Origin of the sequence: Methylibium rhizosphaerae (assembly GCF_006386545.1) — a bacterium.
Lineage (GTDB): Bacteria > Pseudomonadota > Gammaproteobacteria > Burkholderiales > Burkholderiaceae_C > Pseudorivibacter > Pseudorivibacter rhizosphaerae.
The window spans coordinates 1-54,260 of the sequence record NZ_SWAR01000035.1; the positions used below are offsets into that span (position 1 = coordinate 1).

Annotated in this window: 55 protein-coding genes, 1 tRNA gene, 1 pseudogene and 1 riboswitch (1 of these 58 running past the window's edge); of the genes and pseudogenes, 33 read left to right on the forward strand and 24 right to left on the reverse strand. The window is 67.5% G+C overall.

The window, feature by feature from the left end; translation table 11 throughout:
• Window positions 1–124 (reverse strand): annotated as a pseudogene (locus E8D38_RS21170) (IS5/IS1182 family transposase); the annotation flags it as partial.
• 110 nt (window positions 125–234) lie between these two features.
• Between E8D38_RS21170 and E8D38_RS21175 the strand changes: the two are divergent.
• Genes E8D38_RS21175 through E8D38_RS21200 form a run of 6 tightly spaced genes read left to right on the forward strand, consistent with a single transcriptional unit; the run spans window position 235 to window position 5,293 of the window.
• The gene (locus tag E8D38_RS21175; protein ID WP_246099597.1) at window positions 235–1,230 is read left to right on the forward strand and encodes a branched-chain amino acid ABC transporter permease; all 996 of its coding nucleotides are present in this window, start codon (window positions 235–237) and stop codon (window positions 1,228–1,230) included.
• The gene (locus tag E8D38_RS21180; RefSeq protein ID WP_140635304.1) at window positions 1,227–1,967 is read left to right on the forward strand and encodes an ABC transporter ATP-binding protein; all 741 of its coding nucleotides are present in this window, start codon (window positions 1,227–1,229) and stop codon (window positions 1,965–1,967) included. Before E8D38_RS21175 ends, E8D38_RS21180 begins: the two co-directional genes overlap by 4 nt.
• A gap of 13 nt (window positions 1,968–1,980) precedes the next feature.
• Window positions 1,981–2,682: an ABC transporter ATP-binding protein gene (locus E8D38_RS21185; protein ID WP_425462804.1), complete on the forward strand. Its 702-nt coding sequence runs from the start codon at window positions 1,981–1,983 to the stop codon at window positions 2,680–2,682.
• A 37-nt stretch (window positions 2,683–2,719) separates the two neighbouring features.
• Window positions 2,720–3,274 (forward strand): MarR family winged helix-turn-helix transcriptional regulator, encoded by a 555-nt coding sequence (locus E8D38_RS21190; protein ID WP_140635308.1) that lies wholly within the window; start codon window positions 2,720–2,722, stop codon window positions 3,272–3,274.
• A 4-nt stretch (window positions 3,275–3,278) separates the two neighbouring features.
• On the forward strand, window positions 3,279–4,235 hold the full coding sequence (locus E8D38_RS21195; RefSeq protein ID WP_140635310.1) for a PDR/VanB family oxidoreductase: 957 nt from the start codon (window positions 3,279–3,281) through the stop codon (window positions 4,233–4,235).
• 32 nt (window positions 4,236–4,267) lie between these two features.
• Window positions 4,268–5,293, forward strand: a complete 1,026-nt coding sequence (locus E8D38_RS21200; RefSeq protein WP_140635414.1) for an aromatic ring-hydroxylating oxygenase subunit alpha — start codon at window positions 4,268–4,270, stop codon at window positions 5,291–5,293.
• A 158-nt stretch (window positions 5,294–5,451) separates the two neighbouring features.
• Here the strand turns inward: E8D38_RS21200 and E8D38_RS21205 are convergent, their stop codons facing one another.
• Window positions 5,452–6,390, reverse strand: a complete 939-nt coding sequence (locus E8D38_RS21205) for a LysR substrate-binding domain-containing protein (protein ID WP_140635312.1) — start codon at window positions 6,388–6,390, stop codon at window positions 5,452–5,454.
• 184 nt (window positions 6,391–6,574) lie between these two features.
• On the opposite strand from E8D38_RS21205, the gene E8D38_RS21210 reads away from it, so the two are divergent.
• From E8D38_RS21210 to E8D38_RS21290, 17 genes are read left to right on the forward strand one after another with little or no spacing between them, the layout of a single operon-like run.
• Entirely contained in the window at window positions 6,575–7,696 is a 1,122-nt protein-coding gene (locus tag E8D38_RS21210; protein WP_140635314.1) for an FAD-dependent monooxygenase, read from the forward strand.
• Window positions 7,697–7,730: 34 nt separating this feature from the next.
• Window positions 7,731–9,452, forward strand: coding sequence for a DUF1302 domain-containing protein (locus E8D38_RS21215; protein WP_140635316.1), 1,722 nt, complete (start codon window positions 7,731–7,733; stop codon window positions 9,450–9,452).
• 16 nt (window positions 9,453–9,468) lie between these two features.
• The gene (locus E8D38_RS21220) at window positions 9,469–10,824 is read left to right on the forward strand and encodes a DUF1329 domain-containing protein (RefSeq protein ID WP_140635318.1); all 1,356 of its coding nucleotides are present in this window, start codon (window positions 9,469–9,471) and stop codon (window positions 10,822–10,824) included.
• Between the two features lie 22 nt (window positions 10,825–10,846).
• Window positions 10,847–11,902: a WD40/YVTN/BNR-like repeat-containing protein gene (locus E8D38_RS21225; RefSeq protein WP_181179320.1), complete on the forward strand. Its 1,056-nt coding sequence runs from the start codon at window positions 10,847–10,849 to the stop codon at window positions 11,900–11,902.
• Window positions 11,902–14,316 carry an efflux RND transporter permease subunit gene (locus E8D38_RS21230; protein ID WP_140635416.1) on the forward strand — a complete coding sequence of 805 codons (2,415 nt, stop codon included), beginning with the start codon at window positions 11,902–11,904 and terminating at the stop codon, window positions 14,314–14,316. Before E8D38_RS21225 ends, E8D38_RS21230 begins: the two co-directional genes overlap by 1 nt.
• Before the next feature lie 12 nt (window positions 14,317–14,328).
• Window positions 14,329–15,546 carry an FAD-dependent oxidoreductase gene (locus tag E8D38_RS21235; RefSeq protein ID WP_140635322.1) on the forward strand — a complete coding sequence of 406 codons (1,218 nt, stop codon included), beginning with the start codon at window positions 14,329–14,331 and terminating at the stop codon, window positions 15,544–15,546.
• Between the two features lie 30 nt (window positions 15,547–15,576).
• Window positions 15,577–16,746 (forward strand): alpha/beta hydrolase family protein, encoded by a 1,170-nt coding sequence (locus E8D38_RS21240; protein WP_140635324.1) that lies wholly within the window; start codon window positions 15,577–15,579, stop codon window positions 16,744–16,746.
• A gap of 30 nt (window positions 16,747–16,776) precedes the next feature.
• Complete coding sequence (locus E8D38_RS21245; RefSeq protein WP_140635326.1) at window positions 16,777–17,613, forward strand: EthD domain-containing protein; 837 nt, start codon at window positions 16,777–16,779, stop codon at window positions 17,611–17,613.
• Window positions 17,614–17,645: 32 nt separating this feature from the next.
• On the forward strand, window positions 17,646–18,605 hold the full coding sequence (locus E8D38_RS21250) for a VOC family protein (RefSeq protein ID WP_140635328.1): 960 nt from the start codon (window positions 17,646–17,648) through the stop codon (window positions 18,603–18,605).
• A gap of 26 nt (window positions 18,606–18,631) precedes the next feature.
• Complete coding sequence (locus E8D38_RS21255; RefSeq protein ID WP_140635330.1) at window positions 18,632–18,991, forward strand: Rieske (2Fe-2S) protein; 360 nt, start codon at window positions 18,632–18,634, stop codon at window positions 18,989–18,991.
• Window positions 18,988–20,118 carry an FAD-dependent oxidoreductase gene (locus E8D38_RS21260; RefSeq protein WP_140635332.1) on the forward strand — a complete coding sequence of 377 codons (1,131 nt, stop codon included), beginning with the start codon at window positions 18,988–18,990 and terminating at the stop codon, window positions 20,116–20,118. The genes E8D38_RS21255 and E8D38_RS21260 overlap by 4 nt, the downstream gene beginning before the upstream one ends.
• Window positions 20,119–20,130: 12 nt before the next feature.
• Window positions 20,131–21,291, forward strand: a complete 1,161-nt coding sequence (locus tag E8D38_RS21265) for an MFS transporter (RefSeq protein WP_140635334.1) — start codon at window positions 20,131–20,133, stop codon at window positions 21,289–21,291.
• Window positions 21,292–21,346: 55 nt separating this feature from the next.
• Window positions 21,347–22,141 (forward strand): cyclase family protein, encoded by a 795-nt coding sequence (locus E8D38_RS21270; protein WP_140635336.1) that lies wholly within the window; start codon window positions 21,347–21,349, stop codon window positions 22,139–22,141.
• Window positions 22,142–22,176: 35 nt separating this feature from the next.
• Complete coding sequence (locus E8D38_RS21275; RefSeq protein WP_181179321.1) at window positions 22,177–23,322, forward strand: ABC transporter substrate-binding protein; 1,146 nt, start codon at window positions 22,177–22,179, stop codon at window positions 23,320–23,322.
• Window positions 23,319–23,897, forward strand: a complete 579-nt coding sequence (locus E8D38_RS21280) for a cupin domain-containing protein (RefSeq protein ID WP_140635340.1) — start codon at window positions 23,319–23,321, stop codon at window positions 23,895–23,897. Before E8D38_RS21275 ends, E8D38_RS21280 begins: the two co-directional genes overlap by 4 nt.
• A gap of 16 nt (window positions 23,898–23,913) precedes the next feature.
• Entirely contained in the window at window positions 23,914–24,897 is a 984-nt protein-coding gene (locus E8D38_RS21285) for a fumarylacetoacetate hydrolase family protein (protein WP_140635342.1), read from the forward strand.
• 14 nt (window positions 24,898–24,911) lie between these two features.
• Window positions 24,912–25,871 (forward strand): NAD-dependent epimerase/dehydratase family protein, encoded by a 960-nt coding sequence (locus tag E8D38_RS21290; protein ID WP_140635344.1) that lies wholly within the window; start codon window positions 24,912–24,914, stop codon window positions 25,869–25,871.
• 246 nt (window positions 25,872–26,117) lie between these two features.
• Here the strand turns inward: E8D38_RS21290 and E8D38_RS21295 are convergent, their stop codons facing one another.
• Together E8D38_RS21295 and E8D38_RS21300 are read right to left on the reverse strand one after the other, a co-directional pair.
• Complete coding sequence (locus E8D38_RS21295; RefSeq protein ID WP_140635346.1) at window positions 26,118–26,489, reverse strand: hypothetical protein; 372 nt, start codon at window positions 26,487–26,489, stop codon at window positions 26,118–26,120.
• 176 nt (window positions 26,490–26,665) lie between these two features.
• A complete protein-coding gene (locus E8D38_RS21300) occupies window positions 26,666–26,875 on the reverse strand; it encodes a hypothetical protein (RefSeq protein WP_140635348.1) in 210 nt (69 codons plus the stop codon).
• Between the two features lie 597 nt (window positions 26,876–27,472).
• Between E8D38_RS21300 and E8D38_RS21305 the strand changes: the two genes are divergently transcribed.
• The 3 genes from E8D38_RS21305 to E8D38_RS21315 all read left to right on the forward strand — a co-directional run bounded on the left by E8D38_RS21305 (window position 27,473) and on the right by E8D38_RS21315 (window position 29,712).
• Complete coding sequence (locus E8D38_RS21305; protein WP_246099599.1) at window positions 27,473–28,993, forward strand: GGDEF domain-containing protein; 1,521 nt, start codon at window positions 27,473–27,475, stop codon at window positions 28,991–28,993.
• Window positions 28,994–29,098: 105 nt separating this feature from the next.
• Window positions 29,099–29,398 (forward strand): YlcI/YnfO family protein, encoded by a 300-nt coding sequence (locus tag E8D38_RS21310; protein ID WP_425462805.1) that lies wholly within the window; start codon window positions 29,099–29,101, stop codon window positions 29,396–29,398.
• Window positions 29,395–29,712: a type II toxin-antitoxin system RelE/ParE family toxin gene (locus tag E8D38_RS21315; RefSeq protein ID WP_140635354.1), complete on the forward strand. Its 318-nt coding sequence runs from the start codon at window positions 29,395–29,397 to the stop codon at window positions 29,710–29,712. The genes E8D38_RS21310 and E8D38_RS21315 overlap by 4 nt, the downstream gene beginning before the upstream one ends.
• A gap of 287 nt (window positions 29,713–29,999) precedes the next feature.
• Here E8D38_RS21315 and E8D38_RS29515 read toward each other — a convergent pair whose 3' ends face one another.
• The 12 genes from E8D38_RS29515 to E8D38_RS21375 all read right to left on the reverse strand — a co-directional run bounded on the left by E8D38_RS29515 (window position 30,000) and on the right by E8D38_RS21375 (window position 41,563).
• The gene (locus tag E8D38_RS29515) at window positions 30,000–30,113 is read right to left on the reverse strand and encodes a helix-turn-helix transcriptional regulator (RefSeq protein ID WP_140635356.1); all 114 of its coding nucleotides are present in this window, start codon (window positions 30,111–30,113) and stop codon (window positions 30,000–30,002) included.
• 380 nt (window positions 30,114–30,493) lie between these two features.
• Window positions 30,494–30,569 (reverse strand) — tRNA-Asn (locus E8D38_RS21325).
• A 36-nt stretch (window positions 30,570–30,605) separates the two neighbouring features.
• The gene (locus tag E8D38_RS21330; protein ID WP_140635358.1) at window positions 30,606–32,798 is read right to left on the reverse strand and encodes a TonB-dependent siderophore receptor; all 2,193 of its coding nucleotides are present in this window, start codon (window positions 32,796–32,798) and stop codon (window positions 30,606–30,608) included.
• A gap of 60 nt (window positions 32,799–32,858) precedes the next feature.
• A riboswitch (TPP riboswitch) is annotated at window positions 32,859–32,962 on the reverse strand.
• Window positions 32,963–33,060: 98 nt separating this feature from the next.
• Window positions 33,061–34,161, reverse strand: coding sequence for an NAD(P)/FAD-dependent oxidoreductase (locus E8D38_RS21335; protein ID WP_140635361.1), 1,101 nt, complete (start codon window positions 34,159–34,161; stop codon window positions 33,061–33,063).
• Window positions 34,162–34,214: 53 nt separating this feature from the next.
• Window positions 34,215–34,538 carry a ferredoxin FdxA gene (gene fdxA / locus E8D38_RS21340; RefSeq protein ID WP_140635363.1) on the reverse strand — a complete coding sequence of 108 codons (324 nt, stop codon included), beginning with the start codon at window positions 34,536–34,538 and terminating at the stop codon, window positions 34,215–34,217.
• 95 nt (window positions 34,539–34,633) lie between these two features.
• On the reverse strand, window positions 34,634–35,431 hold the full coding sequence (gene cobA, locus E8D38_RS21345) for a uroporphyrinogen-III C-methyltransferase (RefSeq protein ID WP_425462806.1): 798 nt from the start codon (window positions 35,429–35,431) through the stop codon (window positions 34,634–34,636).
• Window positions 35,432–35,459: 28 nt separating this feature from the next.
• Entirely contained in the window at window positions 35,460–36,776 is a 1,317-nt protein-coding gene (locus E8D38_RS21350; protein ID WP_140635367.1) for a sulfate adenylyltransferase subunit 1, read from the reverse strand.
• The gene (gene cysD, locus E8D38_RS21355; protein ID WP_140635369.1) at window positions 36,776–37,735 is read right to left on the reverse strand and encodes a sulfate adenylyltransferase subunit CysD; all 960 of its coding nucleotides are present in this window, start codon (window positions 37,733–37,735) and stop codon (window positions 36,776–36,778) included. Before cysD ends, E8D38_RS21350 begins: the two co-directional genes overlap by 1 nt.
• Window positions 37,732–38,490, reverse strand: coding sequence for a phosphoadenylyl-sulfate reductase (locus tag E8D38_RS21360; RefSeq protein WP_140635371.1), 759 nt, complete (start codon window positions 38,488–38,490; stop codon window positions 37,732–37,734). The genes cysD and E8D38_RS21360 overlap by 4 nt, the downstream gene beginning before the upstream one ends.
• Window positions 38,487–39,032, reverse strand: coding sequence for a DUF934 domain-containing protein (locus E8D38_RS21365; protein WP_140635373.1), 546 nt, complete (start codon window positions 39,030–39,032; stop codon window positions 38,487–38,489). The genes E8D38_RS21360 and E8D38_RS21365 overlap by 4 nt, the downstream gene beginning before the upstream one ends.
• Before the next feature lie 18 nt (window positions 39,033–39,050).
• Entirely contained in the window at window positions 39,051–40,757 is a 1,707-nt protein-coding gene (locus E8D38_RS21370; protein ID WP_140635375.1) for a nitrite/sulfite reductase, read from the reverse strand.
• Window positions 40,758–40,795: 38 nt separating this feature from the next.
• Window positions 40,796–41,563 carry a sulfite exporter TauE/SafE family protein gene (locus tag E8D38_RS21375; RefSeq protein ID WP_140635377.1) on the reverse strand — a complete coding sequence of 256 codons (768 nt, stop codon included), beginning with the start codon at window positions 41,561–41,563 and terminating at the stop codon, window positions 40,796–40,798.
• 104 nt (window positions 41,564–41,667) lie between these two features.
• On the opposite strand from E8D38_RS21375, the gene E8D38_RS21380 reads away from it, so the two are divergent.
• Window positions 41,668–42,642 (forward strand): patatin-like phospholipase family protein, encoded by a 975-nt coding sequence (locus E8D38_RS21380; protein ID WP_246099598.1) that lies wholly within the window; start codon window positions 41,668–41,670, stop codon window positions 42,640–42,642.
• A gap of 14 nt (window positions 42,643–42,656) precedes the next feature.
• Here E8D38_RS21380 and E8D38_RS21385 read toward each other — a convergent pair whose 3' ends face one another.
• Window positions 42,657–43,094, reverse strand: a complete 438-nt coding sequence (locus tag E8D38_RS21385; RefSeq protein ID WP_140635379.1) for a DUF192 domain-containing protein — start codon at window positions 43,092–43,094, stop codon at window positions 42,657–42,659.
• A 205-nt stretch (window positions 43,095–43,299) separates the two neighbouring features.
• Here E8D38_RS21385 and icd point away from each other — a divergent pair, with 205 nt between their 5' ends.
• Entirely contained in the window at window positions 43,300–44,553 is a 1,254-nt protein-coding gene (gene icd, locus E8D38_RS21390; RefSeq protein WP_140635381.1) for an NADP-dependent isocitrate dehydrogenase, read from the forward strand.
• 94 nt (window positions 44,554–44,647) lie between these two features.
• Here the strand turns inward: icd and E8D38_RS21395 are convergent, their stop codons facing one another.
• A complete protein-coding gene (locus tag E8D38_RS21395; protein WP_140635383.1) occupies window positions 44,648–44,920 on the reverse strand; it encodes a cold shock domain-containing protein in 273 nt (90 codons plus the stop codon).
• A 224-nt stretch (window positions 44,921–45,144) separates the two neighbouring features.
• On the opposite strand from E8D38_RS21395, the gene clpS reads away from it, so the two are divergent.
• Together clpS and clpA are read left to right on the forward strand one after the other, a co-directional pair.
• Window positions 45,145–45,495: an ATP-dependent Clp protease adapter ClpS gene (gene clpS, locus E8D38_RS21400; RefSeq protein ID WP_140635385.1), complete on the forward strand. Its 351-nt coding sequence runs from the start codon at window positions 45,145–45,147 to the stop codon at window positions 45,493–45,495.
• The gene (clpA, locus tag E8D38_RS21405; RefSeq protein WP_140635387.1) at window positions 45,492–47,795 is read left to right on the forward strand and encodes an ATP-dependent Clp protease ATP-binding subunit ClpA; all 2,304 of its coding nucleotides are present in this window, start codon (window positions 45,492–45,494) and stop codon (window positions 47,793–47,795) included. Before clpS ends, clpA begins: the two co-directional genes overlap by 4 nt.
• Before the next feature lie 62 nt (window positions 47,796–47,857).
• On the opposite strand, the gene E8D38_RS21410 is transcribed toward clpA, so the two are convergent.
• Genes E8D38_RS21410 through E8D38_RS21430 form a run of 6 tightly spaced genes read right to left on the reverse strand, consistent with a single transcriptional unit; the run spans window position 47,858 to window position 51,195 of the window.
• Window positions 47,858–48,631: a M90 family metallopeptidase gene (locus tag E8D38_RS21410; RefSeq protein ID WP_140635389.1), complete on the reverse strand. Its 774-nt coding sequence runs from the start codon at window positions 48,629–48,631 to the stop codon at window positions 47,858–47,860.
• Entirely contained in the window at window positions 48,628–49,452 is an 825-nt protein-coding gene (locus E8D38_RS21415) for a UDP-2,3-diacylglucosamine diphosphatase (RefSeq protein ID WP_140635391.1), read from the reverse strand. The genes E8D38_RS21410 and E8D38_RS21415 overlap by 4 nt, the downstream gene beginning before the upstream one ends.
• 7 nt (window positions 49,453–49,459) lie before the next feature.
• On the reverse strand, window positions 49,460–49,960 hold the full coding sequence (locus E8D38_RS21420) for a peptidylprolyl isomerase (RefSeq protein WP_140635393.1): 501 nt from the start codon (window positions 49,958–49,960) through the stop codon (window positions 49,460–49,462).
• Window position 49,961: 1 nt separating this feature from the next.
• Window positions 49,962–50,534, reverse strand: a complete 573-nt coding sequence (locus tag E8D38_RS21425) for a peptidylprolyl isomerase (RefSeq protein WP_140635395.1) — start codon at window positions 50,532–50,534, stop codon at window positions 49,962–49,964.
• Window positions 50,531–50,680 (reverse strand): hypothetical protein, encoded by a 150-nt coding sequence (locus E8D38_RS28410; RefSeq protein WP_181179323.1) that lies wholly within the window; start codon window positions 50,678–50,680, stop codon window positions 50,531–50,533. The genes E8D38_RS21425 and E8D38_RS28410 overlap by 4 nt, the downstream gene beginning before the upstream one ends.
• On the reverse strand, window positions 50,677–51,195 hold the full coding sequence (locus tag E8D38_RS21430; RefSeq protein WP_140635397.1) for a tetratricopeptide repeat protein: 519 nt from the start codon (window positions 51,193–51,195) through the stop codon (window positions 50,677–50,679). Before E8D38_RS21430 ends, E8D38_RS28410 begins: the two co-directional genes overlap by 4 nt.
• A 199-nt stretch (window positions 51,196–51,394) precedes the next feature.
• On the opposite strand from E8D38_RS21430, the gene cysS reads away from it, so the two are divergent.
• The 3 genes in view from cysS to E8D38_RS21445 are tightly spaced (at most 48 nt apart) and all read left to right on the forward strand, a layout consistent with a single transcriptional unit that may run on beyond the window.
• The gene (cysS, locus tag E8D38_RS21435; protein ID WP_140635399.1) at window positions 51,395–52,786 is read left to right on the forward strand and encodes a cysteine--tRNA ligase; all 1,392 of its coding nucleotides are present in this window, start codon (window positions 51,395–51,397) and stop codon (window positions 52,784–52,786) included.
• A 21-nt stretch (window positions 52,787–52,807) separates the two neighbouring features.
• Complete coding sequence (locus tag E8D38_RS21440) at window positions 52,808–53,449, forward strand: DNA-3-methyladenine glycosylase family protein (protein WP_140635420.1); 642 nt, start codon at window positions 52,808–52,810, stop codon at window positions 53,447–53,449.
• Window positions 53,450–53,497: 48 nt separating this feature from the next.
• Window positions 53,498–54,260, forward strand: the 5' portion of a protein-coding gene (locus E8D38_RS21445) for an acetyl-CoA carboxylase carboxyltransferase subunit alpha (RefSeq protein ID WP_140635401.1). The gene runs 209 nt beyond the window's last position; only the first 763 of its 972 coding nucleotides appear in the window; it begins with the start codon at window positions 53,498–53,500; the stop codon falls past the right edge of the window.

The window sequence follows — 54,260 nt, forward strand, 5'->3', positions numbered from 1 at the left end:
CGTGCAGCGCCAACAAGTGCCGCTTGGCGATGACGATGTTGGCCAGCCCGAACAGGCTGAACAGCTGCGCCTCGTTCTTGGCCAGCCCCTTGTAGCGGACCTTCTTGTGGCCGAACAAGTTCTCGGCGTGATCGAGACCGCCAGCAAGTACCTGGCGTCCGAGTGGGGCAGCCTGTTCTTCTTCCTGGCGATGGCCGCGTTACTGGCATGGCGACCCGACGGATTGTTGAAGCGATGAACTCCATGACTTTGCTCCGGGCGCGGCTGGAGAAGGCCGACGCCAGCGCGCCGCGCTGCGCACCGCCCTCGCGCGCGCCGCTCGCCGCTCTCGTCATCGGCCTTGTTGCGTGCACTCTGCTGCCTGAGCACGCCAGCCTGCTTACGCGCGTCTTCATCACGGCGTTGTTCGTGCTGTCGCTGGACCTCGCGGTCGGCGTCGCCGGACTGGCGACCTTGGGCCACGCCGCGCTATTTGGTGTCGGCGCCTATGCTGCCGGCATCTTTGCACTGAAGGCCATGCCCGATCCTCTGGTGGGCCTCGGGATTGGGGTCACGGCCGGTGCGCTGCTCGCCTTAGCCTCAGGCGCCTTCCTGCTGCGCTATCGGGGCTTTACGTTCCTGATGCTCACCGTGGCCGTGGCGCAGATCGTCCTCAGCCTGGCGCAGAAAGCGCGTGACTGGACGGGCGGCGACGACGGTCTTTCCGGATTCAGCGTGGGTCCGCTGCTGGGCCGATTTGTCTTCGACCTGGAGGGGCGCGTCGCGGCGCTGTACTCGCTGGCCGTGCTGGTCATCGCGCTGTACGTGCTGCGCCGGCTGGTCGATTCGCCTTTCGGCCTGGCGGTGCGCGGTATCCACGAGAACCGCGCGCGCATGGCGGCGCTGGGCACACCGGTCTACGCGCGGCTGCTCGTGCTGTACACCGTGGCTGGCGCGGTGGCGGGCGCTGCCGGCGCGCTCTCGGCGCAGACCACCGCAGTGGTGGGGCTCGACAGCCTGTCGTTCGCCTTGTCCGCCGAGGCGCTGGTGATGCTGATCCTCGGCGGTGCGGGGCGCCTCACCGGCGCGCTGGTGGGCGCCGCCGTGTTCACGCTGCTGCATCACACGGCGGCTTCCATCAATCCGTACCACTGGCTATTCGTGGTGGGCATCCTGCTGATGCTGGTCGTCTTCGTACCGCCGGCCAAGGCATGGGCCTGGCTGCGGTCCCGCGTGGGAGCTGGGTCATGACGCAGTTGCTGGAAGCCCGTTCGCTGGACAAGCGCTTCGGCGGCCTGCACGTCACACGCAACGTGTCGTTCAGCCTCACCGAAGGCGAGCGCCTCGCGCTGATCGGTCCCAATGGCGCCGGCAAGACAACGCTGGTCCATCAGATCAGCGGCGTCTTGCGCCCGGACTCTGGCGCGATCCACCTGCGCGGCGAGAACGTGACGCGGCAGCACCAGGCCGGCCGCGTGAGAGCGGGACTGGCCCGCACCTTCCAGATCACCACGCTGGCGCCGCACTTCCCGGTGCAGCGGCAGATCGAGCTGGCGCTGTTCGAGCGCGAGCGCCTCACCTGGCGTGCCTGGCGCCGTATCGACAGCTACCCCGCATTGCAGGCCGAGGCGCAAGAACTGCTGGCCCGCTTCGGGCTGCGCAGGCACGCCGCCACGCCGACACAGGACCTGGCCTATGGTGAGCAGCGCCTGGTCGAAATGGCGCTGGCGCTGGCGCTTCGGCCCCAGGTGTTGCTGCTGGACGAGCCCATGGCGGGCGTGCCCAAAGGCGACGGCGCGCGGCTGCTGGCTGCGCTGGATGCATTGCCGCGCGAGCTGGGCGTGCTGATCGTGGAGCACGACATGGAGCTGGTGTTCCGCTTTGCCACACGCATCCTGGTGCTGGCCGAAGGCGCGGTGCTCGCGGACGGAACGCCCGAGCAGATCCGCCGCGATCCCAAGGTCCGGGCCGCCTACCTGGGGAATTGAGATGAGCGACGCCATGCTTTCCGTGCAACAGGCCGTCGCCGGCTACGGGCCCACAACCGTGCTGGACGGCCTCTCGTTCGAGGTCACGACGGGGCAGCGCTTGGCCATGATCGGCCGCAACGGCGTGGGCAAGACCACCGCGCTGCGTGCCGTGATGGGCCTGGTGCCGCTGCGCGCGGGCCGCATCGTGTTCGAGGGCGAGGACGTTTCTTCGCTGAGTCCGCACCAGCGGGCTCAGCGCGGCCTGGGCTACGTGCCGCAGACGCGCGACATCTTCCCCTCGCTCACGGTGGAGGAGAACCTGCTGGCCGGGCTCAAGCAGCGACCGCGCGTCGCGCTCGACGAGGCGTACGCATTGTTTCCGCGGCTGGCCGAGCGACGCCGCAACGGCGGTGCGCAGCTGTCGGGCGGTGAGCAGCAGATGCTGTCGGTGGCGCGGGCGCTGCTGGGGCAGCCGCGCCTGCTGCTGCTGGACGAGCCGCTCGAGGGCTTGGCGCCGCTGATCCGGCAGGAGCTGCTGGCAGCCTTTCGCAACATGAGCCGGCAGACAGAGATCGCCGTGGTGATCGTGGAGCAGCAGGTGGACGAAGCGCTGGGCTATGCACAGCGCGCGGTGATCCTCGACCACGGCACGGTGGTGCACGAAGCTGAGGCTGGTGACCTGCTGCAGGACGATGCCACGCTGGAGCGCTGGGTCGGCATGGCGGTGCACTGACAACGAAGGGACACGGATGTATGCAGAAAGTCGGGTCATGAACGCCGCCAGGGCCTCCGCCCCCGCCAAGAGCGCCAAGCCGGTCGACCTCGACCGCTATGTGCCCGCCTACCTCACGTGGATCGCCAACAAGCTGTCGCGCAGCGCCTCGCAGCACTACTTGAATCTTTTCGACGTCGGAATCGAGACCTGGCGCTGCCTGGTGCTGCTGGCCATTGAGGGTTCCATCTCGGCGCAGCAGGTCTCCAAGGTGATTGGTCTGGACAAGGCGTCGGTGAGCCGCTGTTTCAAGGCGATGCAGGAAACCGGCCTGATCCGCGTGGAGCTGGATCCCAACGACGGACGCGCCCGCGTGGCCGTGCTCACGCCCAAAGGGCGGGCGCTGCACGACCAGATCCGCGATGTGGCGCTGGAGCGCGAACGGGCGTTCCTCTCCGTGCTGAGCAAGCAGGAGGTCGAAACGCTCATCGGTCTGCTGCGGCGCCTGCACGAGAACCTGCCCGCCGTGGAGGCCGCCACGCAGGCCTTTATCGACAGGAACTACCCGAACGCGGCCAAGCGCCCGCGCAAGCGCGCGCCGGAAGAGGAATGAAGCGATGGACGAATTGGAACTGATCGTCAGCCGCCGCCGGCAGGAAGCCGAAGGCATCTGCAGCTTCGAGCTGGCGCGGCCTGATGGGGGCGAGCTGCCACCCTTCACTGCGGGCGCGCACATCGACGTGTACGTGCAGCCGGGTGTGGTGCGCCAGTACTCGCTGTGCGGAGAGCCTGGTGACCGCCGCCGCTGGCGCATCGCGGTGCTGCGCGAGCCCGCATCACGCGGGGGCTCGGCCGGTATGCATGATGAAGTGAAGCCCGGCAGCACGCTGCGCGTGAGCACCCCGCGCAACCACTTCGCGCTCGTGCCGGCGCCGCATAGCCTGCTTCTCGCGGGCGGCATCGGCGTCACGCCCATCCTCGCGATGGCAAAGACACTGCATCGCGAGGGCGGCAGCTTCGAGATGCACTACTGCACGCGCTCGCCTGGGCGCACGGCTTTCCTCGACGAGCTGCGCGCCGCAGCGTTCGGGCAGCGCGCCCGCTTTCACTTCGACGACGGCCTGCCGGCGCAGAAGTTCGACGCAGACAGCGTGTTGTCGGGCGCACAACCTGGCACGCACCTGTATGTGTGCGGGCCGTCCGGCTTCATGGACCATGTGCTGGGAACGGCGCGGCGCCTCGGTTGGGCCGAGGAGCGGCTGCACCGCGAGTACTTCGCGGGATCGGTGGTGTCGTCGCCGGCGGACACGGGGTTCGACATCCAACTCGCGCGCTCGAAGCGGACGCTGCAGATCCCCGCGGACAAGAGCGTGCTGCAGGTCCTCCTCGACGGTGGCATCGACGTTGCGTTCTCCTGCGAATCCGGCGTCTGTGGCAGCTGCCTCACGCCCGTGCTGGAAGGCACGCCGGACCACCGAGACAGCTATCTCACCGACGCCGAGCGCGCGGCGAACGACCAGTTCACGCCTTGCTGCTCGCGTTCCAAGACGCCCGTCCTGATCCTGGACCTGTGACCTCGCAGCTCACCTTCAAGGAGTCCGCCCACATGAGCCTCTTTCCGCTGAACCAATGGTACGTAGCCGGCTTCTCGTCCGAGCTCACCGACAAGCCGATCGCCCGCACATTTCTCAACCAGAAGATGGTGCTGTTTCGCACGGGCGATGGCCGCGTGGCGGCGCTGGAAGACCGCTGCTGCCACCGCTCGCTGCCCTTGTCGTGCGGCACCGTGGAAGCGGGGGGCGTGCGCTGCGGCTACCACGGCATGCTGTATGCGCCCAGTGGCCAGTGCATCGAAGTGCCGGGTCAGGACCGCGTGCCCACCAAGGCCTGCGTGAAGGCCTACCACATCGTCGAGAAGAACCACATCCTGTGGATCTGGATGCCGCAGGAGCTGGGCGTGGCCCCCGCACGCGAGGCGCCAGACTATCCGTGGCACGACGACGCGCGCTTCAAGTTCGGCACCGGCAAATACCACTATCAGGCGCCCTGGCAACTGATACACGACAACCTGCTGGACCTGAGCCATCTCGGGTATGTGCACCTCAAGACGATCGGCGGCAACGCGCGTCTGCACATGACGGCCGACATGAAAGTCACCCAGGACGGCGACAAGGTGCGCGTGGTGCGCCTCATGCCCGGCTCCACGCCGCCGCCCACGTACAAGGCCGCCTGGCCCTTCGGCGACACATGCGACCGCTGGCAGGAGATCGAGTTCGAGCTGTCACACCTGAAGATTTGGACCGGCGCCGTGGAGTCCGGCACGGACGCCATCGACGATCCGAACCGCGGAGGCTTCCACATGCGCGGCTTCCACGGAATCACCCCCGAGACCGAGGAAACCTGCCACTACTTCTGGAGCATGGCCAGCACCCGCCACCCGGACATGCCCGAAAACATCGACGAGGTGATCCGGCAGACCGCGTTCACCTTTGACGAGGATCGGGCTGTGATTGAAGCTCAGTACCGCAACATGAAGGACTTCGGCGGCAAGCCGGAGTGGGTTGACATCCACGTGGATGTGGGCGGCAACCGCGCGCGGCGGATCGTGCAGAGGTTGGTCGCGGCAGCGTAGCGACAGGCGGTGCAAGCCCGACGCCGGACGCGATTGACCAACCGGCGCAAAGGTCAGCGATGTGGCGCTGAGCCGACCCTCGGAAATGACGGCTCGCCGGCGGCGGCCGTCGTTTACCCCGAGGGTCACAAACCCGACAGTCGTCGTCGTGTAGCGACTCAAATGCTGGCTGATGCCCCAGCCCCGCCGGCCGGTAGCTCCTGCGCAGCCTGCTTCATCACGTCGCGCAACCACAGCAGCCCGGGGTCCAGCGACCGGTGCTTGTGCCACTGCATGGCCTGCTCGAAGGGCGGCATCGGCAGCGGCAGCGGTAACAGCTTGATCGGCAGCGCGGGCTCGACGGCCCGCGCGAGCATCGAGTGCACCGTCGCGACACGCTCGGTGCCGACGACGAGGAAGGGCAGCGCCGCAAAACTGTAGGTCGTCAGCTCGATGCGGCGTGACAGCCCGAAGCGCTGCACGAACCAGCTCTCGAACGCGGGCTTGTCGGTGTCCACCGGCTGCATCACGACGTGGCCGGCGGCCGCGTAGTCGTCGAAGCTCAGGCCGCGGCGCGCATGGCTGCTCTCGCGCCACACGGTGCAGACGAACTCGTCGTTGAACAGCAGATCGGTCGGGTGGTCGGGCGAGACATAGGCCTTGGGGATCACGAGCAGGTCTGCCTCGCCACGCTCGAGCGCACGCGCCGGATACGCCACCTGCGGCTGCAGGCGGAATCGCACCGTGCTGCGCTGGCGCGCGGCGATCTCCAGCACGCGCGGCAGCAGCACCTCCATCGAGTAGTCGGAGATGCACAGGCGGAACTCGCGGTCCGAGCTCGTGCAGTCGAACTGCGGCTGCGCGGCGATCGAGGTGTCGATGCGCACCAGCACGTCGCGCACGGCTTCGCGCAGCATCTCGGCGCGCGGAGTCGGCTCGAGCCGGCGACCAACCTGCACCAGCAACTCGTCCTCGAAGTAGTCGCGCAGTCGACCGAGCGCATTGCTCATCGCCGATTGGGACAGATGCACGCGCTCCGCGGCGCGCGTGATGCTGCATTCGGTCAGCAGGGCGTCGAGCGCCACGAGCAGATTCAGGTCGAGCTTGTTGAAGCGCATTGCCGAGGGTTAACCCGAAAAGTATTGACCGCGTCCATTCGCGGCATCCACCCAAACCATTTTGCTGAATGGCCGCGGTTTCGTAATCTCTCGTCAACCCGATCCCAACCACAACACGGAGACAACGAATGGCTAGCGGCCATGCGAAGGGCGAACTCACGCCTGCGATGCACGAGGTGCTGCGATGACGCAGCGCCTGGTACGCGTCTGCGTGATCGGCGCCGGACTCGCTGGCCTGTGCTGTGCGCTCGCCGCAGCCAGCCGCGGGATGCGCGTGCAACTGCTCGACGAAGCGGCCGAACCGCGTGCGCTGGCCGCGCACATCGAGGTCGTGCCGAGCATGCTGCGCGATCTCGTCGCCTTGGGCATCGGCGACGATTGCGTGCGCGCCGGCTTTCCGTACCGCGGCATCGACGTGATCGATCGCTACGGGCGGCACCTGCACGAGTTGCCGACCGAACGGCTTGCCGGCCCGCGCTTTCCGGCCGCGCTCGGTATCCGTCACGACGAACTGCATCGCCTGCTCGAACGCGCGGCGCTGCACCGAGGCGTCGCGCTGCGGCGCGCGGCGCGGGCGCAGGCGGTGCACCAACACGCGGGCGTGGCGCGAGTCGATATCGACGGCGGCGAGGCGGTCGAGGCCGACTTCGTCGTGCTCGCCGTAGGTGCGGGCAGCGAGCTGCCGCTGACGCTGTTCCCGCACGCCAGGCCCGCGTCCGAACTCCCCCAGTCCTGGTGGTATGCGCTTCTGCCGCGCCCCGTCGACCTCGACCGCCCGTTGATCGCCTATGGCGACGCGGGCCATCGCGCGGTGCTGGTGCCGGTGCGGCACGACCAGGCCGGGCTGTTGCTGACCGAGCCGGGCGTGGCGCCCGAGGGCATCGCGCCGGCCGAACACCTGCGCCGGGCGCTGGCGACGTTCGCACCGCGCCTGCGTGCGCTCAAGCCGCGGCTCGATGAGCACACGCCGATCACGCTTCGCCCGGCCCGCTCGGCCTTGCTCCAGATGCCCTGGTACCGCGGCGCCGTGCTCGCGGTCGGCGACTGCGCACACGCGCTGCCGCCGCACTTCGGCCAAGCGGCCGCGCAGGCGGTCGAGGACGCGCGTGTGCTCGCCGACCTGCTCGACGGCGCGACGGGCTGCGCCGAGCTGTTCGACGCGTTCGAGCGCCGCCGCGCCGAGCGCGTGCGCCGCGTGTACGACCTCACGACGACTGCGGCGCGCTGGGACCTGCAGCCCGACAGCAGCGCCGACCTGAACCGGCTGATGGAGGGGCTCGCGCAGACCGTTGCTCAGCCGGCATGACGACAGCACTTCCACCGAGACGAGGAGACGACCGATGAAAACTCACCAGGCGCTGCGACCGACAGCGCTCGCCGCCGCCGCGGCGCTTGCCTTCAGCGCGCAGGCCTTCGAGATCGACGCCGAAAACCCGGACTGGTCGGTGCGCTGGGACAACAGCGTGCGCCTGAGCACGAAGATCCGCACCGAGGCGGCGGATCCGGCGCTGAAGGACTCGTTCCGCCAGGTGCCCACCGGCGCGTCGCCGCCGGCACCGGCCTCGTTCTCGTTCCCGCAGGCGCTGAACTTCAACGCCGGCAACCAGAACTTCCAGAAGAAGGGCCTGGTGTCCGCACGCGCCGACCTGCTGTCCGAGTTCGACGCCGTCTGGCGCCGCGACTTCGGCCTGCGCCTGAGCGGCGCCGCCTGGTACGACGACAAGCTGCACCACAAGACGAAGGCCGACAACGACCCCACGATCGGCCAGACGCCGTTCGACGAGTTCCCGGCCCGCACGAAGAAGGTCGCCGGCGAGAAGGCGGAGCTGCTCGACGCCTTCGTGTTCGGCGGCTGGCGCATGGACAACGGCATGAAGCTGACCGGGCGCCTGGGCCGCCATGCGCTGCAGTACGGCGAGAGCCTGTTCTTCGGCGACAACGGCATCGCACGCGCGCAGGGCCCGGTCGACATCGACAAGCTGCTCGCCTCGCCGAACGCGCAGTTCAAGGAGATCATCCGCCCGGTGCCGCAGCTGTCAGCGCAACTGCAGGTCACGCCCGACGTCTCGGTCGGTGGGTATGTGCAGTTCCGCTGGGAGGAAGACCGGCTTGCGCCGTCGGGCAGCTACTTCTCGACGGCCAACATCCCGTGGGGCTCGCAGCAGCCGGAGTTCGTCAGCATTCCGGCCGGCACGCCGATCTCTGGCAACTACGTGCTGACGCCGGGCGCGGACCAGAAGCCGAAGGACTCGGGCCAGTTCGGCCTGCAACTGAAGTGGCGCGTCGGCGAGACGGACCTCGGCGCCTACGTCGCGCGCTTCCACGACAAGTCGGGCCAGCTCTACGGCAACCTGAACCCGGCCGCGCCGCCCAGCCCCTTCGGCACGCTGCCCGGCACGTGGTTCTACCGGTTCCCTTCGAACGTCAAGACCGTCGGCGTGAGCGCCTCGCATTCGTTCGGCGACTTCAACGTCGCCAGCGAAGCGTCGGTGCGCGACGACATGCCGCTGCGCAGCGCCAACATGATCTACCCGGGCGGCTTCGGCGCATCGCAGCCGCAGCCGGCGCTCGGGCGCACCGCGCACCTGAACCTGTCGACGCTCGCGACCTTCGGGCCGAGCTTCATCGCGCGCGAATCGGTGCTTGTCGCCGAGATCGCGTGGAACCGCGTGCTGTCGAAGGACGACCCGAACAACGAACTCGACAAGTCGACCACGCGCGACGCCACCGCGCTGCAGCTGATCTTCACGCCGAGCTACCGCCAGGCGCTGCCCGGCCTCGACCTGAGCGTGCCGGTGGGCCTGCGCTACATGCTGGACGGCTACTCGGCGGTGACCGGCGCGGGCTGGGGCGCCAAGGGGACTGGCAGCGCGACGCTCGGCGTCGAAGGCACCTACCTCGGCGTCTGGCAGTTCGCGCTGAGCTACACGCACTACCTCGGCAAGGCCGTGCCGTTCGTCGACTTCTCGCCGATCCTGACCGGCGGCACGCCGGTCTATGGCAATGGCAACCCGCTGGCCGACCGCGACCACTTGGCGCTGTCGCTGCGCCGCACGTTCTGAACACTGGAGTTTCCCGATGACGACGCTCACCCGCATCACCCTGGCCGCGTGCATGGCGCTGGCCTTCGCGCCGGCCGGCGCCGCCGTGTCGGCCGACGAAGCCGCGAAACTGAAGACCGAGCTGACGCCCTTTGGCGCCGAGAAGGCCGGCAACAAGGACGGCAGCATCCCCGCGTGGAGCGGCGGCTACACGACGCCGATCGCCGGCGACAAGGCCGGCGGCCGGCGCGGCGACCCCTTCAAGGACGAGAAGCCGCTGTTCTCGATCAGCGCGAAGAACGCCGACCAGTACGCCGACAAGCTCAGCGACGGGCAGAAGGCGATGCTGAAGAAGTACCCAGACAGCTACCGCATCGACGTCTACAAGACCCATCGCACCGCGGCCGCGCCGCAATGGGTCTACGACAACACGCTGAAGAACGCGACCCGCGCGAAGCTCAATGGCGACGTGGTCGAAGGCGCCTACGGCGGCATTCCGTTCCCGATCGCGAAGACCGGCGCCGAGGTGATGTGGAACCACACGCTGCGCTGGCGCGGGACCTCGTGGGAGTTCAACGTCAACCAGTACCAACTGACCGCCGACGGCAAGGCCGTGCTGACGACCGACGGCCGGGCCGAGCAGCAGATGCCGTACTACTTCCAGGACGGCAATCCCGAGAGCTTCGCGAAGAGCAACGAATACTGGTTGATCCGGCTCGTCAACGCGGGCCCGCCGATGCGGGCCGGCGAAGCCATCCTCGGGCGCGAGAACCTGGAGGGCAGCAAGAGCCAAGCATGGGTGTACCTCACCGGACAGAGGCGCGTGCGCAAGCTGCCCAACGCATGCTGCGACACGCCCACGCCCGCCGCAGCCGGCGTGATGAGCTTCGACGAAATCGAGGTCTGGAACGGCAAGCTCGACCGCTTCGATTGGAAGCTGGTCGGCAAGCAGGAGATGTTCATCCCCTACAACGCGAACCGCTTCCTGCAGCCCAAGACCGACGCCGAGGTCATCACGAAGAACCACTTCAACCCCGACCACATGCGCTGGGAGCTGCACCGCGTGTGGGTGGTCGAGGCGAACCTGCGCGCCGGCCAGCGCCACCAGGCGCCCAAGAGCCGCTACTACTGCGACGAGGACACCTGGGTCTGCGTGCTCGGCGACCGTTGGGATGCCAAGGGCCAGCTGTGGAAGACGCTGTGGGCGCAGACCTTCGTCGCGCCGGACCTGCCGGGCAACCCGATCGGCTCGTTCGGTTTCAACGACCTGGTCTCGGGCCAGGGCTTCATCGGCAACCTCTACAACGCGAAGTCCTCGCAGTACCCGGTGAAGCCGCGCTTCCCGGACAGCGTCTTCTCGCCGGACGCGCTGGCCGGCGAAGGCGTGCGCTGAGGCCGGGCGAAGCACCATGCGCTTGTCCACCTTCGCACTGCGCCGGCTCGTGGCGTGCACGCTGGCGGTTCTGCCTGCCCTGTGCGGCGCCACGCCGACCGGGCCGGCGCTGGAGCGCGCCGCGCTGGCCGTGCGTGCGCCGGACCGGGCAGTGCTCGTCGGCGCAGCGCTCGCCGGCGAGCGCATCGTCGCGGTCGGCGAGCGCGGGATCGTCGCGCTTTCGGACGACGGTGCACACCACTGGCGTCAGGCCAGCGTGCCCACCAGCGTCACGCTGACGGCGGTGCGCTTCGCCGACGCGAAGCAGGGGTGGGCGGTGGGGCACGGCGGTACCGTGCTCGCCAGCGACGATGGCGGCGAACGCTGGAGCCGCCGGCTCGATGGCCGGCAGGCCGCCCAGGCCGTGCTCGACGCCGCACGCGCCGGCGGCGACGCGCGTGCGGTGCAGGAGGCTGAGCGCCTGCTCGCCGACGGGCCCGACAAGCCGCTGCTCGACCTGCTGCTGCTCGGCGGGCAGCGCCTGCTTGTCGTTGGCGCCTACGGCCTGGCGCTGGCGAGCGACGACGGCGGAGCGACCTGGCAGTCGTGGATGCCGCGCCTGCCCAATCCGAAGGGCCTGCACCTGTACGCCGCACGCCAGCGCGGGCAGACGCTGCTGCTGGCCGGAGAGCAGGGCCTGGTGCTGCTGTCCACCGACGCCGGGCGCAGCTTCCGCCGCGTCGACACGCCGTACAAGGGCAGCTTCTTCAGCGCCGAGTTGCTGGGCGAACAGGACATCGTGCTCGCCGGCCTGCGCGGCACCACGCTGCGCTCGACCGACGGCGGCGCGAACTGGATCTCGGTCGCGGTGCCGATCCCGGCCTCGATCACCGCGACCGCGATCGCACCCGACGGCCGGCTGCTCGCGGCCAACCAGGCCGGTTTCGTGATGGCGCTGCAGGGCGACCACATGGTGCCGTTGAACACGAAGCCGCTGCCGCCGCTGAACGGGCTGCTGCCGCGCGCAGGCGCGCCGCTGCTCGCCTTGACCGTGCAAGGCGCACAGCGCGCCGACACTGAACCGGAACGCTCTAAATGATGGCTGCGTCGAACACCTCTTCCGCGGTCGTGCCTACCGACTTCGATCCGCGCTCCGGCTCGCTGATCGAGCGCGCGCTGTTCAACCACCGCGCCATCGTCGTGCTGCTGTGCGCGCTGGTCACCGCGCTGCTCGGCTGGCAGGCCACGCGGCTGCAGCTGAACGCGAGCTTCGAGAAGACGATTCCGGCGGAACACCGCTACATCCGCAACTTCCTCGCGCACCAGGGCGAGCTCAGCGGCCTGGGCAACGCGGTGCGCATCGCGGTGGCGAACCCCCGGGGCAGCATCTACGACGCGAAGTACCTGGAGACGCTGCGCCAGATCTCCGATGAGGTCTTCCTCGTGCCCGGTGTCGCGCGCAACCAGATGAAGTCGCTGTGGACGCCGACGACACGCTGGGTCGGCGTCACCGAGGAGGGCCTGGAAGGCGGCCCGGTGATCCCCGACGGCTACGACGGGTCGGCGACAAGCCTGGAGCAGTTGCGCGCCAACATCGCGCGTTCCGGCGAGATCGGCCAGCTCGTCGCGCTCGACGCGAAGTCGAGCGTGATCTACGTGCCGCTGCTCGCGCACGACGCCGACGGCCGCGCGCTGGACTACGCCGCGTTCGCGCAGCGCATCGAGGCCTTGCGCACGAAATATGAAGGGAGCGTCCACATCCACGTGACCGGCTTCGCGAAGATCGTCGGCGACCTGATCGACGGCGTGCGCGCGGTGCTGGGCTTCTTCGCCCTGGCCGTCGCCATCGCCACCGCGGCGGTGTACGGGTACACGCGCTGCGTGCGCTCGACGCTGCTGGTCGTCGCGGCCTCGCTGGTGGCGGTGGTCTGGCAGCTCGGCCTGTTGCCGGCGCTGGGCTACGCGCTCGACCCGTATTCGATCCTCGTGCCCTTCCTCGTCTTCGCCATCGGCATGAGCCACGGCGCGCAGAAGATGAACGGCATCATGCAGGACATCGGTCGCGGGTTGCCGAAGCTCGTCGCCGCGCGCTTCACCTTCCGGCGTCTGTTCCTCGCCGGGCTGACCGCGCTGCTGGCCGATGCAGTGGGCTTCGCGGTGCTGCTGGTGATCGACATCCAGGTCATCCGCGAGCTGGCGATCGCGGCGTCGACCGGCGTCGGCGTGCTGATCTTCACCAACCTGATCCTGCTGCCGATCCTGCTGAGCTACACCGGCGTCAGCGCCAAGGCGGCGCAGCGCAGCCTGCGCGCCGAGGCGGCCGATGCGGCGGGCGCCGGCAAGCACCCGCTGTGGGCCCTGCTGGACCGCTACACGCAGCGGCGCCACGCAACGCTCGCGATCGTCGTCGCGCTGCTGCTGGGCGCTTTCGGATTCGCGGCGAGCACGCAGCTGAAGATCGGCGACCTTGACCCCGGAGCGCCCGAGCTGCGGGCCGACTCGCGCTACAACCGCGACGTCGCCTTCGTCAACGCGGCCTACGGCGCCTCCAGTGACGTGCTGGCGGTGATGGTGAAGGCACCCGAGGGCCAGTGCTCAAGGGTCGAGACGCTGAACAAGCTGGACGCGCTCGAGTGGCAGCTGCGCCAGCTCGACGGCGTGGAGAGCACCAACTCGCTCGCGCTGCTGAACCGCCGCGTGCTCGCCGGGCTGAACGAGGGCAGCCCGAAGTGGTACGAGTTCCTGCCCAACCAGGACATGCTGAACACCGTCACAGCTGGCGCGCCGCGCGGCCTGTACAACGACGCCTGTTCGCTGCTCACGCTCTCCGTCTACCTGCGCGACCACAAGGCCGAGACACTGGAGCGCGTGGTCGAGCATGTCGAGGCCTTCGCCGCGGCGAACGACACCGACGAGGTGAAGTTCCTGCTCGCCGCCGGCTCGGCCGGCATCGAGGCGGCGACCAACATCGTGGTCAAGGACGCCTGGCGCACGATGCTGGCGCTGGTGTACGCGGCGGTCGCGCTGCTCGCCTTCGTGACCTTCCGCTCGTGGCGCGCGGTGGTCGTGGCCATCGTGCCGCTGATGCTCACCTCGGTGCTCGCCGAGGCGCTGATGGTCGCGCTCGGCATGGGCGTGAAGGTGGCCACGCTGCCGGTGATCGCTCTGGGTGTGGGCATCGGCGTCGACTATGCGCTGTACATCCTCAGCGTGACGCTCGCGCAGCTGCGCGAGGGGCGCAGCCTGTCGGAGAGCTACTACCGCGCGTTGCTGTTCACCGGCAAGGTCGTGATGCTGACCGGCGTGACGCTCGCGATCGGTGTGATCACCTGGGTCGCCAGCCCCATCAAGTTCCAGGCCGACATGGGGTTGCTGCTGGCCTTTATGTTCCTGTGGAACATGCTCGGCGCACTCGTGCTGCTGCCGGCGCTCGCGCACTTCCTGCTGAAGCGCTCGCCCCGCGTCGCCCAGGGCTCGGCCGCGTTCTATGGCGCGCTGAAGGCGCGTTCCTGAAAGGCAAACATCATGGACATCACCACCCCCGCACCCCGCCGCCGCGTCGCGATCATCGGCGCCGGGCCCGGCGGTCTCGCGGCCGCGCTCGCCTTCCACCATGCCGGCCACGAGGTGCGCCTGTTCGAGCGGCAGGATGCCGTGAAGCCGCTCGGCGGTGCGGTGCTGCTGTCGCTGCCGGTGCTCTCGGTGCTGCGCGACATGGGCGTCGACATCCGCGAGCTCGGCGCCTCCGGCGTCACCGAGTTCCGCAACCACCGCGGCCGGCTTCGCACGCGGCTGCCGTTCAATCCGCGCGCCGAGGCACGCGCGGGCATTCCCGGCTGGCACTACGGCATGCTGCGTTCGGCGGCGATCGAACGCATGCTGGCGGTGATGCCGCCGGGGCTGATCCACCCGGGCAAGCACTTCGCGCGCTACGACGAGCAGGCCGATTCGATCACCGCCCACTTCGACGACGGCACCCGGTGGGAGGCCGACCTGCTCGTCGGCGCCGACGGCATCCGCTCGGCCGTGGCGCGGCAGGCCTTCGGCGAGCTCGGTCTGTTCCACTGCGGCATCCAGGTCTGGCTGGCGTGGTGCCACTGTGACGACGTGCCGCGCGGCGTGGGCTGGATCTCGCATTCGCGCAACGTGCAGGCGAGCTTCTTCCCCATCCTGCACGAGGGCAAGCCGGCCGTGGAGTGGTGGGTCGTCGAGCCGTGGAAAGAGGGGCAGCGCTTCGCGGGCGACGTCCGCACACACCTGACGAACCACCTGCGCGGCTGGACCGACCCACTGCCACGCCTGGCCGCGGCGACCGACTTCGAGCGCAACTGCTTCCGCTGGGATATCTACAACCGACCCGCGCTGCCGAGCTGGTCCAAGGGCCGTGTGTCCTTCGTCGGCGACGCGGTGCACCCGGTCTCGCCCTATGCTGCCTACGGCATGGGCATGGCCATCGAAGACGGCTGGTGGCTCGCGAAGTGCCTGGAAGGCGTGGATCTTGCGCAGCGCGACGCGCTGGCCCAGGGCCTGGCGCGGTACGACCGCCAGCGTGTCGGCTACACGAACAAGAACGCCAAGCTGGCCCGCTACCTGGGCTACCTCTTCCACCGCACGCCGTGGCCGCTGTCGGCGCTGCGCGACGTCGTGTTCGACCACACCCGCCTCCTCGAGGCGATGCTGGTCGAGACCTACCTGAAGGACGCCGAGACGCAGATGGAGACGCTGCCGATCGCGGCGCGCTGAATCTCACCAGAGGCCCACGAAAGCCAACCCATGTTCAAGTACTTCCCCACCAACTACGTCTGGAACCTTTCCGTCAACCTCGCCATCGAGATGGGCGCGCGCATCGGCGAGATCGAGGCGATGTGCGCGCCGCTGCAGGAGGCCGCCAAGGCGCCCGATGCCGCCGGCACGCAGGCCTTCCGCGAGACCTGGGTGACGATGGCCGATACCTTGTGCGAACTCGCTGCCGAGGACGAGGCGCGCGGCCGCCTGCTCTCGGCCGGCGAGAAGTACCGGCGCGCCTCGGCCTACCTCACCACGGCCGAGCGCCTGCAGGCCCACGGCTCTGCGGGGCGCATGGCCATCTACCAGCGCGAACTCGCGCTCTTCCAGAAGGGCCTGCGCCTGCTCGGCGACCCGATGCGGCGCGTCGAGATCCCGTACGAGGGCAAGCATCTCTCGGCCCTGTACCGCCCCGCCGACGGCCTGAAGCCCGGCCAGCGCGCGCCGATCCTGGTGCAGCTCAACGGCCTGGACTCGACCAAGGAGATGAAGTACCTCGTGGGCCTGCCGGCCTGGCTGGCCCAGCGCGGCGTCTCGTCGCTGATCGTCGACCAGCCGGGCACCGGCGAGGCGCTTCGCCTGCAGGGCCTGACTGCGCGTTTCGACGCCGAGCACTGGGCCAGCCGCTTGGTCGACTGGCTGGAGACGCGCGACGACGTCGATCCCCAGCGCATCGGTTGCGAAGGCGTCTCGCTCGGCGGCTACTACTGCCCCCGTGCGGTGGCGATGGAGCCGCGCTTCGCCTGCGGCGTGGCCTGGGGCGCCAACCACGACTGGCGCGACGTGCAGAAACGCCGGCTGGAAAAGGAAGGCGACTTCCCGGTGCCGCACTACTGGGCGCACGTCTGCTGGGTCTGGGGCGCGAAGGACACGGACGACTTCATGCGCATCGCCGAGGACGTGCACCTGGACGGCGTGGTCGAGAAGATTCGCGTGCCCTTCCTCGTCACGCACGGCGAGAAGGACTCGCAGATCCCGCTGAAGTGGGCGCACCGCACCTACGAACAGCTCGTCAACAGCCCGAAGCGCGAGCTGAAGATCTTCACCGACCGCGAAGGCGGCGTGCAGCACGCCAGTTTCGACAACAGCATCAATGCCGGTCAGTACATCGCCGACTGGGTCGCCGAAGCATTGGGCGCATGCACTGCCACGCGCTGACGTCGCACCCCCCTGCCAAGGAAGCATCGCATGAACCTCTCGCTCGACCGACGCCAGCTGCTGCTGGCATCCATGGCGTTCGGCGCCGCCACCGGCGCGAGCGCCCAGCCGGCCGCTTCGCCGGTCGTCGCACCGCACCCCGATCTGGCGCTGAAGCTGATGGTTGTCGGCCGCCGCAGGCCCGGCACCACGCTGGCCGAGCACCGGCACCACATCCGCCAAGTGCACGGCAAATTGGTGGTGCAGAACATCGCCGCCGATCCCGCCAATGCACCACGGCGCTATGTGCAGAACCCAGTGTTCGACGGCACGTTCCGCGCCCCGGCCCCGGGTGAGGCCGACCCGTTCGCGCTGAACCGCGACTTTGTCACCCAGATCTGGTTTCCCGACCTGCCGGCGCTGGGGCGGGCACGGCAGTCCGCCTTCTATCTGGAGAAGGTCAAGCACGACGAGGACAACTTCGTCGACCAGGCCAGCGTCGTCTTCATGCCGGTGCGCGAACGCGTGATGGCCGGGGCCGCCGCGCCGGCGAACCAGCGCGTGAAGCTGTTCGGCTTCCTGCAGCGCTCGCCGGGTGCAGCGCCCGAAGACTTCCGTCGCGCTTGGGGCACGGCGCCCTGGGCTGCGGGCGGCAGCGCCGGCGCGCTGCGGTATGCGCAGAACGACACGCTGCCGACGCCGATGGGCTCGCCGCCGGTCGACGGCATCGACGAGTTCTGGTTCGACGACGAAGCCGGCGCGCGCACCTTCCTCACGCGGTGGCAGGTCTGGGTGTCCGAGGCGCTCGTGCGTCCCGGGCTCGCACCCGAAGCCCGCCACTTCGTGCTGCTCGCGCACGAGGACGTGATCCACGCCGGCCCGCGCTGACCTCTTCCTTCCCAACCGGACAGACACCCATCATGAACATCATCGGACCCGACGCCCTGGTCTTCGGCGTCGACGACCTCGCCGCCTGCGGCCAATACCTGGTCGACTACGGCCTGAAGGACGCCGGTGCCGGCCGCTTCGAGGCGCTCGACGGCACCGCCGTCGTGCTTCGCGCCAGGAACGACCCGGCGCTGCCGCCCGAGATGGGCACCGCGAGCCTGCTGCGCGAGACCGTCTACGGCGTGGCCGACACCGCGGCGCTCGATGCGATCGAGGCCGAACTGCGCCGCGACCGCGAGGTCAGCCGCCGCGACGGCGTGCTGCGCTGCGTCGACGACATGGGCTTTGCGCTCGCGTTCCAGGTCACGGTGAGGCGGCCCATCGCGCTGCCCGCCGAGACTGTCAACGCCCCCGGCGCCGCGCCGCAGCGCGGGCCGAACGCGATCGGCGTCACGCCCGACATGGCGGCGCTGCCGCGCACGCTGTCGCACGTCGTCTACTTCGTGCCTGATGTTGCGAAGGCCGAAGCCTTCTACACGCGCCTCGGCTTCGTCTGCACCGACCGCTTCACCGGCGTCGGCCCGTTCCTGCGCCCGGCCGGCACACTGGACCACCACACGCTGTTCATGATCGAGACGCCGGCGTTCATGAAAGGCTGCGAGCATTTCACCTTCCACATGGGCGGGCCGACCGAGGTGCTGCTCGCCGGCACGCGTTTCGTCGAAAAGGGCTACGAGAGCTTCTGGGGCCCGGGCCGGCACCTGTACGGCAGCAACTGGTTCTGGTACTTCAACTCGCCGCTCGGCTGTCACGTCGAGTACGACGCCGACATGGACCTGCACGACGACAGCTGGACCGCGCGCGAGACGGGCATGGGCGCCGACGCCTCGCAGGCCTTCCTGTTCCAGTACCGGCAGAAGTGGGCGCCTTCAGGCCCGCCGCCCGGTGGGCCCGCCCACCAGCCCGGTTCGCCGCCTGGCGGCAAGCACTGAGTCTGAGCGAAGCCACGAAGAGCATCATGCGCCTGTGCCACCTCGACGACCTGCCCGACGGCGATTCGCGCGGCTTCGACCCGCACGCGACCGGCCGCGACACGGTCGTGGTCGTGCGCCAGGGTGCCACGCTGCACGCCTGGGCCAACGCCTGCCCGCACCACGGCACGCCGATGGCGTGGCGCAAGAACGCCTTCCTGAACGCCGCGCGCGACCGCATCGTCTGCGCGGCGCACGGCGCACAGTTCGAGATCGACACCGGCCGCTGCACCCTCGGGCCCTGCCTCGGGGAGGCGCTGGTGCCGGTGCCCCTGAAGATCCACGAGAGCGGCGAGGTCCACCTCGCCAGCGACGACATCCACGACAACAAGGAGACCGCGTCATGACTTCTGCAGCCCGACGCATCATCATCATCGGCGGCGGCTTCTCCGGCATGTCCGCCGCCATCGAATGCGCCAAGCAAGGCGCCGAGGTCGACCTCGTCGAGATCGACCCCGGCTGGCGCAGCTACGGCGCCGGCATCAGCCTTGGCGGCGCCACCTTGCGGGCCCTCGGCACGCTCGGCGTGCTGCAGCGCTTCCTGCAAGAGGGCAGCGGTCACGACGGCGCCGAGGTGTTCACGCCCGACGGCCGGCTGTTGGCGCAGCTGCCCACGCCGCGCCTGGCCGGCCCCGACGTGCCAGGCTGCGGTGCGATCATGCGGCCGGTGCTGGCGAAGATGCTCGCCGACGCGACACGCGCGGCCGGCGTGCGCGTGCGGCTGGGCTGCACCTTCACCGCCATCGACCAGCGCGAAGACGCGGTCGACGTGGCCTTCAGCGACGGCACGCGCGGGCAGTACGACCTGCTCATCGGCGCCGACGGCCTGTACTCCAAGGTGCGCGAAACGGTGTTCCCCGACGCCCCGCAACCGCGCTACAGCGGGCAGGGCGTGTGGCGCGCCGTCTTGCCGCGGCCCGCGGAGGTGCAGGGCACGATCATGTGGGTCGGGCCGAAGGTGAAGACCGGCGTGAACCCGGTGTCGAAGCAGGAGATGTACCTCTTCGTCACCGAAGACCGGCCGGTCAACGAACGCATCGAGCCCGCGCGCTTCGTGCCGATGCTCCAGGAATTGCTGGCGCCCTTTTCAGCGCCGCTGATCCAGCAGGTGCGCGCGCAGCTCGGCGAGGCGTCGCAGATCATCTACCGCCCGCTCGAAGGCCTGCTGGTGCCGCAGCCCTGGTACCGTGGCCGCGTGGTGCTGATCGGCGACACCGTGCACGCCACCACCCCGCACCTGGCCTCCGGCGCCTGCATCGGCATCGAGGACGGCCTCGTGCTGGCCGAGGAGCTGGGCCGTGCTGCCGGCGTGGAAGCCGCGCTGGCAGCGTTCCAGCAGCGCCGCTGGGAGCGCTGCCGCATGGTCGTCGAGAACTCGGCGCGCCTCGGCGAGATCGAGGCCACCGGCGGCGACAAGGCCGAGCACGCCCGCATCATGCGCGATTCGATGATCGCGCTGGCGCAGCCGATCTGAAGTAGCCGCGACATGATCAGCACCGACTCCAAGCGCGGCCGCACCGCCCTGATGGTGGCGCATTGCGCCGGCATGGTCGATCTCGTGGCGCTGCCCGTCTGGGTGGGCACGCTGATCGCGCAGTTTCGCTTCGATGCGCGGCAGGCCGGCCTGCTGGCGACGCTGTTTCTCGCCGGCGCGGTGGCCGCAAGCCTGGTGCTGGCGCCACGCTTCAACCGGCTGAACGGGCGCCTCGTCGCGACGCTCGGCTTCGCTGCCGCGGCGCTGGGCTTCGGCATCGCGTCGACGACCGCAGACTTTGGCGTGCTCGGCGGGCTGCACCTGCTGTGCGGCCTCGCTGCCGGCAGCGCCTTGAGCGTCACGCACGGCACCATCGCGCGCAGCGGCCGTCCGCACCGGCTCTTTGCGCTTGTCGGCATGGCGCTCGGCGTGTTCGCGATCGTGTTCCTCGGCGCCACGCCGAAGGTGGTCGCCGCGGCGGGTGGGGCGGTGCTGTTCCAGGTGTTCGCCGGCGTCATGGCGGTCGGTGCGCTGGTCTCGGCGTTCGCGTTTCCGGTGCCGGACGCCTCGGGCGACGGTGATGCGCCGAGCCAGGCGGGCGCGCCGATTCCGCGTGTCGTCTGGTTCGGCATCGCCGGCATTGCCTGCATGGGCCTCGTGCAGTCGATGACCTTCAGCTTCCTCGAGCGTGTGGGCAGCGACCGCGGCTTCGGCCTGCAGGCGGTGACCGGCGTGCTGGTCGCGCTCGGCGTCGTCAACCTGTTCCCCGCCGCGCTCGCCGCGCTGCTTGAGAAGCGCTGGCCGGCCCAGCGGGTGATGCTCGTCGGGCCCGTGGTACAGGCGCTGCTCGTCGTGGTGATCATGAACGCGACCGGCTTCGCACCCTACGCGGTGGCTGCGTCGGTGTTCGCGGCAGTGATGATCTTCAGCCACACCTTCGCTTTCGGCCTGCTGGCGCAGCTCGACCGCAGCGGCCGCGCCATGGCGGCCACGCCGGCCATGCTGATGATCGGCGCGGCTATCGGGCCCGTGCTGGGCGGCACGCTGGTGCAGGCCTTCGGCTACGGCAGCCTGGGCGCGGCGGCGGTCTCGATCGCCGCGGTCGCCGTGCTCTGCTTCTCGCGCGTTCGGCCCACCGCGGCTGCCGGCGTGCAGCAGGAGGCGCTCGCATGAGCCGCCGGGCCGCTCCCAAGGCGAATTCCGAAGGCCGCAGGCCGGAGGATGCCCAATGAAACCCCGCCGCCGCTTCGTCGACCTGTCGATCTACCTCGAGAACGACGTGCTGTCCGACCCGCCGCCGCTGGCGCCGAAGATCACCTACCAGAAGCACGCCGACACGCTGCCCGAGTTCATGGCGATGCTGCCGGGCACGGCGCCCGAGGACTACCCCGATGGCGAGGCCGCCGCCGCCGAGTGGGTCACGCTGACCACGCACAACGGCACACACCTCGACGCGCCGTGGCACTTCCATTCGACGCAGGATGCGAAGAACGGCGGCGCGCGGCCATCGATCACGATCGACCGGGTGCCGCTGGAGTGGTGCTTCCAGCCGGGCGTGAAGCTCGACTTCCGCCACTTCCCGGACGGCTACGTCGCGACCGCGGCCGATGTCGAGGCAGAGCTGAAGCGCATCGGCCACGCGCTGCAGCCGCTGGATATCGTCGTCGTCAACACACGCGCCGGCTCGCGCTACGGCCATGCCGACTACCTCGGCGCCGGCTGCGGCATGGGCTACGAAGCGACGATGTACCTGCTCGAGCGCGGCGTGCGTCTGACCGGCACCGACGCCTGGAGCTGGGACGCGCCCTTCTCGTACACCGCCAAGAAGGTCGCCGAGACCGGCGACAAGTCGCTGATCTGGGAAGGCCACAAGGCCGGCCGCGATATCGGCTACTGCCACCTCGAGAAGCTGCACAACCTCGAGTCGCTCCCGGCGCACGGCTTCACGATCAGCTGCTTCCCGCACAAGATCCGCGGCGCCAGCGCGGGCTGGACGCGCGCCGTCGCGATCTTCGAGGAGTGACCGTCGACATGGGGCGAGCGGCACGGCTTGGTGGGGTGTTCGCAGCGTGCCTGCTGGGCGCCGCCGTGGCGACGGCGGCACCGCCGGTGGTCGTCGGGATGACGCTTCCGTTGAGCGGGCCCGAAGCGCCCTTCGGCACCGCGCTGCGCGACGGCGCCCGGCTGGCGATCGAGCGCGCCAATGCGGCGGGCGGCGTGGCCGGCCGACCGATCGAACTCGCGCTGCGCGACGACGGCGCTGATCCGCGCCGCGCGGCGGCGAATGCAGGGCAGTTGCTGCAGGCGGGTGCGTTGGTCCTCGGTGGCGCGCCAGGTGCGGCGTCGACCCGTGCCGTGGCCGAGGTCCTGAGCCCGCCCGGCAGCGAGCCGCTCGCGGCGCTCGTGGCGCCGGCCACGAGCGCCGACGGCCTGCGCGATCCGGTTCGCCCCGGCGTGTTCCACCTGCGCGCCGGCGTGGCCGAACAGGCCAATGCGGCGCTGCTCCATCTGGACACCCTGGGCATCGAGCGCTACGCGCTGCTGGCGCAGGACGACGAACTGGGCCGCTCCGCCATCGAGCGACTGCAGTTCGAGCTGACGCGCATCGCGATCCGCCCAGTCTCGATCGAGCGCCTGCTGGCCGCAGCGACGGCCGCGGACCTGCGTGCGGCGATGGCGCGTGTGTGCGGCGTGCAGCCCCAGGCCATCATCCTCGCGCTTGGCGCTGCCGCGGCGGCCAAGGCGCTGGGGGTGTCACGCGCGCAGCAGTGCGCCAGGCAGCATCTCGTCTTCAGCGAGACCGGCGCGGTGCTGGCGGCGCACCTGCCCGTCGGCAGGGGGCCCCATCCCTTCGCCGGGCTGCTGGTCACGCAGGTCGTCCCGCATCCGGACCAGCGGATGCACCCGCTGGTGGACGAATTCCAGCGCGCGCGCGCCGCGTACGGCGGCAGCAGCAGCCACGGGGCGCTGGAGGGCTACCTCGCGCTGCGCGTCGTCGTCGAGGCCTTGCGATCGTGCGAGCGCAGCCTCGATCGGCGCTGTGTGCTGCGGGTGCTCGGCGCGCGCAGCTTCGACCTGCCCGGCATGAAAGTCCAGTTCGGTGCGGCCCAGCGCCAGCCGCGCCCCTTCGTCGAAATCAACCTGCTCGATGCGGGCGGGCGCCTGCTACTAAGGCCCCCCGCACCACCCTCGGAGACCCCATGAGCTTTCCTCGCATCCACCGCGTCGTCACCGGCCACGATGCCGACGGCAAGGCGATCGTCGCGAGCAGCGGGCCGCTGCCCAGCGTCGTTGAGATCGCCGCGATCCCGGGCACGGTTTTCCACGAGGTCTGGTCCACCGCGGGCATGCCGGCGCGCGTCGACAACGGCGCCGACCCGACGACCGGCGCACTGACGCTGCCCCCGCCGAGCCAAGGCACGCGCATCCGCTTCGTCGACATCCCGCCCGACAGCGATGAGTTCCTCGCGCACGGCGCCGCGCGCATGAAGGACGCGTTCACACAGGTCGGCGATGCAAAGGCGTCGACGGTGAAGGCCGACTCGCCGCACCCGCTGATGCACCGCACCGAGTCGATCGACTACGGCATCGTGATCGACGGCGAGATGACGCTGGTGCTCGACGATTCCGAAGTGCTGCTCAAGCCCGGCAGCGTGGTGGTGCAGCGCGGCACCAACCACGCCTGGGCCAACCGTTCCGGCAAGCCGTGCCGGATGCTGTTCGTCCTGGTCGACGGCCGCTACGAGCCGTCCATCGCCGCGGCCCTCTCACGACTCTGAAACCCGAAGGAACACCATGCGCCTTGCCACCTTGCGCGACGGCTCGCTCGACGGCCGCCTCATCGTCGTCTCTCGTGACCTGACCCGGGCCGTCGCCGCAACGTCCATTGCACCGAACCTGCTCGATGCGCTGCAGCGCTGGGACGAGTTGAAGGTCCCTCTGGCCGACCTGTGCGACGACCTCGATGCCGGCGATGTACCGGGAGCTTTTGCGTTCGATCCGTCCCGTTGCGCTGCACCGCTGCCACGCAGTCCGCAATGGCTGGATGCCTCGGCCTTCCTCAACCATGGCCGGTTGATGGAGCGCGCGTTCAACACGCCACCGATTCCGGACTTCGACACCATCCCCGTCATGTACCAGGGCGCCAGCGATGACTTCCTCGGGCCCACCGACGACGTGCCGCTGCCGAGCGTTGCCGACGGCATCGACTTCGAGGGCGAGTTCGGCGTGATCTGCGGCCCCGTGCCGATGGCGGTGACGCCCGAGGCCGCGCTGGACTGCGTGCGCCTCATCGTGCAGGTCAACGACTGGAGCCTGCGCGCGCTGGGCCCGCGAGAGATGACCACCGGCTTCGGCTTCCTGCAGGCCAAGCCCTCGACTTCATTCGCGCCGATCGCCGTCACGCCCGACGAACTGGGCGATGCGTGGCGCGACGGCCGTGTGCAGATGCGCCTGCACGTGCAGTGGAACGGCGAGCACTTCGGCGAGCCGCACGGCGGCGAGATGAACTACCACTTCGGCGAGCTCGTCGCGCATGCGGCGCGTACGAGAAAGCTCACCGCCGGCACGATCGTCGGCTCGGGCACGGTGTCGAACACCTCACGCGACGCCGGCTCCGCCTGCATCGCCGAGCGCCGCGTGATCGAGAAGATCGATCTCGGCGAGATCCGCACCGGCTTCATGAAGTTCGGCGACCACGTGCGCATGCAGGCGCGCTTCGACGACGGGCGCGACGGACCGTTCGGCACCATCGAGCAGCGCGTCGTCGCGGCGCTCTAGCGAGGCCAAGCGCCATGCACGTTCTCGTCACCGGCGCCAACGGCTTCGTCGGGCGCGCGCTCGCCCGCCGACTCGTGGCCGAGGGTCGACTCGGCAACGCATCGATCGACTGCCTCTCGCTGCTGGACCTGGCCTTCGAGGATCCACCCGCGAAGCCTTTCGTCCGCCTTCTTGCGGGCGACATGGCCGACGCCGCCTGGCTGCAGCGCACGTTGGCGCAGGCGCCGATCGACGTCGTCTTTCATCTCGCCAGCATCCCGGGCGGCACGGCCGAACAGCTGTACGAGTTGTCGCGCCGCGTCAATCTCGACGCGACCACGATGCTGCTCGAGCAAGGCAGGGCGCAAGTCGAGGCCGGGGGCCATGCGCCGGTATTCGTCTTCGCCAGCACGATCGCGGTATTCGGCGCGATGCCGGCGCTCGTCACCGACGAGACGCTGCCGCGGCCGCTGATGACCTATGGCGCGCAGAAGCTGATCGGCGAGACGCTGGTGGCGGACTTCAGCCGCCGTGGCTGGGTCGATGGCCGCTCGCTGCGGCTGCCCGGCGTTCTGGCCCGACCGCCCGCGCGCACGGGCCAGCTTTCCGCATTCATGAGCGACATCATCCACGAGCTGGCCGCGGGCCGGCCGTTCACCTGCCCTACTTCGCCGCAGGCCACGACCTGGGCTTCGTCGCTGCCCTGCGTGGTCGACAACCTGCTGCATGCGGCCACCGTGGATTCGGCCGCGCTGAACGGCCGGCGCACGTTCACGCTGCCCACGCTTCGCTTCTCGATGGAGGAACTGGTCGATGCCATCGCGCAAGTGCACGGTGCTGGCGTCAAGGGGCTTGTGCGCTACACCCCGGACGAACGCATCGAAGCATTGTTCGGGCGCTTCCCTCCGCTGGAGACCGCCGCCGCCGACACAGCCGGGTTCCGGCACGATGGCCGCCTCGTCGACCTCGTCCGGCGGGCGCATCTGCTGCAATGAGGCGATCGGGCGACCGCTCTGCGGCAGGTGAGTGGGTCCGATGGCTGTCGGCTGAGGGTCGGGTGCTTGAATTGGCGGGTCAAGGAAGCTGTCGCCGATCGCGGAGCCGGCGGCTTCCAAGGCATACCGGTACTCAGCCGGTGACTCGCGAACGACGGGTTTGCGGGGCCGCTGCTGCTCAGCTCCCGAACGCGAGTGAGCGGGTTCGATCTAAGGGACTGCCGTATGGCTGAGCCGCGAGTCTTCTTAGCGGTCTTGTTCAGAGCCGGGGCTGACCCAGGGCCGCACTTCGCCGGTGGGCGCACCATAGTGCCCGCCAGGCGGCACGACACGCTGCAGGTCGAGGCGCCATTCCTGCAGCACGGCGGCGACCGTGCCCCGATGCTCTAGGCGCTCGATGCCGCGCACCAACACGCCTTCGCGCCCGAAGCGGGTGACGGCAAAGTCGTAGAGCACCTCGTCCGGTGGTGCAACCACCGCGGCGTGGATCCTGCGGAACTCGAGCACGCGCACCAGCCGTTCACCGGCCCACTCGCTGCGGCTTTCCACGAACCCTTCGCGCCAATCCTCGGGCGCACGGTGCTGAGGCAGCAATGTGCCGCCCTGGCGCAACTTCAAGATCCACCCTCTCATCGGCGGCCGGTACTGCTAGGTCAAACCAGAAGGGGACAGCGGCTTCGTGTTGCCGCTGCGGGGTGCAAAGGCTCAGAGCCAGCTCCACACCTTGTAGAGGAAGCCGGGCAGGAGGCGGCGTGCCGGGCGGTAGTGCTGGCGCAGGTGCAGGCGAGGGTCCATCAGCGGGCTCCTGGGGGTGGCGGGGCGCCGGTGCTCGGTTCGACCTTGCCGCCGTTGACGTAGGCAACGCCGTCGACCACCTCGATCAGCATCGATCCGAAGCGGCTTTCCCATACGTAGCGCAGCACGCCCTCGGTGGCCAGGGGCAGGGGCTGCTGCAGCGACGTTTCCTGCGGCTGCAGGACTTCGGGGAAGAGTGGGACGCCCATGGGATAGCCGTATTACGAGCATCGGCTGGCGGCGTAGCTCTTTGCCCTCTCTCCACCCTTCGTCAGGGTTGCGACAAACCTGTCCGCAGCCTCCTCTGGTGGCTCGCTGGCGCTATTGACGTGCAGGTCACAGGCGTGGTCGTCAACATCTGGCCAATCCAACTCTGGCCAATGCTGCTTAAGCCGGGCGGAGCAGCGGTCAATCCATTCAACGGGGTCCAAGTTGCTTCCCTCTTCGTTGCTGCATAGTACTGTATGAATATACAGATTTCGTGGCAAGTATGTCAGAGACCGCAGTGACCTTCTATGGGGCGCAAGATCCTCCAAAGGCGTCGCCGGCAGCCCTTGCCGCGACGGGGCTGCTGGCGCCGTGAATTGCGGCACATCGGCCCGAATTTGCGGTGGGCACCTTGACGAATCTCAAGCCGCGGGCTGCCAAAAGGCCGTCCGCGTGACACCGTTGCCTTCAGACTTTCCAACACCACCATGAGCCGCCTCGCGGCAGTCGACTTCTCAATCTCCTCGTCCGTGACATCGCCTTCAACGCCGCCTTCAACCCCCGAAACAGCGCCTCGCGGCTGCGGCCTGCCGCGTCGGATGCGGTGGCCCCGAACCTTGGGTCTCGGCCTCGGGGGCCTTTGTGTCGGTGTCGGGATTTGGGAGGCAGGGCAGACGTCTGCCTTCGTGTGGGCCCTGCTGGCCTTCGACGCGCTTGCATGGCCGCAACTCGCGTATTGGCGCGCGATGCGCAGCCCCAGGCCGCACGACGCGGAGCGCCACAACCTGTTGATCGACTCGCTGTTGGGCGGGTTCTGGCTGCCCGTCATGGGTTTCAGCGTGCTGCCCAGCGCCCTGATCGCCACCATGCTGACGATGGACAACATCGCGGTCGGTGGCCGCCGGCTCTTCCTCCGCGGACTGTGTGCACTTGTGGCGGGCGTCGCCGCAGGGTGGCTGCTGCAGGGGCGTCCTTGGGTGGCCACCACGTCGTTGGCAACGGTCCTTGCGTGCCTGCCGTTCTTGATCGCCTATCCGCTGGTCATCGGGCTCACGGCCTACCGCTTGGCCAAGCGGCTGAGGGAACAGCGCCACGCGCATGAGCAGGCGGAAGTGGCTTATCGGAACGTGCTCGACGCCATGGACGCCGGCATCGTTCTCTACGACGCGGAGGACCGGCTCGTTCTCTTCAATCGCCGGTTCGCCGAGCTTTACGCCAGCATCGCTCCCCAGTTGAGACCCGGGATGCGGTTCGAGGATCTGGTGAGGCAGGCGGTGGCCGCCGGCTTCATTCCCGAGGCCCGAGGGAGGGAGGACGCCTGGTTGGCCGAGCGAGTCCACACGCACCGGCAGGCAGGGACGGCGTTCGTGCGCGAGTTCCCGAACAAGCAGTGGCGGCGCATCGTCGAGCAGCGGCTGCCTGATGGCGGGCTGCTGGCCTTCAGCACGGACGTCACGGACCTGAAGCGGCACGAAGCGGAATTGGAGCAGCTCATCGGAGAGAGGGATGCCTACGCTGGGGCGTTGCAGGAGGCCAACCAGCAGCTCGAGAGGTCGTCGAATACCGACGCCCTCACGGGCCTGGCGAACCGGCGCCAGCTCGATCTGCGGCTGAGAGAAGAATGGGCACGCGCACAGCGCCATGGCCTTCCGCTCGCGCTGCTGATGATCGATGTGGACCACTTCAAGCGCTACAACGATGCGCACGGCCATGTCGATGGCGACGAATGTCTGCGCAAGATTGGCCTCGCGTTAGGAGCCTGTGCGACGCGCGTCACGGACCTTGTTGCCCGCTACGGTGGTGAAGAGTTTGTGCTGCTGCTGCCGCACACGGACCACGGGGAAGCGCTGCTGGTCGCCCACCGGTGCATTGAAGCTGTCGATGCAGGCGCCATCGAGCACCTGGACTCGCCGACGTCGGCTACGGTGACGGTCAGCATTGGCGTGGCGGCCATGCAGCCTGAGGTCGAGCAGCAGTCGGCTGATCTGGTACGCATGGCCGACGCGGCGCTCTACGCGGCAAAGCTGAAGGGCCGGCACCGTGTCGAGAGCATGGCCATCGCTCAAAAAGGACGCGTAGCGCGCATCGCGTCCAAAGATTTCTGTCGAACAGGGACCTGAAGCCTGCGCGAGGCGGGTAATTCTTTGATGGGGTGAGGGCGGCTGAACCGAGAGCCGATGCCTCTTTCCCGCCGAGAGCTCGCTCATGGTAGTTGTGTATCGCATATGCGATACACTGACGCGATGAAGACCGCCACCATCCCCTCCGTTCGGGTCGAAGAGGACTTTCGGGCCGAGGTCGAGGCCGTACTGGCCGACGGCGAGACGCTGTCCGAGTTCGTCGAGGCGGCGGTGCGTGCCGGTGTCGAGCGCCGGCGCCTTCAGTCGGAGTTCATCGCACGGGGCCTGCGCTCCCGTGACGATGCGCGCCGCACCGGTGCCTATGTCGAGGCGGACGTGGTGGTGGCGAAGCTGCAGCGCAAGCTCGACACCGCTCGGCAGTCGGTTGCGAAGAAGCGCAAGTGAGTTTCAAGGTCCGGCTGACGCAAGAGGCCGAGGCCGATCTCGAGCGTCTCTTTGACTTCGTGCTCGAGCGGGAACTCGCCCGCGAGGCGCCTGACTTCGACCTGGCGGAGAATGCGCTGAATGCCATCCGCGCCGGCTTCGAGATCCTGAGATCGTCCCCCTTCACCTGCCGAAAGGCAGGCCAGAGCCCGTTCCTGCGTGAGCTGGTCATCTCCTTCGGGCGCACGGGCTATGTCGCGCTGTTCGAGATCGAGGACGCTTCCAACGTGCTGGTCGTGGCGGTGCGGCACCAACTCGAGGATGACTATCACTGAGCGGTCGGCCGCCCGTGTCATCGGGCTGCCACAAATTGGGGCGACTGAACGGGATGCCATGGCCGGCGGGGCCTCCCGAACGACATGCACGGCCACTTCACAGGTTTGTCCACAGCTTGTGTGGATAGGCTTGTCGTATCGGCCGTCGACCCTTCGTTGCAACGGTGCAGCCTCTTGGGTCCTGCTCCTCAAGCCCCCTGCTGTGCGACGTGCCACGAAGTGGCGTTGGGGGCGTCGCCTCGTCTTCCGGTTGTCGTTCGGCTAAGCGCTGAAACTGGCCGGGCTGCTCAGTGCGTGACGACGTGGCGCGACTCGCTCCATCTGTCGAGGTCCGTCCGTCGCCACGCGATCGCGCGGCCGGCGATCCGGACAGGGCGGGGGAAGCGGTTGTCCGCGACCATGCGGTAGATCGTGGGTCGGCCCAGGCCCCGCCAACTTCGTGGCGGCGGGCAGGCGCAGGAACAGCGATGGCGGGTCGCCGCCGTCACGGTTGGCGATGGCTTGCAGCGAGCGCTCCATGGGTGCCCTCGGCTGGTCGATGGATTCACTTCACTCTAGGTGCTCAGCAAGCCATCCATGCCGTTTCATTTGTCGTCGAATCTCGGTCAGCGTGGAGTGCAGATCGATCCCGCGAGCGGCCCCCTCGAAGTGCTGGAAGCCATGACGCTGCAAAAGCTCGTGGCACCAACGGTACAGATTCCATCGACTGCGAAACTGGCACCAGCCTTACCCAGAAAACGAAAAAGCCAGCAGGCGCAAACCTGCTGGCTTTCGTGTTTCTTGGCTCCCCGACCTGGGCTCGAACCAGGGACCTACGGATTAACAGTCCGGCGCTCTACCGACTGAGCTATCGGGGAACAGAGCCTTGCATTATAGCCAGGTTTTTTCTGCCATTACAAGTCGGCTTGAAGAGAAATGCGCCAAGTGCGTGGCTGCAGCGGATACAGGTACACATGATCGAACTGCAGCGGTGACTCCTTCCATGCACGCTTGTCTGTGAGGTTGTCCACGCCAAGTCGCCAGGTGAGCAGTCGGCTCGCCACGCGATGCTCGTAGCGCACACCGGCGTCCAACCTGGTCCATCCAGGAATAGAGACGCTGTTGTCCTGGAGCACCATGCGTTCGCCCTCGTGCACCAGCCCCGCTGTCGCACTGAGGCCGGGCAGGGCATCGACGCGATACGTCGCGTTGACCTTCAATGTGCGCCGAGGGACGTTGACGGGTCGCTTGCTGTCGATGGCCAGGTTGCTGGTGACACCGCGGTTCTTCGCATCGAGCAGCATCGTGCCGGCCTGCAGCGCCAGGGCGCCGAGCTTCACCTCTGCCTCGGCCTCGAGGCCGCGGTGCCGTTGGTGCCCATCGGGCTGGCGTGTGCAGGTGTCGCCCAGCGTGTCGTCGAAGCAGTCTGATCCGACGTTGGCATAGCGCGGGCGCTCGATTTCGAACGCCGTCACGCTCCACGCGAGCGGTGTGCCGCTCCCTTTGATGCCGAACTCGAACTGCCGACTCTTCAGGGCCGGAAGTGCCTGGCCTTGGTTGGTGTAGCGGTCTCGGTTGGGCACGACCTCGGACTCGACTCCGCGCCCCCAGCTCGCATAGCCCATGAGCTCAGGCGTGAACGCGTGGCTCAGCGCCAGCCAAGGAGTCGTGACGCTCTGCGCGTAGTCCGTCGGCTCTGTGCCATCGGTCAGCACACTCCGGCGCTCGAGCCGCGTGTGCCTCAAGCCGATCCACGCATTCCAGCGTGGGGTCAGCGCGATCGCATCGCGAAGATAGAGCTCGGTACTGCGTTCGTCACGGTTGGTGCTCGGGTCGTCCATTTCCGGCGCCGGGCGCGTGATCAAGGTGCCGTTGACATTGCCGACCCCGCTGGGCGGATCGCCCGGGAAGTCGCTCAGAGCGAAGGAGCGGTTGAAGGCCTGGGGTCGAAAGCGCGCCTTGAAGCGGGTGAACAACACGTTGGCACCGAGATCGTGTTCGATGCCGGCTGTCTTGACCTTGCCCTGAAGGGCAAGGTCCAACGCGTGGGTACGGCGCCTTTCGTTGTCGCTGCGGTAGTCGTACAGATCGTAGGTCCCGTCGCTGCAATATCGATCGAAGTTGCCCTCGGCACTGCAACCGTAGGCAAAGGCCAGCCGGTCGTCACTGCCGAGCTGCTGGCTGCCATAGTGAGCCACGGCGCGCCACGATTCTGACAACCGTTGCTGCAAGCGCAGCGACGCGGTGGTGCCTTCCAGCACCACCGGCTGCGACCAGGGCTGGTTGTTCATGTTCGTGCGCGGATCGAAGCGCGACGCATCGGGGAGCGAATTACCCAGCAGGCTCATGCCGGGGACGCTGGGCTGCGTCTGCCTGCTCCACTCGACTTCGGCTTCGACCTGCGTATCCTGGTTCACGCGCCAATCGCCTGCGGCGGCCAGCAGGCTGCGCCGGCCTTCGAGCTGGCGGGTGTGCGGGTCGAGTTCCTCATGAGCGGCATTCACGCGCAAGCCGAAGGCATCGTTTTCGCCGAAGCGCTGCCCGATGTCGGCCCACGCCCCGAACGTGTTGTGCTGCCGCCAACCGAATCCGACTGAACGCATCGCGCCTTCAGGCCGCTTCACGACGAGGTTCACCAGCCCCCCCGGTGCACTGGTCCCGGCCTGGATGCCGCTCGTACCCTTGAGGACTTCGATGCGGGACTTGTTCTCAAGCCCGATAGAGGTCTCGGCATTGATCGGCAGACCATCACGCCGGTAGTTGTAGCGGTTGTCGATGGCAAAGCCACGGATCGTGAAGTTGCTCCAGTAGCCTTCCGAGTTGTAGGCGTCGCCGAGGCTGGCGTCGAAGCGCGTGATGTCGGCCAGCGTGCGTGTGCCGCTGTCGGCAAGGCGTTCGCTGCTGACGACGGTCGCCTGAAGCGGAAGCCGTGACAGCGGGATGTCGCCGAAGCCGCCCACGCCGGCGACCGACTCGGGCGAACGGCCTGTCACGGTGACCGAAGGCAGGTCGTTGGATTGCGAACGCGCTTGCGCCGCGAACAATGCCAGCACCGCGAGCAGCAGCGGTGCGGGGCGCTGAAGGACTGTGGTTTGGTTGGATGCCATCGTCGTACTTCCTTGCTGGAGCGATGGCAGGTCTGCGTTGGGGTGCAGCGCCGAGAGGTGAACTGCTGCACCACGCTTCCCTGCGCGAGGATTACCTCAGTCAGGTTCAAAGGGACTCTCTCAGTCGGGCCTTTCTGCAAGGCCCAACACCCCTAGCGAATGCGCCGGGCGGTGACCGCCCGGCGCAGGGCGGATTATGCCCGTGCATGAACGGCGAAGCCCGCGCGAGGCGGGCTTCGAATGCCGGGTCGGGAACGTCTATTCAGTCGAAGGTGGGCGTTTCCACACCCAGCACCTTGTGCAGCTTCGGGCTCGTGGTCGTGTACTGCAGGTGGATGCGCTTCTCGGGGAAGATGTACGGCGCCGCGCCGAAGGCCGCCAGCGCCGCTTCATGGAAGCCCGAGAGGATGAGCTTCTTCTTGCCCGGGTAGGTGTTGACATCGCCCACTGCGAAGATGCCCGGGATGCTGGTCTCGAACTTCTCGGTGTCGACCACGATCTGCTTGCGCTCGAGGCTCAGCCCCCATTCGGCGATGGGGCCGAGCTTCGGGCTCAGGCCGAAGAACACGAGCAGCATGTCCAGCGGCACCACGCGGGTAACGCCGTCGCCGCCCGTCACCTTGGCACCAGTGAGCACGCCGTCCTTCTCTTCATAGCCCGTGACCTGGCCCACGATGAACTGCATCTCGTAGGCGTCGCACAGCTCCTTCATCTTCGCCACGCTGGCGGGCGCGGCGCGGAAGCCGTCGCGGCGGTGCACGAGGATCACGCTTTCGGCCTTGTTCGGGCCTTCCTGGGCGAAGTTGAGCGCCCAGTCGAGCGCCGAGTCGCCGCCGCCCACGATCAGCAGGTTCTTGCCCGCGAATTGAGCCGGGTTCTTCACGCGGTAGAAGAGCTGCGTGTCGTCGAACTTCTCCAGGCCGTCGACCTTCAGCGTGCGCGGCTGGAACGAGCCCACGCCGCCGGCGATGAAGATGGTCTTGGTGAGGAAGCGGGTGCCCTTGGAGGTTTCGACGTAGAAGCGGCCGTCGTCCTGCTTCTGCACGACGGTGACTTCCTGGCCCAGGTGGAAGGTCGCGCCGAACGGCTCGATCTGCTTGAGCAGGTTGTCGGTGAGTTCCTTGCCGGTGCACATGGGCACCGCCGGAATGTCGTAGATGGGCTTGTCGGGGTAGAGCTCGATGCACTGGCCACCGGGGTAGGCCAGCGAGTCGATGATGTGCGCCTTGACCTCCAGAAGACCGAGCTCGAACACCTGGAACAAGCCCACCGGGCCCGCGCCGACGATGACGGCATCGGTTTCGATGGGGCCATCGTGGGAGCCGGCGGTCTTGGTGATTTCGGGATTGAGGAGAGGGTCCATGGTCTTGCTGGGGTAAGGGCCGATGGGCCGCTGCCGCGGGGGCAGCCGCGCCATCAGCGGATCAGTTCACCGAGCTTGTCGGTCTTGTCTTTCCACTCGTCGGCGTCGGGCAGGGAGGCCTTGCGCTTCGTGATGCTGGGCCACTTCTTCGACAGCTCGAGGTTGATGGCGATGAATTTCTGCTGGTCCCCGGGCACGTCTTCCTCGGGGAGGATGGCGTTGACCGGGCACTCCGGGATGCACACCGCGCAGTCGATGCACTCGTCGGGGTCGATCACCAGGAAGTTGGGGCCTTCGCGGAAGCAATCGACGGGACACACGTCCACGCAGTCGGTGTATTTGCAGCGGATGCAGGCTTCGGTGACGACGTGAGTCATGGCGTTTTCTTCAGTGAAAGGTTGCGCCTGTACGGCTTGTCTGTGTCGGTGGGGTGAGACTGGCTCGGATTTGCAGTCGGGGCAAACCCGCAATTTTAGGGGTTGGGGGACTCCGCGCTCGGTTGTGCGGCTTCGCCCAGGCCCTTCTGCGTGAAAGGTTGAGGCGCATCAACGCCGGCCACCGGCGTGGCCCCGATGCCCACCGTCACGACCGTCGGACGCCCCGCATGCAGCACGCTGCCCTGTGCGAGGTTGGCCACCGTGTGCTCGCTGTGCACCTGGTCGGGCCAGCCGGCGCGGGAGATCACGCTCACCGGCGTGTTGTCGGGCCAGCCCTCTTCGAGCAGCCGCCGCGCCAGCGCGCCGAGCTGGCGGCCGGCCATGTAGAACACCTCGGTGTCTGCACTGCGCGAGGCCCGCAGGTCGCCGTCCTGCGTCATCGCCGTCGACAGGCTGACGCTGCGGCCGCTGCCGCGTCGGGTAAGCGGCCGCTGTGTGGCGGCGGCGGCGGCAATGGCTGCAGTGACGCCCGGCACCACCTCGCTCGGGATGCCGTGCGCAGCCAGTGCCTCGAGTTCTTCTTCGAGCCGGCCGAACACGCTGGGGTCGCCGCCCTTGAGCCGCACCACCAGGTGGCCGTCGAGGGCGTGCTTCACGAGCAGCTTGTTGATGCGCGCCTGTCCGTTCGCATCGCAGCCGGGCAGGCCCGAAAACCCGCGCTTGCCCACGTCGACCCATTGCGCATGGGGCGCCAGGTCGCGCAGGGAAGGGTCGGTGAGCGCATCGAAGAGCACGACCTCGGCATCGGCAAGTCGCCGGGCGCCTCGCACGGTGATGAGGTCGGCGGCCCCGGGGCCTGCTCCGATGAAGATCACACGACCGACTGTCACGATGCCACCTTGCTCTGGCTGGACAGCGGCCTCAGGCGGCAGCCTTCACCAGCAGCGCGCCGCTGGTGCGGTGGGTGGCGGGGTCCACCACGATCAACGCGCCGCCCACGCGGTTGTCGGCATAGGGCTCCACCGGCAGCGGCGACTGCGCCTGCACCTGCACCCGGCCGATCTCGTTGACGGCGAGTTCGTGTGCATCGGTGTCGGAGAGCGTGTGGATGTCGAGCCGGCTGTCGATGGCGGTGATGCGTGCCTGCACCCAGCGATGGCCGTGACGCACCCAGTATTTGCGGCCGACGACCGCCGGTTCGGTGTCCAGCCAGGCCAGCGTGGCGCTGAACTGCTGCGTCGTCTGCAGCGAGGCGGGCGTTGCCAGCCAGTCGCCGCGCGAAACGTCGATCTGGCGGTCGAGCACCAGGCCGGCGGACTGCCCGGCTTCACAGCGTTCGACCACTTCGCCGGCGCGGCGCACTTCCTTGACCGTGGCCACTTCGCCGCTCGGGAAGGCCTGCACTTCGTCGCCTGCCTTCACGCTGCCGTGGGCGATGCGGCCCCAGTAGGTGCGCGGCTGGTGGCCCGTGCCTTCGCCTTCCCGGGCGACGTATTGCACCGGCACCAGCAGTGAGCCGTCATGGCGCTCGTCAGTCGCCGGCAGCTTGTGCAGGAGCTGGAGCAGGCTCGGGCCGCCGTACCAGCCGGCCCATTCGGCTGCAGGGGCGGTGACGTTGTCGCCGCGCAGGGCCGACACCGGCACGATGCCCGCCACGTCCATGCCGGCCTGCTGCGCGAAGGCGAGCAGCGCTTCGCGCACCGCCTCGAAGGCGGTCTTCGGGTCATCCACAGCGTCGAGCTTGTTGACGGCGAACACGAGGCTGGGTACGCGCAGCAGCTGCGCCAGCAGCGAATGCCGGCGCGTCTGCGGCAGCAGGGCCACCGGGCGGGTTTTCCAGTCGAGCTTGGTGATGTCGACCAGCACCACGGCGGCATCGCTGCCGGCAGCCGCGGTCACCATGTTGCGGGTGTACTGCTCGTGGCCGGGGGCGTCGGCAATGATGAACTTGCGTGCGCGCGTGGCGAAGTAGCGGTAGGCCACGTCGATGGTGATGCCCTGCTCGCGCTCGGCCTCGAGGCCGTCGGTCAGCAGCGACAGGTCGATGGGTTGGCCGGCGGCGCGCTTCTCCAGCGCGTCCAGCTGGTCGGCCAGGATGGCCCGGCTGTCGTAGAGCAGGCGGCCGATCAGCGTGCTCTTGCCGTCGTCCACGCTGCCTGCGGTGAGGAAACGCAGTGCGCGGTGCGTGAGCGCATCGGTGACGGCGTGTTGTTCGGTGGTGGTCACGGCGGTGCTCATCAGAAATAGCCTTCCTTCTTGCGGCGCTCCATCGACGCATCGGAGGTGCGGTCGTCCATGCGGGTGGCGCCGCGCTCGCTGATGGTCACGGTCAGGGTTTCGGCCACGATCTCGGCCGGCGTGGCCGCCGGGCTTTCGACCGGGCAGGTGCAGGTCATGTCGCCCACGGTGCGGAAGCGCACCTGGGCGGTCTCGACCGTTTCACCGGCCTCTGGCGGCGTCACCTCGGTGAGCGGCACCAGCAGCCCCTTGCGGCGGATGACCTGGCGGTCGTGCGCGTAGTAGAGGCCGGGCAGCGGAATGTTCTCGCGGGCGATGTAGAGCCAGACGTCGAGTTCGGTCCAGTTGCTGATCGGAAAGGCGCGCATGTGCTCGCCCGGCTTGATGCGCGTGTTGAACAGCGTCCAAAGCTCGGGGCGCTGCTCCTTGGGCTGCCATTGGCCGAAGCTGTCGCGGTGGCTGAAGATGCGCTCCTTGGCGCGGGCCTTCTCTTCGTCGCGGCGGGCCCCGCCGATCAGCACGTCGAAGCGGTTCTCTTCGATGGCTTCGAGCAGCGTCACCGTCTGGTGGCCGTTGCGCGACTCCAGCGGATGGGCCAGGCGCACCGTGCCTCGCTTGATGGAGTCTTCGAGGTGGCCGACCACCAGGCGCTCGCCCATCTCGGCCACGCGGCGGTCGCGGAACTCGATGACTTCCGGGAAGTTGTGGCCGGTGTCCACGTGCAGCAGCGGGAAGGGGAGGCGGCCGTCGAAGTCGTTCCCCTGCTTGCGCATCTTGAAGGCCTTCTCGGCCAGGCGCAGCACCACGCAGGAGTCCTTGCCGCCCGAAAACAGCAGGGCCGGGCGCTCGAACGCCGCAGCCACTTCGCGCAGGATGAAGATGGCTTCTTCTTCCAGGGCATCGAGATGCCGGTGGTCGAGCTCCGGCAGCAGTTGATCCAGGTTCAACGGGGCGTTCATTGCGCTCCTCCAATCATCGAAACGGCGCCAGCGGGTTCGTCCTGGTGGACGTGCAGCCCGCACTCCTTCTGGCCTTCCTGTTCCCACCACCAGCGGCCGGCGCGGAAGTCTTCGCCCACCGCGATGGCGCGCGTGCAGGGCGCGCAGCCGATGCTGGGCATGAATTCATCGTGCAGCGGGTTGTAGGGCACGCCATGTTCCTGAACATAGGCCCAGACGTCACCCCACGTCCAGTCCGCCAGGGGGTTGAACTTGACGCGGCCCTGGTCGTCCTGGTCGCGGAACGGCACGCCGCCACGGTCGTTGGACTGCTCGCGGCGCAGGCCGGTGACCCAGGCGCTGCGGTCCTTCAGCATGCGGGCCAGCGGCTCGAGCTTGCGGATGCGGCAGCAGGTCTTGCGCAGGTCGATGCTCTGGTACATCGCCTTGTCGCCGTTGGCCTTGACGAAATGCACCACCGACTCCTGCACCGGGCGGTAGACCTCGACCTTCTGCCCGGGGTAGTGCGCCTCGATGCGGCCGATCAGGTCCACCGTCTGCGGATGCAGCATGCCGGTTTCGAGCGTGCCCAGCGCAATGGGGATGCCGTGACGGGCGATCAGATCGGTGACCACCATGTCTTCGACGCCTAGGCTGGTGGCTTGCACCGCCGTGCCGGGGTGTTCGGCCGCCGCGGCGCGAAGCAGCTCGAGGGTGTGCTCGAGCTTGCTTTCGTAGTCGGCGCTGCGCCGGGCGTATAGCGCGATGGCAGTCATATCGCGGCACCCTGGTTCACGAAGGCCTCGCGCTCGCGCAACCGCGCTTCCGCAGTGCCGGCCGGGAGGGCGAACAGCGGCCGGTTGTCCTGCGTGTCGCCCTGGTAGTGGCCGGCAAAGAAGCCCAGCGCGCGCTCGGCAGCTTCGAGCGACTGGTCGGCACGCAGCACGGCGGCATCGAAGCCGGTGCGGGCCATCAGCGGCACCATGTCCACCAGCACTTCACCGGTGGCGCGCACCTCGCCCTTGTAGCGGTAGCGCGAACGCAGCAGGCGAGCCTGGCTGTAGGCGCGGCCGTCCACCCATTTCGGGAAGTGCAGCGCCACTGCGGCGATACGCGGCAGGTCTTCCTCCAGGGTCTCGATGTCGGCATCGTTCGGCACGCTCACGGCCACCGGCAGATCCGCCGGCCACTGGCTGCGCACCGCATGCCACTGCGCCAGCGTCAGCAGCTGGTGAGGCGCCGGGGTGATGGTGACGTGCGGGCCGTCTTCGCCGCCGACGGTGCGCCAGGTGTCCTTGTGGGGGTCGATGAACTTCATGGTCTTGTTCTCTCGGGCTCAGGCCGCGGCACGGTCGCCGGCGGTCGTGCGGCGCACCGCGTTGGCGGCCGTCTTGAAGGGGTCGAGGCCCAGGCGCTTGACGGTGTCGATGAAACGCTCGTTGGCAGCGCGCTGGTGACGGTAGGTGTCGATCACCGCCTCGATGACGTCCGGCACTTCATCGGCCGCAAACGATGGGCCGATGACCTTGCCGGCTACCGAGGCGCCGCTCTGCGCGGAGCCATCCGAGCCGCCCAGGGTGATCTGGTACCACTCGGAGCCGTCCTTGTCGACGCCGAGGATGCCGATGTGGCCGGTGTGGTGGTGGCCGCAGGAGTTGATGCAGCCGCTCATGTGCAGGTCGATGTCGCCGATGTCGTAGAGCTCGTCCAGGTCGTTGAAGCGCTCGGCGAGCGTCGCGGCGATGGGGATCGAGCGGGCGTTGGCCAGGGCGCAGAAGTCGCCGCCCGGGCAGGCGATCATGTCGGTGAGCAGGCCGATGTTGGGCGTGGCGAAACTGGCGGCCTTGGCCTCCTGCCACAGCGCATACAGCTCGGACTCACGCACCCAGGGCAGCACCAGGTTCTGGTCGTGCGACACGCGCAGCTCGCCGCTCGAGTACTTGTCGGCCAGGCCGGCCGCCAGGTCCATCTGCTCGTCGGTGGCGTCGCCGGGAGCCTGGCCGATGCGCTTGAGAGACAGCGTGACCGCGCGGTAGCCGGGGATCTGGTGGCCGTGCACGTTGCGCTCGAGCCACTTGCGATAGGCCACCGGTGCATCGGCAGGCGCACCGTCGCCGGTGGAGGCGCGTGGTGCCACGCCTTCGGGCAGCACGAAGCCGGCAGCCACGCGGTCGAACTCGTGCTGCGGAATGATGTGCGCCGAGCCGTCGAGGTCACGCTCCAGGATGGCCGCGAACTCTTCCTCGACCTTCTTGATGAAGCGCTCGCCTTCCGCCTTGACCAGGATCTTGATGCGCGCCTTGTACATGTTGTCGCGCCGGCCGTAGCGGTTGTACACGCGCACGATGGCCTCGATGTAGACCAGGATCTGGTTCCAGGGCAGGAACTCGCGGATCACTGTGCCGGGGATCGGCGTGCGGCCCATGCCGCCACCTACCAGCACCTTGAAGCCCACTTCGCCTGCGTCGTTCTTGAGCAGCTGCAGGCCGATGTCGTGCCAGGCGATGGCGGCGCGGTCTTCGGCGGCGCCATTCACCGCAATCTTGAACTTGCGCGGCAGGAAGGCGAACTCGGGGTGCAGCGTGGACCACTGGCGCAGGATTTCGCAGTAGGGGCGGGCATCGACGATCTCGTCGGCCGCCACGCCCACCAGCGCGTCGCTCGTGATGTTGCGAATGCAGTTGCCGCTGGTCTGGATGCCGTGCATGTCGACCTCGGCCAGCAGGTCCATCACGTCGGCACTCTTCACCAGCGGGATCCAGTTGAACTGCAGGTTCTGGCGGGTGGTGAAGTGCCCGTAGCCGCGGTCGTATTCGCGGGCGATGCGAGCCAGCTGGCGCAGCTGGCGGCTCGACAGCTCACCGTAAGGCACGGCGATGCGCAGCATCGGCGCATGGCGCTGGATGTACCAGCCGTTCTGGAGGCGCAGCGGGCGGAACTCGTCATCGCCCAGCGTGCCGGCGATGTTGCGCTCCAGCTGGTCGCGAAACTGCGCCGCGCGTTGCCTGACGAAATGCTTGTCGAAGTCGGTGTACTGGTACATGTCGTGTTCTCCCGGTCGAGCTGCCGGGCGTGGGGAAATCAGTGAATGACCTTGAGCCCGGCGGTGACGAGCGCGATGCACAGCAGCGCTCGCACCAGGTGTTCAGGCAGCCGGCGTGTCAGCTGGGCACCGAGCCAGATGCCGGGTATCGAGCCGAGCAGAAGCGCGCCCAGCAGAACCCAGTCCACATGGCCCAGCGTCGCATGGCCGATACCGGCCACCAGGGTCAGCGGGACGGCGTGCGCGATGTCGGTGCCGACGAGGCGGCGGGTTTCCATGCGCGGGTACAGCAGAAGGATGAGGGTGGCGCCGATGGCACCCGCGCCGATGGAGCTGAGCGACACCAGCACGCCGAGGATGAGCCCCGACAGGACGGTGAAGAAGCCCTTGCGTTCCTGCGGCAGCCAGCGTTCCAGCCGCATGCCGACGGCATGCCAGGCCTGGCGGTAGGCCACCGTCACGGCGGTGAGCAGCAAGGCGATGCCCAGCGAAAGGGTGAGGGCGCTCGCCCAGCCCTTGGTGACACCCGTGTAGTGCATCAGCCCGATGGTGGCCAGCGAGGCGGGGATGCTGCCGAGCAGCAGCAGACCGGTGATGCGGTAGTCCACGTTGCCGTGGCGATGGTGGGCCAGCGACCCGGAGGTCTTGGTGATGGCCGCAAACCAGAGGTCCGTGCCGATGGCCACCGCGGGATTCAGCTTGAACACCGTGAGCAGCAGGGGCGTCATCAGCGATCCGCCGCCCACGCCGGTCATGCCCACGATGGCGCCCACCCCGAATCCGGAAACAACGGCGAGCCAATCCATGGTGTGCTGGTGCAGTGCGGCAAAGTGCTGGAAGGCTGCACTCTACAAACGGCATATATAAATGCGAACTACAAATTTTGCTGGTGCTTATGGCTGCCGGGCATATGAAACAGGTCTCTAGAATCTGCATCCGTATGACAACCCCTGATCTTGGCCGCCGCGGCTTGCTGGCTGGCGGCGTCGGACTCGCCGCCTTCGGTTTGGCCGCCTGCACGACCACCCCCTCGCCGCCCGCGCAGCCCAGCGTTCCTGTCGAGGTGCCTCCCGAGGCGCCGGCGGTCGTCATTCCGAAGGCACCCCCCAAGCCTCCGCGCATCGGTCTGGCGCTGGGCGGTGGCGCCGCCCGTGGTTTTGCACACATCGGCGTGATCCAGGTCCTGGAGGAGCAGGGCGTCCGGCCCGACCTCGTCGTCGGCACATCCGCAGGCAGCCTGGTTGCCGCGATGTACGCGTCGGGCAAAAGCGGGGTCGAGATGGGCTCGCTCGCCGAGAGCATGGACGAATCGGCGATCACCGACTGGATGTTCCCCGGCCGCGGCATGCTGCGTGGCGAGGCGCTGGCCAACTACGTGCGCAAGATGACCGGGGGCAAGCTCATCGAGCAGATGAAGATGCCGCTGGGCATCGTGGCCACCGACCTCGGCAACGGGCAGCCGGTGCTGTTCCAGCGCGGTGATACCGGCTTGGCGGTGCGTGCCTCGAGTGCCGTGCCGGCGGTGTTTCAGCCGGTGCCGATCAACGGGCGCGAATATGTGGACGGCGGACTCGTCGCCCCGGTGCCGGTGCGCTTTGCCAGGCAGATGGGTGCCGAGTTCGTGATCGCGGTGGACATTTCGGCTGCGCCCGAGGGCAATGCCACGACCGACACGATGCGCCTGCTGCTGCAGACCTTCGCCATCATGGGCCGCAGCATCAACCACTTCGAACTGCGGGAAGCCGATGTGGTCCTGCGGCCGAAACTGGCGGGTGTGTCCAGCGCCGACTTCAGCGCGCGCAAGCGTGCCATTGCCGCTGGTCGCGAGGCGGCGATCGCCTCCTTGAACGACCTGCGCGCCCGCGTGCTCGCCAAGACGCTTTGAGGCGCTCCGTGCGGTCAGCGCGGCCCGAACGGCTCGCCGTCGAGCTTGCTGCCTGCCTTGACGCCGCGCTTGGCGAACCAGCCCTTGTTCATCTCCAGCGCATAGCGCACCGGCTTGGTTGAGCAGTGCGAGTCGAGGCTTTGCGGCTTCATGTCGGCGATGTTGACCACCGTGCCGTCGTCCGCAATGAAGGCGATGGAGAGCGGCAGCAGGGTGTTCTTCATCCAGAAGCACTGAAGCCCTGGTTGCTCGAACACGAACAGCATCCCTTCGCTGTCTCCCATGCTGCGACGGCCCATCAACCCGATTTCGCGCTGCTGAGGCGTGCGCGCCAGCTCGGCGCTGATGTTGTACATGCCCGAGTTGAGGCGAACGGTGGCGAGCTTCGGTTGCTCCTGGGCTTGCACTGCCAGGGCGCAAAGGAGGGCGGCGAAGGAGAAGGCGTGTTTCATCGGCTGGGGCGGTAGCTGGACGCCGAGGGTAACGCACAGCCGGCCGGCCCGGCTGACGCAGCCTGTGCGAACCTCGCAACCACCCCTGCTGGGGCCATTGCGATCGCCCGGACGGCCTGCAGCGCTGCCGTAGAATCTTCCGTTTAGACCGGCGTCCCTAGCGGCCTGGTTCTCTCAGTCTCATCACAAGCGGAGTCAAGCGCACATGTACCAGCACATCAAGGTGCCCGAGGGCGGGCAGAAGATCACCGTCAACAAGGACTTCTCCCTCAATGTGCCCGACCAGCCGATCATTCCCTACATCGAAGGCGACGGCACCGGCTTCGACATCACGCCGGTGATGATCAAGGTGGTCGACGCCGCGGTTCAGAAGAGTTACGCCGGCAAGCGCAAGATCCACTGGATGGAGATCTACGCCGGCGAGAAGTCGACCAAGGTCTACGGTCCAGATGTGTGGCTGCCCGAAGAGACGCTCGCTGTCCTGAAGGATTACGTGGTTTCGATCAAGGGCCCGCTGACCACGCCCGTCGGCGGCGGCATCCGTTCGCTGAACGTGGCGCTTCGCCAGGAACTCGATCTATACGTCTGTCTGCGCCCGGTGCGCTGGTTCAAGGGCGTGCCCTCGCCGGTGAAGGAACCGGAAAAGACGGACATGGTGATCTTCCGCGAGAACTCCGAAGACATCTATGCCGGCATCGAGTTCGAAGCCCAGAGCGACAAGGCCAAGAAGCTCATCAAGTTCCTGCAGGAAGAGTTCGGCGTCAAGAAGATCCGCTTCCCGGAAACCTCCGGCATCGGCGTGAAGCCTGTGTCGAAGGAGGGCACCGAGCGCCTGGTGCGCAAGGCGATCCAGTACGCCATCGACAACGACAAGCCTTCCGTGACGCTGGTGCACAAGGGCAACATCATGAAGTTCACCGAAGGCGGGTTCCGTGACTGGGGCTATGCCCTGGCACAGAAGGAGTTCGGCGCTGAACTGATCGACGGCGGCCCGTGGTGCAAGTTCAAGAACCCGAAGACCGGCAAGGAAATCGTGGTCAAGGACGCCATCGCCGACGCCTTCCTGCAGCAGATCCTGCTGCGCCCGGCCGAGTACTCGGTGATCGCGACGCTGAACCTCAACGGTGACTATGTCTCCGACGCCCTGGCCGCTCAGGTGGGCGGCATCGGCATCGCCCCGGGTGCCAACCTGTCGGACTCGGTCGCCATGTTCGAGGCCACTCACGGCACCGCCCCCAAGTATGCCGGCAAGGACTACGTGAACCCGGGTTCGGAAATCCTCTCGGCCGAAATGATGCTGCGCCACATGGGCTGGACCGAGGCTGCCGACCTCATCATCAGTTCGATGGAAAAGGCGATCCTGTCAAAGAAGGTGACCTACGACTTCGCGCGCCTGCTCGACGGCGCCACCCAAGTCAGCTGCTCGGGTTTCGGCCAGGTGATGATCGATCACATGTAAGGTAAGCCGCGTGCGCGGGGCAGGCGCGTTGTCTGCCCCCCGAGAAGAACAAAGCCCGCCGGATGGCGGGCTTTGTTCTTAGGGGCAAAAGGCTTCAGCGCACGAAGGCTGGTTCCGGAGAGGCTGTTGCGGCCGATGGGGCCGTGGGGCGGGCCTCCCGTGGTTCGGCTGAGCAGATGTTCTGCGCCAGCATGCCCTTGGGGCCCTGCACGAGATCGAAGCTGACCTTGCTGCCCTGCTTCAATGTGCGGAAGCCTTCCATCTGGATGGCCGAGAAATGTGCGAACACGTCCTCGCCGCCACCCTCGGGTTCAATGAAGCCAAAACCCTTGGCATCGTTGAACCACTTCACCGTTCCGAGCGCCATTCTTGCTCTCCTCTTGTCCCTGATAAGCAAATAATTCTCGGCGGCACATTTGGTGCTGTCAAGCTGGCGACAGCTTTGACTGATAGGCCCGACGGAGGAGGCCGGCGGCTTGTAGGGTTTGCCGAAAACGACGGCTCGAAACATCCAATTCGGCCCTTGAGGTCTTGGTACTCGATGCAATATCTTGGCAGTGTCTTTGTCACCCATCTCTATAGAATCGATTCATGCCAGCCGAGAAGCCGCCACAACCGCCCGTCGTCCAGCCGCCCAACGAGGACGGGCAGGGCGCGGTCGTTGCCGAGCGGAAGACCGCACGTGTCAAACCGCCGGCGCTGTATCAGGTTGTCATGCTCAACGACGACTACACGCCGATGGAGTTCGTCGTGATGGTGCTGCAGGAGTTGTTCCAGCGAGATGAAGCGACCGCGACCCAGATCATGCTGAAGATTCACCATGAAGGGCGTGGAGTTTGCGGCGTCTACACGAAGGACGTCGCTGCGACGAAGGTCGAGATGGTGCTCACCGCCGCCCGGCGGGCCGGGCATCCTTTGCAGTGCATTATGGAGGCCGCATGATTGCGCAAGAGTTGGAAGTCAGCCTGCACATGGCGTTCGTCGAGGCGCGTCAGCAGCGACATGAATTCATCACTGTCGAGCATCTCCTGCTGGCGTTGCTCGACAACCCCTCGGCTGCAGAAGTGCTGCGCGCCTGCTCCGCGAACATTGACGATCTTCGCAAGAGCTTGACGCAGTTCATCAAGGAGAACACGCCCACGGTCGGTGGCACGGACGAGGTGGACACCCAGCCCACGCTGGGTTTCCAGCGTGTCATCCAGCGCGCGATCATGCACGTGCAGTCCACCGGCAGCGGCAAGAAGGAAGTGACCGGTGCCAACGTGCTGGTCGCCATCTTCGGCGAGAAGGATTCGCATGCCGTGTACTACCTGCACCAGCAGGGCGTGACGCGGCTCGACGTGGTGAACTTCATCGCCCACGGCATCAAGAAGTCCGAGCCGCCCGAGCCCGCCAAGTCGAACGACGGCGCTGGCGCCGAAGGCGAGAAGGAGGAGGGTGAAGGCAAGGGCTCGCCGCTCGAGCAGTTCACCCAGAACCTCAACCAGATGGCGAAGGACGGCAAGATCGATCCGTTGATCGGCCGCGAACACGAGGTCGAGCGAGTCATTCAGATCCTGTGCCGTCGCCGAAAGAACAATCCGCTGCTGGTCGGTGAAGCGGGTGTGGGCAAGACCGCCATTGCGGAAGGTCTGGCGTGGCGCATCACCCAGGGCGAGGTGCCGGAGGTGCTCACCGACGCTACCGTCTACACGCTCGATATGGGCGCTCTGCTGGCGGGCACCAAGTACCGCGGCGATTTCGAGCAGCGCCTGAAGGGCGTGCTCAAGCAGCTGAAAGACCAGCCTGGTGCCATCCTGTTCATCGACGAGATCCACACGCTGATCGGCGCAGGCGCCGCCTCGGGCGGCACGCTGGATGCGAGCAACCTGCTGAAGCCGGCGCTGAGTTCCGGCACGCTCAAGTGCATCGGCGCCACCACGTTCAGCGAATACCGTGGCATCTTCGAGAAGGACGCTGCGTTGTCTCGCCGCTTCCAGAAGATCGACGTCGTCGAGCCCTCGGTGGAGCAGACCGTCGAGATCCTGAAAGGCTTGAAGTCTCGCTTCGAGGAGCACCACAGCGTCAAGTACGCGCTCAATGCGCTGCAAGCCGCCGCTGAGCTGTCGGCCAAGTTCATCAACGACCGTCATCTGCCCGACAAGGCGATCGACGTGATCGACGAGGCCGGCGCGGCGCAGCGCATCCTGCCGAAGAGCAAGCAGAAGAAGACCATCACGCGTGCCGAGGTGGAAGACATCGTGGCCAAGATCGCGCGCATTCCGCCGGCCAGCGTGAGCAACGACGACCGTTCCAAGCTCAAGAGCCTGGACCGCGATCTGAAGAGCGTGGTGTTCGGTCAGGACGCGGCGATCGACGCGCTGGCGGCCGCCATCAAGATGGCCCGCTCTGGGCTCGGCAAGCCAGACAAGCCGATCGGCTCGTTCCTGTTCAGCGGCCCGACGGGTGTGGGCAAGACGGAAGTGGCCAAGCAGCTGGCGTACATCCTCGGCATCGAGCTGGTGCGGTTCGACATGAGCGAGTACATGGAGCGGCACACGGTCAGCCGGCTGATCGGCGCCCCTCCGGGGTATGTCGGTTTCGATCAGGGTGGGCTCTTGACCGAGGCGATCACCAAAAAACCGCATGCCGTGCTGCTGCTCGACGAGATCGAGAAGGCGCACCCGGACGTCTTCAACGTGCTGCTGCAGGTGATGGACCACGGTACGCTGACCGACAACAACGGACGCAAGGCCGACTTCCGCAACGTGATCATCATCATGACCACGAACGCGGGTGCCGAGACCATGAACAAGGCGACGATCGGCTTCACCAACGCGCGCGAAGCGGGCGACGAGATGGCCGACATCAAGCGCCTGTTCACGCCGGAGTTCCGCAACCGGCTCGATGCCACCGTGAGCTTCAAGCCGCTCGATGAGGAAATCATCCTGCGTGTGGTCGACAAGTTCCTGTTGCAGCTCGAGAGCCAACTGGCCGAGAAGAAGGTCGAAGTGACCTTCACCGACGCCTTGCGCGAACACCTGGCCAAGAAGGGGTTCGATCCGTTGATGGGCGCGCGGCCGATGCAGCGCCTCATCCAGGACACCATTCGCCGGGCGCTGGCCGACGAGTTGCTGTTTGGCCGCTTGGTCGACGGCGGTCGGCTCACGGTGGACGTGGATGCCGAAGGCCAGGCGGTGCTGGACATCCAGCCTGCTCGCAAGAGCGACCGGCCGAAGGCGGAGCCGGCCACAGCTGACTGACGGCAGGCTGCGGTCAAGACAAGGGGAGCTTCGGCTCCCCTTGTTGTTTCGGTGTTCGGTGCTTACCCGCCGGGCGCCGGATCCTGCCTGAAGTAGCTGCGCAGCAGGTCGTACAAGGCGGGGTGTTCGGCCAGCAAACCTTGTGGCGCAACGAAGAACGCCTCCGCGGCCACTGGAAAGAACTCCTCCAGACTTTCGGCTCCGTAGGGGTCCAGGAAGGTGTCGAAGCCGCGATCAACGTCTTCGCGCAGCCGCTCGTATTCGCCGCTGAGCACGTCGGACCAGCGTTTCCGCTCCGCGCGCGAAGGCATCGGCGGGATGCCGTCCGCAAGGCCGTCGCGCATGTCGAGTACGTGTACGAACTCGTGGATCACGACGTTGTAGCCCATCTCGGCCGACGCGCCCGCCTCGGCGACGTCGCGCCAGGACAGCATGACGGGTCCGCCTTCCATCGCTTCCCCGGACAGCACTTCGTCGTAGTCGTGCACGACACCAGCTTCGTCTGTCGCCTGACGCCGGGCCACCACCTCGTCCGAGTGCATGACGATTCCGACGAAGCTGTCATAACTTGCCAGCCCCAGCCGGAGGATCGGCAGGCAAGCCTGCGCTGCCACGGCCACCGCCATCTCATCGGTGACAACCAGCCCTCCGGCGCCCGAGAACTCCTTGTCCGCCAGGAACAGGGTGGCCAGCCGGCGCAGCTCTGCCCGGTCAGCCTCATCGCGCTGATGCAGAAACGGGTAGCGCTGCAGCGTGTCGAGCCACAGGCTGTCGGGTATGGCGCGCTGGAGCAGCACCCGGGCTTCGCGCCTGCGCCGCCACCAGTTGCCGATCATGGTGCAGCGGCGTCGATGGGGATCCGCTCGAGGCCTGTGCGGCTCCATCGCAGGACGTCGCCGCGAGGGGACGTCCCGTCGAAATCCCAGTCGCTCAGTACCCAGCGTTCGCATCCGTGCCCGAGGGCCTGGTGCGCCGGTCGGTGCGTATGGCCGTGCACCAGCACCGGTGCGCCTGCCGCCTGCATCCAGCGGACCATTGCGGCCGGGTCGAGGTCGCCATAGCCTTCGACGTCGTGACCCTGCTGGCGGCGCTGTTCGCTGGCGTCGCGAATCTGCCTGGCCAACGCCCTGCGCTCCGGCAATGGGCGCGCAAGCACGGCATGCTGCCATGCAGGCTGGCGCACCTGTGCGCGGAAGCGCTGGTACTCCCGGTCGTCCAGGCAAAGGGCGTCCCCATGGGTCAGCAGCACGTGGCGGCCGAAGGCGCTGAGGACGGTTGGGTCGTGCAGGGCAGCCACGCCGCAATTGCCGAGCAGGTCGGCTCCGACGAGGAAGTCTCGGTTTCCCGCCATGAAGGCCACGGGCCTCACCTTTGCTGCGGCTGCCAGCAAGGCGGCGCAGCGCTTCTCGAACCCTTCGAAGCGCGCGTCGTCTCCAACCCAGGCCTCGAACAGGTCGCCGAGGATGAACACCGCGTCAGCCGTCGTGCCGAACAGGTGGGCCTCGAGTGCCGCGAAGGTGCGGGGCGTCGACTCTTGAAGGTGCAGGTCCGACAGGAAGTCGATGCTTTTCCAGTGGGGTGGGGCCTCGTACCGCGAGAACCGCGGCAGGTCCAGTGAAAGGTCGGCCGAAGAGCCAGACGTCGAGGCCACCACCATCCGCAACTCAGGCCTCGACGGCCTTCTCGATCACCACGTCTTCCAGCGGCACGTCGTCATGGAAGCCGCTGCGCCCGGTTCGCACCTTCTCGATCTGGTCGACGATCTCGGTGCCGCCGACGACCTTGCCGAACACTGCATAGCCCCAGCCCTGCGGGCTCTCGGACTTGAAGTTCAGGAATTCGTTGTTGGCCGTGTTGATGAAGAACTGTGCCGTGGCCGAGTGGGGCGCGTTCGTGCGGGCCATGGCCAGGGTGTACTTCTCGTTCTTCAGGCCGTTGCCGGCCTCGTTCTCGATGGCGGCGTCAGTGGCCTTCTGCTTGAGGCCCGGCTCGAAGCCGCCGCCCTGGATCATGAAGCCCTTGATGACGCGGTGGAACACGGTGCCGTTGTAGTGGCCCTTGCGCACGTAGTTCAGGAAGTTCTCGACGGACTTCGGCGCCTTGGCGTCGTCGAGCTCGAGGCGGATGACGCCTTGCTTGGTGTGCAGTTCGACAAACTTGCTCATCTCATTTCTCCACAGTGGCTTTCTTGATGACGACCGGCTCGACCGGCACGTTCTGGTGCGGGCCCCGATTGCCGGTCTGGACCGACTTGATCTTGTCGACGACTTCCATGCCCGACACGACCTTGCCGAACACCGCGTAGCCGTTGCCGTCGCGGGAGTTGGCCTGGTCGAGGAAGGCGTTGTCCTTCACGTTGATGAAGAACTGTGCGGTGGCCGAGTTCGGGTCCATGGTGCGAGCCATCGCCACCGTGCCGCGCTCGTTCTTCAGGCCGTTGCGGCTTTCGAGCGGAATCGGCGGACGCGTCGGCTTTTCGTTCATGTCGGCGGTCATGCCGCCGCCCTGGATCATGAAGTTGTCGATCACGCGATGAAAGATCGTCCCGTCGTAGTGTCCGGCCTTCACGTACTGCACGAAGTTGTCGACCGTCTTGGGAGCCTTCTTCCGATCGAGTTCGAGCACGATGTCGCCGGCACTCGTGGCCAGCTTGACCTTCTGCGCGAGCGCTGCCGTCGACGTGGCCACGGCGAACAGGGTGGCGGCCACCACGGGCAGACAGGACGCGAAACGTTTCATCCGATCACTCCTTCGAAAAAGATCTTCCATTGTCCACCTTCCTTGCCCCAGCACTGCTGCTTGACAGGGCCGGTGAACGGCAGGCGTGCCTGCGCTTGCGCGACCTGGCGTGCCAGCTCGAGCGTCTTGCGGCTCGAACCGTTCAAGGCGCCGCGGCGCCCTGCGCCGTGCCGCCGATGCGGCTGCGGTGCGTGAACAGCTCGCGGATGAGCGCCAGCTTGGGCGGCACCGCCGCATTGCCGCCGTCGATCTGCAGGGCCTTCGCATAGGCCTGGCTTGCCAGCTTTGCGTAGACGTCGCCCAGGTTTTCGTAGGCAGTCGCATAGCTCGGGCTGATGCGGATGGCCATCTCGAGGGCAGTGCGCGCCTTGTCGTACTGGTTCTGGCCGGCGTACAGCACCGCCAGGTTGTTGTAGGGCTCGGGCAACTCAGGGTAGTCGTCGGCGAGCTTCACGAACATGTTGATCGCTTCGTTCTGCCGGCCCAGTTCGACCAGGGCGACACCCTTGACGAAACGCAGCTGCGCGTCCTTCGGTTCGGCGGCCAGGGCCTTGTCGGCGCGCTGCAGCGCCTCGGCAGTCTGGCCGCTCTTGAGCAGCTTCTGGATCTCGGAGAGCTCGTTCGCAGGAGCCGCCGCCGAGAATGCCAGCGCTGCCGTCATCGTCGCGAGTGGTCTGTACCAGCGGGAACCGCGAGAGGCGGGGGGGCGTTGCGGCATGGGCGGGACTTGCTTCACGCTGCGCAACAAGGGGCGCAGATATACTGCCGAAATTGTATCTGAGGGCCCAGGCGACACAGCCCTGGGGCGTGCCCAGTGCGGTCACGCCGCTGCAAGCAGATGCTCGCTTTCCCAGCCTCCCATGACCTTGCGCATCCACAACACGCTCACGCGTCAGACAGAAGCCTTTGCGCCGATCGAACCCGGCCACGTGCGCATGTACGTGTGCGGCATGACCATCTACGACCTCTGTCATGTGGGGCATGCCCGCATGATGATGGCCTTCGACGTGGTGCAGCGCTGGCTGAAGGTGAGCGGCTATCGCGTGACCTATGTGCGCAACATCACGGACATCGACGACAAGATCATCAAGCGTGCGCTGGAGCGGGGCATCTCCATCCGTGAGCTCACCGAAGAGATGACGCAGGCGATGCACCGCGACATCGGCGCCCTGGGCATCGAGCGCCCCACGCACGAGCCGCGCGCCACGGAATACGTGTCCCACATGGTCGACCTGATCGGCCAGCTCGAGGACAAGGGTCTCGCCTATCGGGCGTCGAACGGCGACGTGAACTTCGCGGTCCGCAAGTTCCCGGGTTACGGCAAGCTTTCCGGCAAGTCGCTCGACCAGCTGCGTGCCGGTGAGCGGGTGGCTGTGGCCGAAGGCAAGGACGATCCGCTGGACTTCGTGCTGTGGAAGGCCGCAAAGCCCGAGGAGCCGAAGGACGCCAAGTACGAAGCACCCTTCGGCGCAGGCCGGCCCGGGTGGCACATCGAATGCTCCGCCATGAGCTGTGCCCTCCTGGGCGAAACCTTCGACATTCACGGCGGTGGCATGGACCTGCAGTTTCCGCACCACGAGAACGAGATCGCCCAGAGCGAGGGCGCGACCGGACGGCCGTTCGTCAAGGTCTGGATGCACAACGGCTTCCTGAACGTCGACAACGAGAAGATGTCGAAGTCGCTCGGCAACTTCTTCACCATCCGCGACGTCCTCAAGAGCTACGACGGCGAGACGGTGCGCTTCTTCATGTTGCGGGTGCACTACCGCAGCCCGTTCAACTACAGCGATGCCGGGCTCGACGACGCCAGACAGGCGCTGCGGCGCCTCTACACCGCGCTCGACGGCATCGAAGCCGACCCCGTGGCGGTCGACTGGAACGAGCCGCACGCTGCCCGCTTCAAGGCGGCGATGGACGACGACTTCAACACGCCGATTGCCGTGTCGGTGCTCTTCGAGCTGGCGGCCGAGGTCAACCGCACGCGGTCTGCACAACAGGCGGCGCAGCTGAAGGCGCTCGGCGCCACGCTCGGCCTGCTTCAGCAGGCGCCGCGTGCCTACCTGCAAGGCGGTGCTGCGCTCGATGAAGCAGCGATCCAGGCACTCATCGCTTCGCGTGCGGCGGCGAAGCAGGCCCGCAATTTCGCCGAGGCCGATCGCATCCGCAAGGAGCTCGCAGAGCAGGGCATCGAACTCAAGGACACCCCGGCCGGTACCACCTGGGTCACGGTTGCTGCCGCACCGAAGGCCTGAGACACCGTGGCGCGCACTTCCATGCCCAGCCTCGTCACGCCCGACTATTGGGACGACGCCTGCAAGTACCTCGCCAAGCGCGACCGAGTCATGCGCAAGCTGATCCCGCAGTTCGGCGAGGCCCGCCTGCAAAGCCGCGGCGATGCGTTCACCACGCTGGCGCGTTCCATCGTGGGGCAGCAGATCTCGGTGAAGGCCGCGCAGTCGGTGTGGGACCGGTTTGCCTCGCTGCTGCCCGGCCCCACGCACCGCATACCGCCCAGTGCAGTGCTCGAACTCGACGCGGCCGAGATGCGGGCCGCAGGGCTTTCGGCTCGCAAGATCGAATACCTGCACGACCTCGCGGCGCATTTCGACTCGGGCACGGTGCACGTGAAAGCCTGGGCCGGCATGGACGACGAGGCGATCATCGAGGAACTGGTGGCCATCCGCGGAATCGGCCGCTGGACGGCCGAGATGTTCCTGATCTTTCACCTGATGCGCCCCAACGTGCTGCCGCTGGACGACCTGGGGCTGCTCAAGGGCATCAGCCAGAGCTATTTCAGCGGCGAGCCCGTCTCCCGCGTGGAGGCTCGCGAAGTGGGTGACGCCTGGGCGCCGTTCCGCTCGGTGGCCACCTGGTACCTGTGGCGCAGCCTTGACCCGCTGCCCGTTGACTACTAAAACCGCGTCTGGACGCGGCCGACGAACCTTCGAAAAGGAAAAGTTGGGATGAGCAAGAGACACTTCCTCGAATTCGAGCAGCCCATTGCCGAGCTCGAGACCAAGATCGACGAACTGCGTTATGTGCAGAACGAGTCGGCTGTCGACATCTCGGAAGAGATTGACCGCCTGAGCAAGAAGAGCCAGCAGCTCACCAAGGACATCTACTCCAGCCTGTCGCCCTGGCAGGTGACGCAGATCGCGCGTCACCCGCAACGGCCGTACACGCTGGACTATGTGAACGAGATCTTCACCGACTTCCAGGAACTGCACGGCGACCGCGCGTTTGCCGACGACCTTTCCATCGTCGGCGGCCTCGCCCGCTTCAACGGCCAGGCCTGCATGGTGCTCGGCCACCAGAAGGGCCGCGACACGAAAGAGCGTGCCGCGCGCAACTTCGGCATGTCGCGCCCCGAGGGCTATCGCAAGGCCCTGCGCCTGATGAAGTTGGCCGAGAAGTTCGGCGTGCCGGTGTTCACCTTCGTCGACACGCCCGGTGCCTATCCCGGCATCGGCGCCGAGGAACGCGGCCAGTCCGAAGCGATCGGCCGCAACATCTTCGAGATGGCGCAGCTCGAGGTGCCGATCATCGCCACCATCATCGGCGAGGGCGGCTCCGGCGGCGCGCTGGCCATCAGCGTGGCCGACCAGGTGCTGATGCTGCAGTTCTCTGTGTATTCGGTGATCTCGCCCGAGGGTTGTGCGTCCATCCTCTGGAAGACCTCAGAGCGTGCGTCCGAAGCCGCCGAGGCACTGGGCATCACCGCGCACC

What these genes read in the sequence shown, in the direction of transcription:
- E8D38_RS21175 (WP_246099597.1), top strand. Translation starts at nt 235, where the DNA reads ATGAACTCCATGACTTTGCTCCGGGCGCGGCTGGAGAAGGCCGACGCC.
- E8D38_RS21180 (WP_140635304.1), top strand. Translation starts at nt 1,227, where the DNA reads ATGACGCAGTTGCTGGAAGCCCGTTCGCTGGACAAGCGCTTCGGCGGC.
- E8D38_RS21185 (WP_425462804.1), top strand. Translation starts at nt 1,981, where the DNA reads ATGCTTTCCGTGCAACAGGCCGTCGCCGGCTACGGGCCCACAACCGTG.
- E8D38_RS21190 (WP_140635308.1), top strand. Translation starts at nt 2,720, where the DNA reads ATGAACGCCGCCAGGGCCTCCGCCCCCGCCAAGAGCGCCAAGCCGGTC.
- E8D38_RS21195 (WP_140635310.1), top strand. Translation starts at nt 3,279, where the DNA reads ATGGACGAATTGGAACTGATCGTCAGCCGCCGCCGGCAGGAAGCCGAA.
- E8D38_RS21200 (WP_140635414.1), top strand. Translation starts at nt 4,268, where the DNA reads ATGAGCCTCTTTCCGCTGAACCAATGGTACGTAGCCGGCTTCTCGTCC.
- E8D38_RS21205 (WP_140635312.1), bottom strand. Translation starts at nt 6,390, where the DNA reads ATGCGCTTCAACAAGCTCGACCTGAATCTGCTCGTGGCGCTCGACGCC.
- E8D38_RS21210 (WP_140635314.1), top strand. Translation starts at nt 6,575, where the DNA reads ATGACGCAGCGCCTGGTACGCGTCTGCGTGATCGGCGCCGGACTCGCT.
- E8D38_RS21215 (WP_140635316.1), top strand. Translation starts at nt 7,731, where the DNA reads ATGAAAACTCACCAGGCGCTGCGACCGACAGCGCTCGCCGCCGCCGCG.
- E8D38_RS21220 (WP_140635318.1), top strand. Translation starts at nt 9,469, where the DNA reads ATGACGACGCTCACCCGCATCACCCTGGCCGCGTGCATGGCGCTGGCC.
- E8D38_RS21230 (WP_140635416.1), top strand. Translation starts at nt 11,902, where the DNA reads ATGGCTGCGTCGAACACCTCTTCCGCGGTCGTGCCTACCGACTTCGAT.
- E8D38_RS21235 (WP_140635322.1), top strand. Translation starts at nt 14,329, where the DNA reads ATGGACATCACCACCCCCGCACCCCGCCGCCGCGTCGCGATCATCGGC.
- E8D38_RS21240 (WP_140635324.1), top strand. Translation starts at nt 15,577, where the DNA reads ATGTTCAAGTACTTCCCCACCAACTACGTCTGGAACCTTTCCGTCAAC.
- E8D38_RS21245 (WP_140635326.1), top strand. Translation starts at nt 16,777, where the DNA reads ATGAACCTCTCGCTCGACCGACGCCAGCTGCTGCTGGCATCCATGGCG.
- E8D38_RS21250 (WP_140635328.1), top strand. Translation starts at nt 17,646, where the DNA reads ATGAACATCATCGGACCCGACGCCCTGGTCTTCGGCGTCGACGACCTC.
- E8D38_RS21255 (WP_140635330.1), top strand. Translation starts at nt 18,632, where the DNA reads ATGCGCCTGTGCCACCTCGACGACCTGCCCGACGGCGATTCGCGCGGC.
- E8D38_RS21260 (WP_140635332.1), top strand. Translation starts at nt 18,988, where the DNA reads ATGACTTCTGCAGCCCGACGCATCATCATCATCGGCGGCGGCTTCTCC.
- E8D38_RS21265 (WP_140635334.1), top strand. Translation starts at nt 20,131, where the DNA reads ATGATCAGCACCGACTCCAAGCGCGGCCGCACCGCCCTGATGGTGGCG.
- E8D38_RS21270 (WP_140635336.1), top strand. Translation starts at nt 21,347, where the DNA reads ATGAAACCCCGCCGCCGCTTCGTCGACCTGTCGATCTACCTCGAGAAC.
- E8D38_RS21280 (WP_140635340.1), top strand. Translation starts at nt 23,319, where the DNA reads ATGAGCTTTCCTCGCATCCACCGCGTCGTCACCGGCCACGATGCCGAC.
- E8D38_RS21285 (WP_140635342.1), top strand. Translation starts at nt 23,914, where the DNA reads ATGCGCCTTGCCACCTTGCGCGACGGCTCGCTCGACGGCCGCCTCATC.
- E8D38_RS21290 (WP_140635344.1), top strand. Translation starts at nt 24,912, where the DNA reads ATGCACGTTCTCGTCACCGGCGCCAACGGCTTCGTCGGGCGCGCGCTC.
- E8D38_RS21300 (WP_140635348.1), bottom strand. Translation starts at nt 26,875, where the DNA reads ATGGGCGTCCCACTCTTCCCCGAAGTCCTGCAGCCGCAGGAAACGTCG.
- E8D38_RS21305 (WP_246099599.1), top strand. Translation starts at nt 27,473, where the DNA reads ATGCGGTGGCCCCGAACCTTGGGTCTCGGCCTCGGGGGCCTTTGTGTC.
- E8D38_RS21310 (WP_425462805.1), top strand. Translation starts at nt 29,099, where the DNA reads ATGCGATACACTGACGCGATGAAGACCGCCACCATCCCCTCCGTTCGG.
- E8D38_RS29515 (WP_140635356.1), bottom strand. Translation starts at nt 30,113, where the DNA reads ATGGTCGCGGACAACCGCTTCCCCCGCCCTGTCCGGATCGCCGGCCGC.
- E8D38_RS21330 (WP_140635358.1), bottom strand. Translation starts at nt 32,798, where the DNA reads ATGGCATCCAACCAAACCACAGTCCTTCAGCGCCCCGCACCGCTGCTG.
- E8D38_RS21335 (WP_140635361.1), bottom strand. Translation starts at nt 34,161, where the DNA reads ATGGACCCTCTCCTCAATCCCGAAATCACCAAGACCGCCGGCTCCCAC.
- fdxA (WP_140635363.1), bottom strand. Translation starts at nt 34,538, where the DNA reads ATGACTCACGTCGTCACCGAAGCCTGCATCCGCTGCAAATACACCGAC.
- E8D38_RS21350 (WP_140635367.1), bottom strand. Translation starts at nt 36,776, where the DNA reads ATGAGCACCGCCGTGACCACCACCGAACAACACGCCGTCACCGATGCG.
- cysD (WP_140635369.1), bottom strand. Translation starts at nt 37,735, where the DNA reads ATGAACGCCCCGTTGAACCTGGATCAACTGCTGCCGGAGCTCGACCAC.
- E8D38_RS21360 (WP_140635371.1), bottom strand. Translation starts at nt 38,490, where the DNA reads ATGACTGCCATCGCGCTATACGCCCGGCGCAGCGCCGACTACGAAAGC.
- E8D38_RS21365 (WP_140635373.1), bottom strand. Translation starts at nt 39,032, where the DNA reads ATGAAGTTCATCGACCCCCACAAGGACACCTGGCGCACCGTCGGCGGC.
- E8D38_RS21370 (WP_140635375.1), bottom strand. Translation starts at nt 40,757, where the DNA reads ATGTACCAGTACACCGACTTCGACAAGCATTTCGTCAGGCAACGCGCG.
- E8D38_RS21375 (WP_140635377.1), bottom strand. Translation starts at nt 41,563, where the DNA reads ATGGATTGGCTCGCCGTTGTTTCCGGATTCGGGGTGGGCGCCATCGTG.
- E8D38_RS21380 (WP_246099598.1), top strand. Translation starts at nt 41,668, where the DNA reads ATGAAACAGGTCTCTAGAATCTGCATCCGTATGACAACCCCTGATCTT.
- E8D38_RS21385 (WP_140635379.1), bottom strand. Translation starts at nt 43,094, where the DNA reads ATGAAACACGCCTTCTCCTTCGCCGCCCTCCTTTGCGCCCTGGCAGTG.
- icd (WP_140635381.1), top strand. Translation starts at nt 43,300, where the DNA reads ATGTACCAGCACATCAAGGTGCCCGAGGGCGGGCAGAAGATCACCGTC.
- E8D38_RS21395 (WP_140635383.1), bottom strand. Translation starts at nt 44,920, where the DNA reads ATGGCGCTCGGAACGGTGAAGTGGTTCAACGATGCCAAGGGTTTTGGC.
- clpS (WP_140635385.1), top strand. Translation starts at nt 45,145, where the DNA reads ATGCCAGCCGAGAAGCCGCCACAACCGCCCGTCGTCCAGCCGCCCAAC.
- clpA (WP_140635387.1), top strand. Translation starts at nt 45,492, where the DNA reads ATGATTGCGCAAGAGTTGGAAGTCAGCCTGCACATGGCGTTCGTCGAG.
- E8D38_RS21410 (WP_140635389.1), bottom strand. Translation starts at nt 48,631, where the DNA reads ATGATCGGCAACTGGTGGCGGCGCAGGCGCGAAGCCCGGGTGCTGCTC.
- E8D38_RS21415 (WP_140635391.1), bottom strand. Translation starts at nt 49,452, where the DNA reads ATGGTGGTGGCCTCGACGTCTGGCTCTTCGGCCGACCTTTCACTGGAC.
- E8D38_RS21420 (WP_140635393.1), bottom strand. Translation starts at nt 49,960, where the DNA reads ATGAGCAAGTTTGTCGAACTGCACACCAAGCAAGGCGTCATCCGCCTC.
- E8D38_RS21425 (WP_140635395.1), bottom strand. Translation starts at nt 50,534, where the DNA reads ATGAAACGTTTCGCGTCCTGTCTGCCCGTGGTGGCCGCCACCCTGTTC.
- E8D38_RS21430 (WP_140635397.1), bottom strand. Translation starts at nt 51,195, where the DNA reads ATGACGGCAGCGCTGGCATTCTCGGCGGCGGCTCCTGCGAACGAGCTC.
- cysS (WP_140635399.1), top strand. Translation starts at nt 51,395, where the DNA reads ATGACCTTGCGCATCCACAACACGCTCACGCGTCAGACAGAAGCCTTT.
- E8D38_RS21440 (WP_140635420.1), top strand. Translation starts at nt 52,808, where the DNA reads ATGCCCAGCCTCGTCACGCCCGACTATTGGGACGACGCCTGCAAGTAC.